The sequence below is a fragment of the Pseudomonas segetis genome, from assembly GCF_900188155.1.
GTDB classification, from domain to species: Bacteria; Pseudomonadota; Gammaproteobacteria; order Pseudomonadales; family Pseudomonadaceae; genus Aquipseudomonas; species Aquipseudomonas segetis.
Genome location: NZ_FZOG01000010.1, coordinates 1 through 56,776, shown reverse-complemented (window position 1 = coordinate 56,776; position 56,776 = coordinate 1). Strand labels below are relative to the sequence as shown.

Below are 56,776 nucleotides of genomic sequence, written 5' to 3'. Positions count from 1 at the left end.
ATTATCGGCCACGGGCTGAAACTCGCCATAGCCCACCGAAGCCATGCGCGATGGGTTGACCCCATCGAGTGCCAGCATCCGCACAATACTTGCGGCCCGCGCAGCGGAAAGCTCCCAGTTACTCGGGAACTGCGCCGTATGAATCGGCTGATTATCGGTAAAGCCCTCGACATGAACCGGGTTGCCGTAGGGTGCCAAAATCTTGGCAACCTTCTCGACAATATCGAAGGCCGCATCGCTGGGCAGCGCGTCGCCACTGGAGAACAGCAAACTTGAACTCAGCTCGATTTCAATCCATAACTCATTGCCGCGCACCTTCAACTGATCACTGGCGATCAGGTCCCCAAAAGCTGCAGTAATGCTCTCGGAAATACTTTGCAGGGAGTCTTGCGGTGCTTGAGTAACATCTTCATCGACCAGCGAAAGATCAGGCTCGGTGGTCCTTGGCCGTTCTTCACCCACCGGAATTGGCTTGATCGATCGATCAGGCTGGTTGAACACACCGGTAAGGGTCTGCGAAAGAATCTTGTACTTGCCTTCGTTGACCGATGAGATCGAATACATCACCACAAAAAACGCAAACAACAAGGTGATGAAGTCAGCATAGGAGACTAGCCAGCGCTCATGGTTTTCGTGTTCTTCCTGATGGCGACGGCGAGCCATGTCTCACTCCATTAATCCATGAAACCTTGCAGTTTCAATTCAATGGAACGCGGATTCTCACCCTCGGCAATCGACAATATGCCTTCGAGGATCATTTCGCGATAACGCGTCTGGCGCTGGGCGATTGCTTTGAGCTTGTTGCCGATGGGCAACAGCAGCAGGTTGGCAAAGCTCACGCCATAGATGGTCGCGACGAAGGCGACGGCGATCCCGCTGCCCAGCATGCTCGGATCGGCCAGGTTGCCCATCACATGGATCAAGCCCATTACCGCACCAATGATGCCAATGGTCGGGGCATAGCCACCCATGCTCTCGAATACCTTGGCCGCCTGGATGTCGTGGCTTTCCTTGGTGTACAGGTCCACCTCGAGCACACTGCGGATCGATTCGGGCTCGGCGCCATCGACCAACAACTGCAAGCCTTTGCGGGCATAGGGGTCGGTCTCCAGGTCAGCCACCGACTCAAGCCCGAGCAAACCTTCCTTGCGCGCCACCAGGCTCCAGTTGACGATGCGATCAATACCGCCTGCCAAGTCGATACGCGGCGGGAAGATAATCCAGCGGACAATGACCAGCGAGCGTTTGAAGACACTCATCGGTGCCTGCAAGAAAGCAGCGCCCAGCGTTCCGCCAATCACGATAAGCGCCGCAGGACCATTGAGCAGCGCGGCGGCATGGCCGCCCTCAAGGTAGTTGCCGCCCAAAATAGCGACAAACGCCAGGATGATGCCAATCAGGCTCAGGACATCCATTAGATGCAGGCCTGGGTAATGTGCCGGCCGATATCATCCAGCGGGTAGACGGCATCGGTCAGGTTGGCCTTGACCACTGCCATTGGCATGCCGTAAATCACGCAGCTGGCTTCATCCTGGGCCCACACCTGGCTGCCATTCTGCTTGAGCAGGCGTGCACCTTCACGGCCATCGGCGCCCATGCCGGTGAGTACCACCGCCAGCACCTTGTCATGATAGGTACGCGCCGCCGAGCCGAAGGTAATGTCGACACAGGGTTTGTAGTTAAGCCGCTCATCGCCCGGCAGGATCCGTACCGAACCCCGTGCGTCAATCATCATTTGCTTGCCGCCGGGGGCCAGCAACGCCAGGCCGGGGCGCAGCAAATCGCCGTCCTCGGCCTCCTTGACACTGATGCGGCAGAGCTTGTCCAGTCGCTCGGAAAAAGCCTTGGTGAACGCCGCTGGCATGTGCTGGACCAGGACGATCGGTGCCGGAAAATTGGCAGGCAACTGGCTGAGCACGCGCTGCAGCGCCACCGGGCCACCGGTTGAAGTGCCGATCGCAACCAGTTTATAGGCCCGCTGCTTGGGTGCGGCACCAGTACCTGCATGGCTATGCGACCCGGAAGGCCGTGCGGGTTCAACAACTGGACGTGCCGGGCTGCTAAGCGGTGCACTGCTACGCCTGGGCAACGCGCTTGTAGTAGCCGTGGTTGGCGCCTGCCCAGATGAAACCGGCGGTGCCGAGCTGAGGCTGCGCCTGTTGCTGCGTGCAATGCTGTGGACTTTCTCGCAAAGCAGCTGGCGAACCTTGTCCGGGTTGCGCGAGATATCCTCAAAATTCTTTGGCAAAAAATCAACCGCACCCGCATCCAGCGCATCGAGCGTGACGCGAGCGCCTTCATGAGTCAGCGAGGAAAACATCAGTACCGGTGTTGGGCAGCGCTGCATGATATTACGCACTGCCGTGATGCCATCCATCATCGGCATTTCGTAATCCATGGTGATCACATCAGGCTTGAGGTTTTGCGCCTGATCGATCGCTTCACGGCCATTGGTTGCCGTGCCGATGACTTGAATATTCGGATCCGAGGAAAGGATTTCAGAGACTCGACGGCGAAAAAAACCGGAGTCATCCACTACCAATACTTTTACAGCCATTAGAGCTCCTTTTCCGCGCAGGCAGAGCTGCGCGGGCGACAGTCACATGCGGCGTGCGTAATGTTTGAGCATGCTCGGCACATCGAGAATCAGCGCAATACGCCCGTCCCCCGTGATGGTCGCACCCGACATGCCGGGCGTGCCTTGAAGCATCTTGCCAAGCGGCTTGATCACCACTTCTTCCTGGCCCACCAACTGATCGACCACAAAGCCTATGCGCTGGCTGCCGACAGTCAAAATCACAACGTGACCTTCGTGTTGTTCTTCATGCGCGGCGCCTTTTACCAGCCAACGCTTGAGGTAGAACAATGGCAAAGCCTTCTCCCGCACCACGACCACTTCCTGGCCATCAACAATGTTGGTACGCGACAAGTCGAGGTGGAATATCTCGTTGACGTTGACCAGCGGAAAAGCAAAGGCCTGGTCGGCCAGCATCACCATCAAGGTTGGCATGATCGCCAGGGTCAAAGGCACCTTGATCACGATCTTCGAGCCCTGGCCCTTGACCGAGAACACGTTGACCGTGCCATTGAGCTGGGAAATCTTGGTCTTGACCACATCCATGCCGACACCCCGGCCGGACACGTCGGATATCTCGGTTTTAGTCGAGAAGCCGGGCGCAAAGATCAGGTTGTAGCATTCAAATTCATTGAGCCGGTCTGCCGCGTCTTTTTCCAACAATCCCTTTTCGACGGCCTTGGCACGCAATACGTCGGCATCCATGCCCTTGCCGTCGTCGGTGATCATCAACAGGATATGATCGCCTTCCTGTTCGGCCGACAACACCACCTTGCCACCACGCGACTTGCCTGCTGCCTCGCGCTCAGCGGGCGACTCGATACCGTGGTCAACCGCATTGCGCACCAAGTGCACCAGCGGGTCGGCCAGGGCCTCGACCAGGTTTTTATCCAGGTCGGTTTCTTCGCCGATCAACTCCAGGCTGATTTCTTTTTTCAGGTTGCGGGCCAGGTCGCGAACCAGTCGCGGAAAGCGACCAAATACCTTCTTGATGGGCTGCATGCGGGTTTTCATCACCGCGGTCTGCAAGTCAGCAGTGACCACATCCAGGTTCGATACCGCCTTGCCCATGGCCTCATCGTTGCTGCTTGCACCCAGGCGAACCAGGCGATTACGCACCAGCACCAGCTCACCGACCATGTTCATGATTTCATCAAGGCGCGCGGTATCAACCCGAACCGTGGTTTCCACTTCGTTGGCTGGAGCCGCCTTTTCAGGAGCCGGCGCAGCTGCCGCAGCTCGGGCTGGTGCAACCTTTGCGACTGCCGCAGTTGCCTGGGCAGGCTGTACGTCGGAGCCGACAACCTTGGCAACTGGCTCGCTAAACTTGCCTTTGCCGTGCAGCTCATCAAGCAAGGCTTCAAATTCGTCGTCGCTGATTTCATCGCTGGCAACCGCCGGCGTGGAGGCGCTTTCCACTGGCTCAGAAGCAGCGGCAGGCTCAGCCACCTTGGGCGCTACGAACTGGCCTTTGCCATGCAACTGATCGAGCAAGGCCTCGAACTCATCGTCAGTGATCTCATCACTGGCTGATTCGGCAGCCGGAGCTTCAGGAAACGCCGCCTCGGCCTTGGCTGGCGCGGTTGAAGCCTCGCCTGTGGCGAACTGGCCCTTGCCGTGCAATTGATCAAGTAGCGACTCGAATTCATCGTCAGTGATTTCATCACTGGCAGCCGGGGCATCGACCTGCTGTGGCGTTTCGTCAAGGGCGTCGAGCAACTGTTCAAATTCGCTGTCGGTAATATCGTTGGAGGTTGCCGCAGTCGGCGCAGTAACAGGCGCAGCAACAACTGGCGCAGGGCTGGCGACGCCCGCAGCAGGCGTTGGCTCAGCCAGTTGGGCCAATGCAGCCAATAGCTCCGGGGTCGCGGCAGTGGGCGTGACACCTTCGCGTACTTCACTGAACATGCCATTGACGGCGTCCAGTGCCTCAAGCACAACGTCCATCAACTCCGAATCGACCCGGCGTTCACCTTTACGCAAGATATCGAAGACGTTTTCCGCAATATGACAGCACTCCACCAACTCATTGAGCTGGAGAAAACCGGCACCGCCTTTAACTGTGTGAAATCCCCGAAAAATCGCATTGAGCAGATTCATATCATCCGGGCGGCTCTCAAGCTCAACCAACTGCTCGGACAATTGTTCGAGTATCTCGCCGGCCTCTACCAGGAAATCCTGGAGAATTTCTTCATCGGCGCCGAAGCTCATATGGACGTGCTCCTAAAATCCCAGACTGGACAACAGATCATCGACGTCATCTTGACTCGCTGCGACGTCATCAAGCTTATCGGCATGAATCTGCGGACCTTCACCCTGAGATGGATTTTTTTCTTGTTGTTTTTCTGCACGCAATGCTTCCTGGTCATGTTCGATGCCGGCATAGCGATCAACCTGGGTGGCCATGAGCATCAACTTGAGCAGATTGCTTTCAACTTCAGTGACCAACTGGGTGACGCGCTTGATCACCTGGCCGGTCAGGTCCTGGTAATCCTGGGCCAGGAGAATATCGTTCAAGTGCCCTGACAACTTGCCACTGTCTCGCTCGCTATTGACCAGGAACAACTCGACTCGCTTGGCCAGCTCACGAAAATCCTCGGCGCCCATTTCGCGGCGCATGAAACGTCCCCAGTCGGCACTCAGGCTCTGCGCCTCGGTGCGGATATCATTGACCAGCGGCGCACTCTGCTCGACCAGATCCATGGTGCGATTGGCCGCATCCTCGGTCATTGTCACCACGTAATTGAGGCGTTCGGTTGCGTCGGTAATCTGCGAGACTTCGGTCGCATGGGGCAGGCGCGGGTCAAGCTGGAAGTTGACGATTGCGCTGTGTAGCTCGCGCGTCAGCTTGCCGACTTCGTGATAAAGACCACGGTCGCGCACTTTATTCAGTTCATTGATAACCTGGACAGCATCACCAAAATTGCCGCGCTCAAGGCTTTCAAGCAATTGGTGGGCATTACTTTTCAGGGTCGATTCAAAGTCACCCACTTGGGAATCATCGTGTTCCATAACAACCTCAGCGCAGACATCAGCCGTTTACACGCTCAAATATCTTTTCTATTTTTTCTTTAAGCACTTGAGCAGTGAAAGGCTTCACCACGTAACCGTTTACACCGGCCTGGGCAGCCTCAATGATCTGGTCACGCTTGGCTTCAGCGGTCACCATAAGTACCGGCAGTTGTTTCAGCCGTTCATCCGCACGCACTGCGCGCAACAGCTCAATACCGGTCATTCCCGGCATGTTCCAGTCAGTCACCAGAAAGTCGAAACTGCCGCTTTGCAGCATTGGCAGTGCAGTGGTGCCATCATCGGCTTCAGCAGTGTTAGTAAACCCCAGATCACGCAGGAGGTTTTTGATAATGCGGCGCATCGTTGAAAAGTCATCAACGATGAGGATTTTCATGTTCTTGTCCAAGTCGACCTCCGTACCTTCCCCAGTGCACTCAGCAGCCTGAATGCACCCTCTAATCGTGAAACCGGCCTGGCTAGGCACCTGCGTGCCTCGCTATACAAGGTTTTCAGTATCCAACTATTTATCCAGCTCGCCACTCGCCCAGGCGCGCGCGCAAACGTGCGGCGCACTGGCTGTGCAACTGGCTTACCCGAGACTCGCTCACGCCCAGCACTTCACCAATTTCCTTGAGGTTGAGCTCTTCGTCGTAATACAACGAAATGACCAATTGCTCGCGCTCCGGCAAGTTGCCAATCGCATCGGCAAGCGCTTTTTGAAAGCGCTCTTCCTCGAATTCGCGTGATGGGCCTGATTGACTGCTACTCACATCTTCATGCAGGCCGCTATTTTCTCCGTCCTCAAGCAGGTCGTCAAAACTGAACAGGCGGCTGCCCAAAGTGTCGCCAAGAATGCCGTAGTAATCTTCGAGACTCAATTGGAGTTCGGCCGCAACTTCGTGATCTTTAGCGTCACGACCTGTTTTTGCTTCAATTAATCGAATTGCATCACTGACCATGCGGCTATTGCGATGCACCGAACGCGGTGCCCAATCGCCTTTACGCACCTCATCAAGCATTGAGCCACGGATACGAATACCGGCGAAGGTCTCGAAACTGGCGCCTTTGGAGCCATCGTATTTTTTCGAAGCCTCAAGCAAGCCGATCATTCCGGCCTGGATCAAATCATCGACCTGAACGTTCGCAGGCAAGCGCGCCAAAAGGTGATAGGCAATCCGCTTGACCAATGGCGCATACCGTTCGATTAGCTGATGTTGCAAGTCTTTACCTTGCGCTTTGCTATACATTCGGAGTCCAGACGCCGCTGTCATGCCGGCGTATCAGTAGCAGGTTGTTGCACCAGACGCTCGACAAAAAACTCCAGATGCCCACGCGGATTGGCGGGTAAAGGCCAGGTGCAGACCTTCTGGGCTATTGCTCGAAACGCCATGGAGCATTTTGAACGTGGAAATGCTTCAAAAACTGCACGTTGCTTCTGCACGGCTTTGCGCACCGACTCGTCATAAGGCACGGTGCCAACGTATTGCAATGCGACATCGAGGAAACGGTCGGTGACCTTGCTCAGTTTGGCGAACAGATTTCGCCCTTCTTGCGGGGTGTGCGCCATATTGGCCAACACTCTGAAACGGTTCATGCCGTAATCGCGGTTAAGCAGTTTGATCAGGGCATAGGCATCGGTAATAGACGTTGGCTCATCGCAAACCACCACCAGCACTTCCTGCGCTGCGCGTACGAAACTGACAACCGAGTCGCCGATTCCGGCTGCGGTATCGACAATCAACACGTCAATATTTTCACTGATGTCGCTAAATGCCTGGATCAGGCCGGCATGCTGCATGGGCGACAGCTGAACCATGCTTTGCGTGCCCGAAGCTGCCGGCACAATGCGAATACCGCATGGCCCCTGGATGACCACATCGCGCATGTCGCATTCGCCACTGATGACATCTGCCAGCGTGCGCTTTGGTGTAAGCCCCAGCAGCACATCAATGTTCGCCAGCCCCAAGTCAGCATCCATCAGCATGACGCGCCGGCCTTCGTCGGCCAGCGCCATTGCCAGGTTGACGGACACGTTGGTCTTGCCGACGCCGCCCTTACCGCCAGTAACTGCAATTACTTGCACTGGGTGCATAGCCATTTAATTACGCTCCTTGTTCACGTTGGTCAGAAGCATCCTGTCCATTGAGCTTCGACTAAGATGAACACAACAAGCTTGCATGCAAGCTGTATCAAAGATCATGTGGTGACGCATCAACTCGCCTGTCTAGCCGGTTGCTGGTAAAGACCCGCAAAGACTTCAGCCATGGTGTCTTCGCAAGGTTCTTCCTGTGCTTGAAGGCCAACTGCGCGGCTGACCAACTGATGACTGCGCGGCAGCTGTAGATCATCAGGAATTCGAGGACCATCAGTCACATATGCAACTGGCAGGCGCTGGCTCATCGCCAACCCCAGAACCTCACCCATGCTTGCCGCTTCATCCAGTTTAGTCAGAATACAACCCATAAGCCCACAGCGCTTATAACTATGATAAGCCGATTTCAGTACCTGATTCTGACTGGTCGCGGCCATCACCAGGTAGTTTTTCGCATTAATCGAGCGGCTCGACAAGGCTTCAAGCTGCATTCGCAGCGCCGGATCGTTGGCTGGCAGGCCTGCAGTATCGATCAAAACCACACGTTTGCGCATCAAGGGGGTGATGACCTGGGTCAGCGATTGACTGGGGTCAACCAGCGTCACCGGCACATTGAGAATGCGGCCCAGGGTTTTCAGTTGTTCCTGAGCGCCAATGCGATAGCTATCCAGGCTGACCAGCGCAATATTCTGCGCGCCGAACTTCAGTACATAACGTGCCGCCAGCTTGGCAATGGTCGTGGTCTTGCCCATGCCTGCCGGGCCGACCAGGGCAATAACACCACCCTCTTCCAGCGGCTCCTGCTTGGGAACCTGAATCGCGTGAGCCATATGTGCCAACAACATGCGCCAGGCCTGGCGAGGCTCGGCAATTTCGCCAACGCGCTCCAGCAAGGGCCGGGCGACATCCGCGGGCAAGCCCATGCGCTGCAGGCGGCGCCACAGGTTGGCTTGCTGGGGCCGACGGGTTTGCATCTGCCCCCAGGCGATCGAGCCGAGCTGGACTTCGATCAGCTCACGCAGCCCAGACAACTCAGAACGCATGGCATCGATAGTGTTTTGATCAACCGCCGCAGCCGCCGCTTTGGAAGATGCACGTACGGCAGCATCCAGCGGGCTTTCAACCTGCTCCGACAGCTCAGCGAATAGCTGCAGATCCTTGGCCACCTCAGGCTCGACGCGCAGGCTCAACTCAGCATGGGCCGCAGCAATTTTCGACTGGGTTTTGCGCAGTTCGGTTTCCAAGGCAGGGTTCGGCTGGCGCGCAGGCGCCGCAGGAACCTGGTAATCCAGCGCGGCGGTCAACTCGACGCCGCCCGCAACACGGCGATTACCGATGATCGACGCGTCAGCGCCCAGCTCTTCACGAACCAGCTTCATGGCTTGACGCATATCGGCAGCAAAAAAGCGTTTAACCTGCATACCTGTGACCTCGGTTTTGCGGCGGCTGGACAACATCTGTGCGATTCAGCACCGCTTAATTCTGACCCACCGTCGCAACGATGGTGACCTGCTTGTTATCGGGTATTTCCTGGTAAGCCAACACATGGGCATTGGCTACCGCCATTCGTGCAAAGCGCGAGAGCATCGCCCGAACCGGCCCGGCGACCAGAAGAATCACTGGCTTGCCGAGCATTTCCTGGCGCTGAGCTGCATCGATCAAGGAACGTTGCAGCTTTTCAGCCATGCCCGGCTCCAGCAAGATGCCTTCCTCGGAGCCTTGACCGGCCTTCTGTACGCTATTTAGCAATATCTGTTCCAACCTTGGCTCCAAGGTGATCACAGGCAGCTCGGGCTCTAGTCCCACAATGCTTTGCACTATTGCACGGGATAGCGAAACACGAACCGCCGCCACCATAGCGGCGGGATCTTGACTCTTTGGCGCGACATTGGCGATGGCCTCGGCAATGGTCCGGATATCACGCACCGGCACCTGCTCCTGCAGCAAGGCTTGCAGCACTTTAAGCAAGGTCGACAGCGATACCAGCCCCGGCACCAGTTCCTCAGCCAGCTTGGGCGAGCTCTTGGCCAACAGCTGCATGAGTTGCTGGACTTCTTCATGACCCAGCAACTCATGGGCGTGCTTGTGCAGCACCTGGTTGAGATGGGTCGCAACCACGGTACTGGCATCGACCACGGTATAGCCCAGCGACTGCGCCTGGTCGCGCTGGTTAACATCAATCCAGACCGCTTCAAGACCGAACGCCGGATCCTTGGCGGCAACCCCGTTGAGGGTGCCAAATACCTGCCCCGGGTTAATGGCAAGCTCGCGATCCGGATAGACTTCTGCCTCCGCCACGCTGACGCCCATCAAGGTCAGGCGATAGGCATTGGGCTGTAGATCAAGGTTGTCGCGGATATGCACCGAAGGCATCAGGAAACCCATCTCCTGCGACAGTTTTTTACGCACGCCCTTGATCCGCGCAAGCAACTGGCCGCCCTGGTTGCGATCAACCAGCGGAATCAGCCGATACCCCACTTCCAGCCCGACCATGTCGACCGGCATCACATCATCCCAACCCAGTTCCTTGACGTCCTGGGCACGCTGGGCAGGTAGCTGCTCTTGCTGGCGCTGAACCTCCTTGACTTCCTCCTCCTTGACCTTGCGCTGCTTGTTGGCAATCCAGTAGGCCGCACCGGCAGCCACCAGGCCAAGGCTGATAAAGGAGAAATGTGGCATCCCCGGCACCAGCCCCATCGCAATCATGATGGCAGCAGCCACGGCCAGCGCACGCGGCGAGGCAAACATCTGGCGGTTGACCTGCGCCCCCATGTCTTCGGAGCTGGAAACCCGGGTCACCATGATTGCCGCCGCAGTCGACAGCAGCAGCGACGGAATCTGGGCAACCAGGCCGTCACCAATGGTCAACAGGGTGTAGACCTTGCCTGAATCGGCAAAGCTTAAACCGTGCTGGAAGATACCAATGGCGACACCGCCAATAAGGTTGATGAAGAGGATCAGCAGGCCGGCAATGGCATCACCACGGACGAATTTGCTGGCACCGTCCATCGAGCCGTAGAAATCCGCTTCCTGGGACACTTCGGAACGGCGCTTTTTGGCTTCGGCCTGCTCAATCAGACCGGCATTGAGATCGGCGTCAATCGCCATTTGCTTACCGGGCATGGCGTCAAGGGTAAAACGCGCACTCACCTCCGAGATACGCCCGGCACCCTTGGTGACCACCACGAAGTTGATTATCATCAAGATGGCGAAGACCACGATACCTACAACGTAGTTGCCACCAATCACCACCTCACCAAAGGCCTGGATCACCTGCCCCGCTGCTGCGTGGCCATCATGGCCATGGAGCAACACCACCCGTGTAGAGGCTACGTTTAGCGCCAGGCGCAGCAAGGTGGCCGCCAGCAGGATGGTTGGGAACACCGCAAAATCCAGCGGGCGCAAGGCATAGATACTGACCAGCAGCACCACGATCGCCAAGGCAATGCTGAAGGTAAACAGCACGTCGAGCAGAAATGGAGGGATCGGCAGCATGACCATGCCAAGCATGACCAGCAGCAACAGCGGGATACCCAGGTTGCCCTGGCGCAACCCCGAAAGATTACTGCGCACGTTACCGATAATCTGTGAATGATCTACCGCCACATCTTTACCCCAGCAGGTTCAATCTTTTGACGCGAAAGCGCCTTTCACTGGGGTTTTGCAAAATCCCGTCCAACTTTGCCCTGCGCCTCAAAATTCCCTGAAATAGGCAGGAAATCAGTCGTCACGACGCAAGTCAGGCGGGATGGGTAGATCCTTGAGGCTATCGGGACGCTTGCCTTTGCCAGCCTGATACTGGCGTAACTGATAGACATAGGCCAACACCTGGGCCACCGCCAGATACAGGCCAGCCGGGATTTCCTGATCGATTTCCGTCGAATAGAACACCGCCCGCGCCAGCGCCGGGGACTCCAGGAGCATGACATCGTGTTCCTGGGCGATCTCGCGAATTTTCAGCGCCGTAAAATCGCCGCCCTTGGCCAACATCACCGGGGCACTGCCCTTGGTCGGGTCGTACTTTAGCGCCACGGCAAAATGCGTGGGGTTGGTGATGACCACGTCGGCCTGCGGCACGGCCTGCATCATTCGGCGCTCGGTCATCTCACGCTGCAATTGACGGATGCGCTGCTTGACCTCGGGTTTGCCCTCGCTGTCCTTGTACTCGTCACGTACCTCTTGCTTGGTCATCATCAGCTTTTGCTTGTTGTCCCAGATCTGGAACGGCACATCCACCGCAGCAATCAGAATCAAGCCACAGGCAATCCACAACGCACTCCAGCCCACCACTTGCGAGGCATGCATGATGGCGTTTTCCAGCGGCTCATGGGAAATTGCCAACAAGGCATCGCGATCCGCCGACAGCACCAGCAAGGCGATGATCAGGATCACGGAAAACTTGGCCAGCGCCTTGACCAGCTCAACCAGAGCCTTGGTCGAGAACATTCGCTTGAGCCCTGCCGCCGGGTTCATCCGGCTGAACTTGGGCGCCATCGCCTGCGCCGAAAACAACCAGCCACCCAGGGCGATTGGACCAAGGATTGAAGCGATCAGCAGCGCCATGAACAATGGCACCAGCGCCTCGAACGCCACTTGACCGGCGGCCATCAACCAGATGCCCATATTGCGTTCATCAAGTATCACTTCGCGAGGCAGTGAAAAACTGCCGCGCATGACATTGAGCATTGCATTACCAAGCGCGCCGCCGCTGGCCAGCAGGCCACCTGTACCCGCCAGCATAATGGCCAGGGTGTTGAGTTCACGCGAGCGTGCTATCTGCCCTTTTTCACGGGACTCACGCAGGCGTTTCTCCGTGGGTTCCTCGCTTTTGTCGGCGCCGCTTTCAGATTCAGCCATGGACTGACCTCACCTCGCCTGTGCCATTTCACGCAGGAACAGTAACGCCTCACGAGCGAAAACCTCGTATTGCGCCAGAATATCGGCCAGGCCGATCCAGATAATCACCAGGCCCAGCACCACCGTCAGCGGAAAACCGATGGTGAAGATGTTGAACTGGGGCGAGGCCCGGGTCATTACCCCGAACGCCAGGTTAATCACCAGCAAGGCGGTAATCGCCGGCAACACCAGGATCAGCGCCGCGCCAAATACCCAACCGAGCTTGGTCGCGATATCCCAATACTGGTTAGTCAAAAAGCCGCCACCGACGGGCAAGGTGACAAAGCTTTCCGCCAGTACCTCGAACACCACCAGATGCCCGTTCATGGCCAGGAACAGCAAGGTCACCAACATGGTAAAGAACTGGCCGATCACCGGCACTGAAATGCCGTTGGTGGGGTCGACCATCGAAGCGAAGCCCAGGCCCATTTGCATCGAAACAATTTGCCCTGCGATCACGAATGCGTGGAAAAACAGCTGCAACACAAAGCCCAGCATCACCCCGATCAGGACTTCCTGGGCAATCAGGACCAGGGTTTGCACGTTCAATGCATCCACCTGCGGCATGGCGGGCAACGTTGGCAGCAGCACCAGGCAGATTGCCAGCGACAGGTACAGGCGCACCCGCACCGGAACCAGCTTGGTACCGAAAATAGGCATGGTCATCAGCAACGCGGCGATACGAAACAGTGGTAGCAAAAAACTACCCACCCAACCACCGATCTGCGCATCGCTAAGCTCAAGCATGGTCAGCCAATGAGCGAGGGAATGTTCATGATCAAGGTGCGCGTGTAGTCCATCAACTCACGCACCAGCCAGGGGCCGGTAATAATCAGCGTGAGGAAGATCACCATCAGGCGCGGCAGGAAACTCAGGGTTTGTTCGTTGATCTGCGTGGCAGCCTGGAACATCGCAACCAGCAACCCCACCAACAGACTCGGCACAACAATAGTTGCGACAATCATCGAGGTCAGCCACAGCGCCTCTCGAAACAGATCGACTGCAACCTCTGGAGTCATGGCTATATACCTCCGAAACTGGCAGCAAGTGTGCCCATGATCAGCGCCCAGCCATCAATGAGTACAAACAACATGATCTTGAACGGCAACGAGATGATCAGCGGCGAGAGCATCATCATCCCCATCGCCATCAAGATACTCGACACCACCAGATCGATAATCAGGAAGGGGATAAAAATCATAAAGCCGATCTGAAATGCGGTCTTCAGTTCAGAAGTCACGAAGGCCGGCACAAGGATGGTCAACGGCGCGTCATCCGGGCTGGCGATGTCGGTGCGCTTGGACAGGCGCATAAACAACTCGAGATCACTTTCCCGGGTTTGCGCCAGCATGAAATTCTTGATCGGGCCTTCGGCCTTGAGTATCGCCTCCTGCGCCTGAAGCTGTTCATTGAGATAGGGCTGCAAGGCATCCTTGTTAATCTGGTCGAACACTGGCGCCATGATGAACAGGGTCAAGAACAGCGCCAGGCCGACCAGTATCTGGTTCGATGGCGTCTGCTGCAGGCCAAGCGCCTGGCGCAGAATCGAAAATACAATGATGATCCGGGTGAAGCTGGTCATCAACATCAGGAACGCCGGGATAAAACTCAGCGCCGTCATGATCAGCAAGATCTGCAGGCTGACCGAATACTCCTGCTGCCCCTGGGCATTGGTGCTCAGGGTGATCGCCGAAATCGACAGCGGGTCATCCGCGCCCAGTGCCATCGGCGCCGCCAGCATGAACAACGAAAGCAACAACAGGCGCATCGCGCTCATCAACTCTTGTCCTTATTATCTTTACCCAGCAGCTCCATCAGGCGCTGGGAAAACTCTGCTGGCGCAGGCTTGCTCTCACTGCTGTCCACCGGCTCCTTGAGCACATGCAAAGGAGTGATCCGCCCCGGCGTCAGGCCCAGCAACACCTGTTCGTTACCGACCTGGACCAGCAATAGACGATCACGCGTGCTCAGGGCCTGGCTGGAGATAATCTTGATAGCCTGGCCACCACGCGGAGTAATCTGCTGGACCCGACGCATCAGCCAGGCAAGCAAGAAGATCAAGCCGATAACCAGCAGCAAACCAACCAGCAGTTGGCTCAGTTGCCCGGCGATACCACTGCTGGCCATCGGCGTCACCGCCTTGGCAGCAGGTTCGGCAGCCAGGGCGGTCAAGGGCATGGCCAGCAGCACGGCAAGGCTTTTCATATCAACGTAGCTTCTTGATGCGTTCGCTCGGGCTGATCACGTCCGTCAGACGAATGCCGAACTTTTCGTTGACCACAACCACTTCACCATGGGCGATGAGCGTGCCATTGACCAGCACATCCAGCGGCTCGCCTGCCAGGCGATCCAGTTCGATAACCGAGCCCTGATTAAGCTGCAGCAGGTTACGGATGGTGATGTCGGTATTGCCCACTTCCATGGATATCGACACCGGGATGTCGAGGATCACATCAAGGTTCGGGCCTTCTAGGTTGACCGGCAAATTGCTTTTTGGCACACCGCCAAACTCTTCCATTTCAGCTCGTGAAGCCGCCGGAGCCGAGTCACCGCCAGCATCGCCAACACCGGCGAGCATCGCGTCTATGTCATCTTGATTGGCATCGCCCGACTCGGACAGTGCAGCGGCCCACTCATCGGCCAATGCCTGCTCCTCGGGTGAAGTCGCTTCGTTTTCATCTGCCATGATCTTTCCTCGGATGGCGTAAAATACTTGCTGAACTTCTATAAACCCATGCGCTGCCTGGCGCGACGAGATTCAGAAGCTCCTTGATTGTTCAGCCCTGCAAGCGCGCGTGGTGCTAGCGGCTACGATTAATCGGGTCGAGCACCTGCAACGCCAAATTACCTTTGTGCGCACCCAGCTTGACCTTGAATGAAGGCACGCCACTGGCGCGCATGATCACATCGTCTGGCAGCTCAACCGGAATCACATCGCCAGGTTGCATGTGCAGGATGTCGCGTAGCTTCAACTGACGACGCGCAACCGTGGCCGACAAGGGCACGCGCACATCCAGCACGTCTTCACGCAGCGCGTTGATCCAGCGCTCGTCATGATCGCCGACATCGGACTGGAATCCGGCATCCAGCATTTCGCGAATCGGCTCGATCATCGAGTAAGGCATGGTCACATGCAGGTCACCACCGCCACCGTCAAGCTCAATGTGGAAGGTCGACACAACCACCACTTCACTTGGGCTGACGATGTTGGCCAGCGCCGGGTTAACCTCGGAATTAACGTAATCGAAGTTAATGTCCATGACCGCGTGCCAGGCTTCCTTGAGATCGACAAATGCCTGGTCCAGCACCATGCGCACCACGCGCAATTCAGTGGGAGTGAATTCACGGCCCTCGATCTTGGCGTGACGACCATCACCGCCAAAAAAGTTATCAACCAGCTTGAACACCAGCTTGGCGTCGAGAATAAACAGGCTGGTGCCGCGCAAGGGCTTCATCTTCACCAGGTTGAGGCTGGTCGGCACGTACAACGAATGCACGTACTCGCCAAATTTCATCACCTGCACGCCGCCAACTGAAACATCCGCGGAACGGCGCAACAGATTGAACATGCTGATGCGGGTATACCGGGCAAAGCGCTCGTTGATCATCTCCAACGTCGGCATGCGCCCACGGACGATACGGTCCTGGCTTGTCAGGTCATATTGTTTGACGCTACCAGGAACCCCAGCGTCTTCAGTTTCGACCATTCCGTCATCGACACCATGCAGCAAGGCATCAATTTCATCCTGGGAAAGCAGGTCTTGCACGGCCATCGATGGCTCCCGACTACTGCAACACGAGGTTGGTAAATAACACTTGTTCGACCACTGTCTTGCCAACTTCCTTTTGCGCCAGTTCCTGCACGCTGGCAGTCGCTTGCTGGCGCAGCATTTCCTTGCCGACCGGTGTCACTAACGTATTGAAATCCTGGCCAGAGAACAACATGACCAGACGGTTACGCAGTACCGGCATATGCACTTTAAGCGCGTCCAGTGCGGCCTGGTCACGGGACATCAAGGCAACGCTGACCTGCATGTAGCGAGCGCGACCGTTCTGGCTGAAGTTGACCACAAACGCAGGCGTCAACTCCTCATAGATAGCGGCTTGCTTGACTGGAGCACCCTCTTGCTGCTTGGTTTCGGCGCTGGGTTCCGGCGTATCGTCCTGCTTGCTGAGAAAGAACCAGGTACCGGCAATTGTCAGGCTCACCACCAGCAACAAGGCCACCACAGCCAGGATAATGATCTTCATTTTACCGCCAGACTTGCCATCCGCTGCCGGGTCTTGCGGCTTATCTTTCTTCGCCATGCCAATAATCCGTCACAAATTCAGGTTAGCAACCATTAAAGCCTGTTAGAGCAAGTGTTATGCCAGATTAGCCCTTATGCTTTTGAACGCTGCACAAACAAAATCGCCCGACGCTTTGCAACGTAAGGCGAAAGGTCGGCAGGATAATGCTTTTTTATCCGCCATAGTTCATAACGCGTGCAACCTGACTACTTGCTGACAAGCTTGATGGACAAGCCTGGCATTGTCACGCCCTGTGCCAGCAATATGCTCAGGCGTAATAGTCGACCATGCTGCGAGGTGCTCCATAGGCCGTGGCACGCTGCTCGATGCTGCTAATCGACAATTCCTCCTCATGGTTGCCGGTAAAGCCTGAGCCAGAAGCACCACGCTGACTGTCGCTGCCAGCTTGTTGCTGGTTTTGCCCCTGCCCTTGCCAACCGCGCCCCTGGTTTGGGTCGGTGACGCTGACATCCTGCAAATTGATTCCCTGCTGGGTAAACATCTCGCGCAAGCGGTGCATTTGCCCTTCAAGACTATCGCGCACCGCCGCATTGGCGCTGGCAAAGGAAACCTGGGTCTGTTCATGGTTCATGTGAATACGCACTTCCAAACGCCCCAGCTCTGCCGGATCAAGCTGGATCTCTGCCGACTTGAGGTTCTGGCTCGACAAGTACATGACCCGATCCACGACTGCCTCGGTCCAGCCGCCCTGTTGCATCGCGATTGGCGTACCGACCACCGGAATTTTCGGAGTAAGCGAGGTTTGCTGGGTAACAGCCTGGCTCAGCGCATTGAGCTTGCTCACGAAGTTTTCCGGCTTGGTATCGGCGGAACTCTCCTTGAGGCTATCCAGCGCTTCGGCGGTGAGATCACTCAAGTTGAATTCGCCGGCCAGGGTTTTCTCGCCTGACTGCAACTTGTTGCCCATCGCCGCCATTGCGCTGGCAAAGCTCTGCTCGGGGTTGAGCGAAGTTTGCGCCGCTACTGTACCGGGTGATTTCTGTTCGGCATTGGCCGCCGCTTGTGCCTTGCCGATATCCAAAGCCATGCGTACCGCGGGCAGTTGGTTCATGGCATCAAGGTCGGCATCAAAACTGGCATCGGTCATACTGGCCGGCCCCGAGCTTTTGAAGTTGGCCGAGACCGCTGTCATCTGCGCAAGCTGGTCGGCATTCAATTGCAGGCCGAACAACTCATCGGTCTCTTCAGTCGATGGCGGTGCATCGGCTTGCCCCTCCTCGCCCTCACCCTGGGTCATCGCCGGGTCGGTCGGCAAGGAATTGCCGCTTTCGGCAACCGTTTGCGGCTGAGCCTCGCCATTGGCATCCGCACCGGCATCATCGGCCGCCTTGGGTTTGTGCTCATTCGCCGCTTTTGTCGAGCTGTTTGTGCGCTCGGCCGGTTTGGCCTGACGCTCATTGGCGTAGACCTCAGCGAAGCTGGAAGCCTCACGGCCACGGGGCTCGGCAGGTTTTGCCTGAGGCTTGGCCGCCGCAACCTTGGGCTTTAAATCGACTGCTGGTTTGAGCAGTAAGTCAGCTGCACCGGACATCGGCACTCTCCATACGGATTGGTTCGTACTGGGAGATAGCAAGAGCCAGGCCAAGTTCGCCTGTATGGGTTGGCGAGGAGAATCTAATCGGCTTGGGAAGCCTGAATTTCGAGCTGGAAAAAAATCCTGACCGCGGCCAGTTCGATTTTGATCTGGGCAAACAATTGGTCACGCAAGGGCCTGTTGTGTTGCTCGACTGCCAGCTCTAGCGCCTGGCATAGGCGCGCCAGCTCATATGCACCGACATTGCCGCAACTGCCCTTGAAGCTGTGTATGGCCAGGCAGAGGGCCGACATATTGTTCTCGGCAAGCGCATACTCGGCCAATCGCAGGCGCTCACGGGAGTCTTGCAGGTAGGCCTCGAGCAAGACCGGGTACTCATTACCCATGACGTCCTTCAGTCCGGCAATTATGACTTCATCAACATGTGCTACCACGGCGCGACACTCCTTGATTCGCCCATCACCGAAAACACTGCGCAGACACACTAACGGCGCCCAGGCATAAGGCCAAATGCTTTTTTTGCGATTTCATCCAGAAGGCCGCTTAAAACCGCTCGCGACCGGCCAGCCGTTGCGACAACTCATCGAGCATTTTCTGCTCGCGCTTGTCCTCAAGTTGACGCGCTTCATCCTGGTAGCGCTGGATCAATTTACGCAGGCCTTCGAGGCGCGCATACCGCTGCTGCCAGGCCTGGCGAACCTTATCAACATTATTGCGATGCCAATCAAGGCTTTGCTGCTGCTGGGCAATCGCGGTTTCCAACTGGGAAAGAAAGCGCTGATAGTTAATCAGCCACTGCCCGGATACACCACGCTGACCTTCAGTCATCCATTGTTGCTGATAATCGGCGCGGTAGCGTTCAAGCTCACCCAGCTTGACCTCGGCCTGGCCCTGCAGCGCTTGAGCCCGCCCCAACTGCACAGCAGCTTCACGTTCGGCGCGCTCGGCCATTTCGACCACCGGCGCCAACTGTTGAGCGCGACGTTTACTCATGCTTGAGTATTATTTGGCGGAGTGAATGTGCTCGCAAGCTGGGCTGAACTGCTCGACAAACCCTCGCTCTCGTCCAGGCTCTGACGCAGAAAAGCCACCATTTGCGGGCGTTTGGCAATGGCCAGGTCGGTGTCCGCATCGCCACCCGGCACATAAGCGCCAACGCTGATCAGGTCGCGACTTTGCTGGTAGCGCGACCACAGCTGCTTGAACCGCTGGGCGTTCTGCAGATGCTCACGCGTCACCACTTGCGGCATCACCCGGCTCACCGAGGCTTCGATATCAATCGCCGGATAATGGCCCTCTTCGGCCAAGCGTCGACTCAAGACAATGTGCCCGTCGAGTACCCCCCGCGCGGCATCGGCAATGGGGTCCTGCTGATCGTCACCTTCGCTCAACACTGTGTAAAAAGCCGTGATTGAACCGCCACCTTCTTCGGCATTACCCGCACGCTCCACCAGCTTTGGCAATTTGGCGAAAACTGATGGTGGATATCCCTTGGTAGCTGGCGGCTCACCAATGGCCAGGGCAATTTCGCGCTGGGCCTGGGCAAAACGGGTCAGCGAATCCATCAGCAACAGGACATTCTTGCCCTTGTCACGAAAGTATTCGGCAATTCGTGTGCAATAGGTGGCAGCGCGCAAGCGCATCAAGGGGGCATCGTCAGCAGGCGAAGCCACCACGACCGAGCGCTTGATGCCCTCTTCACCGAGTATTTCCTCGATGAATTCCTTGACCTCGCGGCCCCGCTCGCCAATAAGCCCCACGACAATAATCTCGGCTTCGGTAAAACGCGTCATCATGCCCAACAGCACGCTTTTACCGACGCCTGTACCGGCAAATAGACCCAGACGCTGGCCTCGCCCCACAGTCAACAGGCCATTGATCGAACGAATGCCCACATCCAGCGGCAGGTCAATCGGATGACGCTTCATCGGGTTGATTTGCGGGCCGTCCATCGGCACCCAGTCTTCGGCCTTCATCCGCCCCTTGCCATCCAACGCGGCACCTGTGCCATCAAGCACCCGGCCGAGCATCGACATGCCCATCGGCAGGCGCCCGGTATCCGGCAAGGGCACCACACGCGCCCCCGGGGCTATGCCAGCCAGGCTGCCGACCGGCATCAGGAAGATCTTGCCGTTGGCAAACCCCATCACTTCGGCCTCGACCTGCAATGGATGATAGCTGCCCTCGTTGATGACCATGCAGCGACTGCCCAAGGAGGCACGCAAACCTTCGGCCTCAAGGGTTAAACCGACCACCCGCAGCAAACGTCCTTCGACCACGGGTGAGCTTGGCAACCTGATCGCCTCGCTGTAGCCACTCAAGCGCTTGGCAAAACTAACGCGCTCAAGTTTCACGTGTGGGGTTTTCCGCTGAACTCAGGGGAATATGCATATCGGCCTCAAGCGGATGTACCGCCTGTTCGCGCTGTTGTTCGAAGAGTTGCTTGAGCGACTGGGTGATACGCGTTTCAACGGTCGCATCGATGCGGCTGTTGGCACACTCCACCCGGCAACCGCCCGGAAGCAGTGACTCGTCCTCGAGAATCCGCCAGCTTTCCTCGTGGCGATCACGCAAGGTTTTGATGATGTCGTAATCCTGCGGATTAAGGTGAATCCGCACATTGTCATCGCCAATGGGTAATAACTTCAAAGCCTCTCGCAACACCTGGCGTATGTGGCTGGAGTCATGCGCCAACTCACGCTGGATCACCTCTCGGGTGATACGGCTGACCAGGTCGACCATGGCCGCCTCGATTTGCTGATCCTGCTCGGCAATGGGCTCGAACAACTGGCTCATCACCCGCTCAAGCCCTTCAAGCTTGCTGGCCAATGCGGCCTCGGCTTCCTGCTTGGCCTTGAGCTGCCCGGCATGGTAACCGTCACGTTCGCCGGTCAACAAACCCTCGTTGTAGGCTTCCTGGCGAATGGCCTCAAGCTCATCCAGCGTCAGAGGCTTGACGTCTTCCGGCGCCACCTCTTCGCTGTCGAGCTGCGCATCGGCAGGCGGCTCATCAGGCGCCTCGACTGCAAGCTCATTGGCGGTGTCTGGATGCTGGTCGAAACTCGGCAACGACCAGACATCGAGCGCATTGATATCGCCGGCGCGAATAAGCTCGCTCTGGACTTCTTTAGCCATAGTGGCTTACACCATTTCTTCGCCGCCCTTGCCACCAAGGACGATCTCCCCGGCTTCGGCCATGCGGCGGGCGATGGTGAGAATTTCTTTCTGTGCGGTCTCGACATCGCTGACGCGCACAGGCCCCTTGGCTTCAAGGTCGTCACGCAGCAACTCGGCCGCTCGCTTGGACATGTTCTTGAACACCTTTTCCTTGATCGCTTCGTCAGCGCCCTTGAGCGCCAGCACCAGCACATCGGAAGACACCTCGCGCAGCAGCGCCTGGATGCCACGATCATCAACATCAGCCAGGTTGTCAAAGACAAACATCAGGTCTTCGATCTGGGTCGACAGATCCTCGTCAACTTCACGAATCGAATCCATCAACTGCCCTTCAACAGAGCTGTCGAGGAAGTTCATGATATCCGCAGCGCGCTTGATGCCACCAAGGCTGGCGCGACTGGTATTGGAGTTCCCGGAGAACTGCTTCTCCAGGATCAGGTTCAATTCTTTCAAGGCCGCAGGCTGGACGGTGTTCAGCGAAGACACGCGCAGAACGATATCCAGACGGACTTTATGATCAAAGTGGCTCAGCACTTCACCGGCCTGGTCGGGGTCCAGGTAGGCCACGACAATGGCCTGGATCTGCGGATGCTCGTAACGAATCACGTCAGCCACCGCCCGCGGCTCCATCCACTTCAGGCTGTCGAGGCCGCTGGTGCTGCCGCCAAGCAAAATCCGGTCAATCAGGTTGCCTGCTTTATCTTCGCCAAGGGCCTGGGTCAGCATCTTGCGGATGTAGCCATCGGCACCCACGCCCAGGCTGGTCTGGTCGCCAACGATCTCGACGAACTCCCCCATCACCAATTCGACCTGGTCACGGTTGATATTGCGCATGCCAGCCATGGCCACGCCGACCTTCTGCACTTCCTTAGGGCCAAGGTGACGCAAGACCTGGGCCGCGTCGGTTTCACCCAATGACAGCAGCAGGATTGCAGCCTTCTCGACCTTATCTAACTTGGCGTTCGCGCGACCTTCACTCATCGTCGTTGATCCACTCTTTAACTACCTGAGCAACCCGGCCCGGATCTTCGGCAACCAGACTTTTAATTGCATTGAGCTGCGCGTCATAGCCTTCGCTCGGGCTAGGCAACAGGATGCTTTGCGGGCCGCCAAGGCTGACCCGATCTGCCGCCAGGCCACCGGCCATGTCGCCTAACTCTACATCGCCATCCGCGCCGCCGGCCACTGCCAATTCACGGCTCTTGCCACCGCCGGTGATGTTATTCAACACCGGACGCAACACACCGAACACCAACACCAGGATAAACAGCACGCCCAGCACTTGCTTGACCGTATCCCAGAACCACGGCTGGGTGTAGAACGGAATGTCGACAACCTCCTCGCCAGTAACCGCGGTAAACGGCGTATTGATGACGCTGACACTGTCACCACGGCTGGCATCGAAGCCAACAGAGTCCTGAACCAGTCGGGTAAAGCGTGCCAGCTCATCGCTGGTCCAGGGCACATGGGTGGTTTCGCCCGTTGCAGGATCAACCTTGATCTGATCATCAACCACTACAGCGACAGATAACCGGCGCAGGCGACCTTGTTGTTGCTTGGTGTGGCTGATCGAACGATCCAACTCATAGTTGCGCGTCGACTGCTCACGTTTATCAGTCGGGAACGGCGCCAGCATTGGCTGGCCTGTAGCCGGATCAATCACTTGCTGGCCATTGGCATCGAGCAGCGGTTGCCCCGCCGCGACCGGACCTGCAGGTGCTGCGGCAGCCGGCGCATTGGCTTGTTGCGGCGCATTGGTTGGCGTCGGCGGCTGATTGCTCAGCGCGCCCGGCACTCCTTGCGGCGGCAAGCTACTGCTGCGTTGCTCGTCGGTTTTCTGCTCGCTGCGCAGCGCGGGCTGGTCTGGATTGAACATCTCCGAAGTCGATTCAACAGCGCTGAAATCAACGTCGGCTGAGACTTCGGCCTTATAACGGCCTGAACCTAAAACCGGCTGCAGGATATTGTGCACACGCTGGGTCATCAGGCTTTCAAGGCGACGGCTGTAATCAAACTGCTTGCCTGCCATGGTCAGCGCCGAGTTTTCCTGCTGGTCGCTGAGCAGATTGCCCTTTTGATCGACCACCGTGACTTGCGATTTATCCAGTTCAGGTACGCTGGTGGCCACCAGATTGACGATCGCCATCACCTGGCTCGGCTCCAGCCCACGCCCCGGATAAAGCTCGACCAATACCGAGGCGCTCGGCTTGCGGTCATCGCGCACGAACACCGAGCTCTTCGGAATCGCCAGGTGCACGCGTGCGGCCTTGACATTATTGAGGCTCGAAACAGTGCGCGCCAACTCACCTTCGAGGCCGCGACGGTAGCGGGTGGCCTCCATGAACTGGCTGGTGCCAAGGCCTTGTTCCTGATCAAGGATTTCAAAGCCCATGGTCTTGTCGCTCGGCGCAACGCCTGCCGCCGCCAGACGCATGCGGGCACGGGCCATGTCCTCGGACTTGACCAGCAAGGCGCCAGAGTTTGGCTCGACGGTGTAAGCAATATCAGCCATCGACAGGGTTTCCATCACCTGTGATGCATCCATGCCGTCGAGGCTGCCATAAAGCGGACGATAGTCGGGCTGCTGTGACCACAAAACCACCGCAAAGCCAATCGCCACGCTTGCCGCCAAACCGACCATCAGGCCAACCTGGCGCAGCATGGTCATTTCCGAGAGATTTTCCAGAAATGCCAGGCCAAACAAGGGTTTCTTCGAGTCGCCAGAGGCGCCGGTGGTAGCCGGCATATTTGCCGAGAGAGCGTCAGCCATGAGTCAAATTCCGCCTTTAAACCGGCATCTGCATGATGTCTTGATACGCCTGAACCAGCTTGTTACGCACCTGGGTCATGGCCTGGAATGAAACGCTGGCTTTTTGCGAGGCGATCATCACGTCGGTCAGGTCAACACCGCTTTTACCCATCTCGAAGGCGGTAGCCAACTGAGTGGAAGCCTGCTGGGTTTCATTGACCTTGCCAACCGCCTGGCCAAGCATTTCGGAAAAGCTCGGCGCACCTGGTTCAGGTGTGGCTGATACAGGTTTTGGACGCGCCATGGCATCTGCCTGCATGGAACGCATTTCCAACATCAGTCGATTAAATTCAATGCCTTGGCTCATAACTTCCTCCACTGGCCGCTTTCTTTTTGACACTTCGCGGCGCTATACAGGGTTATTAGCAACAAGGATGCCAGTTAAGCGCTGATGGATAATTATTCTGATGCGATCGGATGATTGACGCTTTGCGCTGGCAAACACTCAAAGCACGGGTTATGTCCGGCGGACAAACTGCGCATTGTCGCACCCTACACTTCGCCGTAGGGTGGAAGACGCTACATCCTTCCACCAACAATCAGCGCCGATAATTTAGCCTGAGGTTCGATAGGCAAGCTGACGCTGCCGAGCCCTGTAGAGAAGGGCCTAGCTGGCGTAGAGATACGCCTCTACATCCATCCCGGCATCGCGCATTTGCGCCAGCTTGTAACGCAGGGTACGTGGGCTGATACCCAGGCGTTCAGCCGCTTCCTTGCGCCGTCCGCGCTCGGTTCGCAAGGTGTCGATAATCACCTGGAACTCACGACGACGAAGGTCTTCGCCCAAGGCTCCCGACTCTGGCGCCTCTACTTCTTCGATCACCACCTCGGTTGGCGCCACCGTCGGTTGAGCAGGCCTGGCGACAGGCGCCAAGGAGCTGGCGCCCACGGGTGCCGCCAGGCACAAGTCCTGGGGCTGGACCATACCGCCTTGCTGCAAAATCAGCGCGCGCTGCACAGCATTGTCCAGCTCGCGCACGTTGCCTGGCCAGGCATGGGCCAACAAGCTGGCCTGCGCCTGCGCAGAGAATCGTACAGGGGCGTGATTCATTTTCTTGACGTGCTTGGCCAGCAGTCGCTCGGCCAAAGGCACTATATCGGCCGGCCGGTCACGCAATGGCATCCAGGCCAGAGGGAAGACCGAAAGCCGGTAATACAAATCCTCGCGGAAGCGCCCGGCAGCAACATCGCCGGCCATGTCGCGGTTACTGGTGGCGAGCACGCGAATATCCAGTTCAATCGGCTTGCGCCCACCGACACGCTCGACCTCACGCTCCTGCAACACGCGCAACAACTTAGCCTGCAATGGCAAGGGCATTTCAGAAATTTCGTCGAGCAAGATAGTGCCGCCATTGGCCAGCTCAAACTTGCCCGGGGCACTGTTCACGGCGCCGGTGAAGGAGCCCTTCTCATGGCCAAACAGCGTGGCCTCAAGCATATTGTCTGGAATCGCTGCACAGTTGATCGCGATAAACGGTTTGTTCGCACGTGGCGATTGATCATGAATGTAGCGCGCCAGAACTTCCTTGCCTGTCCCCGACTCTCCCGTGATCAATACCGTGGAATCACTGCGCGCCACCCGCGCAGCCAGGTCGAGCAGTTGCACGCTTGCAGGTTCCACAGCAATGGGGCCTTGTTGCTCACCGCAGGCCACAAGACCACGCGCATGACGATCAACCAGCGCCAGCAGTGCCTTGGGTTCAAAGGGCTTGACCAGATAATCGGCGGCGCCTTGACGCATAGCATCGACGGCTCGCTCAACAGCACCAAAGGCGGTCATCAACAGCACCGGCATTTGCGGCAGACGCTGACGGATGGTGGCAAGCAATTGGTGGCCATCCATTCCCGGCATATTGACGTCACTGACCACCAGGCCAAATGGCTCTTGCTCCAGGGCCAGCAACGCGGCCTCGGCACAATCCACCGCGTGGTAATCGTGCCCGCCAATACTCAAGGTATCGGCAAGTGCCTCACGCAGCGCGCGGTCATCTTCGACCAATAGAATTTTAGCGGCCATGGCGGTTACTCCTGAACAATCATTTGCGCCGCGCTGATCAGCGGCAAAATCAATAACGCGCTGGTACCGCGCCCCGGTCTGGACAACAACTTCAGCTCGCCCTGATGGGCTTTAGCTACAGCCTTGACCACCGCAAGTCCCAATCCGGTACCCGTGGTTTTAGTGGTGAAGAAGGGTTCGCCGAGGCGCGCCAGAGTCGGCGCATCAATACCGGGACCGTCATCACTGATGCACAGCCGCAAACTGTTGTCGCGGCTGTATAGATGTATTTTCAAGCGTGCTTGACGACCTGAAGCCTGAATGGCGTTTTCCACCAGGTTCAGCGCCGTGCCCACCAAGGTGTCGCGATTACAAAGCAACTCACCGCTGTAGCTGTCGCACTGCCAACGCACCTGCATGCCTTGCACATGGGCTTCACCCGCTGCACGCAAGGCATTGAATAAAGCCTTTGGCGTGATTCGATCCGGCAAGGGCAAGTCGCCACGAGCGAATATCAGCATGTCGCGCACCTGATGCTCAAGCTCATGCAGGCGCTCCTTCAAGCGTCCGGCAAAACGCTGTTGCTGTTCGGCCGGCAATACCTGTTCAGTCAAGTGGCTGGCATAGAGCAGCGCGGCCGACAGCGGCGTACGAATCTGATGAGCCAGCGAAGCCACCATTCGGCCCAGGGCCGATAAACGTTCGTGGCGTGATAACTGATCCTGCAGGCGGCGGGTTTCGGTCAGGTCGGTGAGCAGCACCAACTGGCCAGGTTCGCCCTGCAGTGAACGCGTGGCAATCGCCAGGCGTCGACCATCCCTGAGCGAGACTTCATGACCATCGTCTTCCCGCGGGGCAAAACTGCGGGCGATCACTTCACGCCAGAGCATGCCGGCAAGGGGCTTGCCCAGCAGGTTACGCGCAACCGGATTGGCCTCGCGCACCACCCCCTGGCCATCGATAACGATCACGCCGCCCGGCAGCAGATCAAGCAAGCTTTGCAGGCGCAGTGCCAGACGTTCTTTCTCGGCCAGCTCCTGCATGCGTTGCGCACTGACCAACGCCAACTGTCCCTTGAGCTCAGTGACCCGTGACTCCAGCAAGCTGTAGGACTCGCTGAGCTGGTTGGACATCTGATTAAACATCTCAAATGCTTGCTGCAAACTCTCACGCCCCGCCTGCTCGGCCGGTTCAGTGGGCATTTGGTTGGTGTTTTCAGCAGTTTGGGCAGTGCTAGTCATTCTTCTATCTCGCGCAGCGTGCCGTCATAAGACAGTCGGTTGCATGAGTGTTAGCAATACCCGTGCCGAAAAAAATATCCTTTATTATCAAGCAGATAAAAAATAAGGCCGAAGCTAACGTCAAAGCTTCGGCCTTATTTAATGGGTTCGCGCCAAGGGAATGACTAATCTTTGTTAGTCGTCCATGCCCTCTTCATCGCGCCTGCTCATGTTGTACTTGCGCATTTTCTCAACCAGCGTTGTACGCCGGATACGCAAACGCTCGGCTGCGCGCGCAACAATGCCATTGGACTCATCAAGCGCCTGCTGGATCAGGCCCTGCTCAAGGCTGCCCAGGTAATCCTTGAGATCGATGCCTTCAGCCGGTAGCTGCGGTGCAGTTTCGGGGCCTGGCAAGCCGGCAAGAATGGCCGCCCGCTCCTCAAACTCGTCAAACATGGGCTCGTGCACGTGTTCGTCTTCATCATCCACATGGCGAAACTTCTTGGGCAGTTCACCCACGCCAATCACACCATAGGGATGCATGATTGCCATGCGCTCGACCAGGTTCGCCAGCTCGCGCACGTTGCCCGCCCAGTCGTGACGACACAGCGACATGATCGCTGCCGAATTGAAACGGATCGAACCGCGCTTTTCGTGCTCCATGCGCGAGATCAATTCGTTCATCAGCAGCGGAATGTCTTCAATGCGCTCACGCAGGGGCGCCATCTCGATGGGGAACACATTCAACCGGTAATACAGGTCTTCACGAAAGGTGCCTGCCTCGATCATGCTTTCCAGGTCTTTGTGGGTCGCGGCGATGATGCGCACATCGGCAATCTGGGTCTTGTTGCTCCCCACCCGCTCGAATGTGCGCTCTTGCAGCACGCGCAGCAGCTTGACCTGCATTGGCAGTGGCATGTCGCCAATTTCGTCAAGGAACAAGGTACCGCCGTTGGCCAGCTCAAAACGCCCTGCCCGGCTGGTTATCGCTCCGGTAAAGGCACCCTTGTCATGACCAAACAGCTCGCTCTCCAGCAACTCGGCAGGAATGGCACCGCAGTTGACCGGAACAAAGGGCCCTTCACGGCGCTTGGAATGGTAGTGCAGGTTACGCGCAACAACCTCCTTGCCGGTACCAGACTCGCCAAGTATCAACACACTGGCTTCGGTATCCGCCACTTGCTGCATCATCTGCCGCACTTGCTGGATGGCACGGCTGGTACCAACCAGGCTGCGAAACAGATTGGCTTCACGCTGGCGACCACGGGCACGCGCCTGATCGTACATTTCGCGATACACCTGAGCGCGGTGCAACGAATCAAGCAATTTGTTGTAGCTGGGCGGCATCTCAAGGCTGGCCAGCACGCTGCGACGAATATCCTCGGGCCAATCAGCATGAACCGTTGCGTCAATCAGCAACACCGGCAGGAACTCATCCCAGCTTACCAGTTGCTTGATTTGCTCCAGCAGCTCCCCACTGCTTTGCACATCGCCAAGCATGACGCACAACATCGCGCGACTCGACTCCAACTCGGCAACCGTGGTTTTCCACGAGGCGCTGTCACACGCCAGATGTTCCTCGCCTAAAAAATTTAAAATCACCGCAAGATCGCGGCGACGCTCAGTGTTGTCATCAATCAACAAAATTTTAGTTTCACGCCACATAGTTTTATTTCATGTCCGGGAGTGAAAAATCGGGCTGGATCACTATCTAAACAGCCAGCACTTAGCCATTAAGTTAAATCAATTAACCTGGCACATGTCAATTTTATGGCGTGTTTTATTTGCTCTGTCCGGCCAATGCCAATATCTGAGCTTGATCGCAAAAGAAGGGCCCAGGGCGCGTGAATACAGGCTCAAAGCGGCCTTGGATGCAAGGCCAAGGCGCTGGAAAACAGCCGCGCAGCTTGCATGGAGAAACCACAGCTTAGGAATCATCCGCGGTTGGGATGAGCAACAGCCAAGGGGGACTGACGCGATATCAGCCCCTCGGTAATACCTGGCGCAGTAGTTTTTCAGCTATTTCTTAGCCAAACAGCTGATAAACCTTGGCACCACTGTGCGCCTGGTTAAGCTGCACCAACTCACCTGCCAGGCGCTTTTGCTCGGACTGGCAGACGCTGACCAGCTCGCGGTACAAATCAAGCAGTTCGGTCATCCGCGAGCGCAAGGCCTCTTCGTCACCGGCGACATCAAGCATGGCTTCATCCACAGCCTCGCGACACTGCAGGTCGAGGTTGCCGATTGCAGCCCAGTCCTGGGTAGCCAAGGCGCTACGCAGTGCACTTCCGGTGTCTTGCAGGCGTTGTACTGATGAACTCATAACTTACTCCGAATGCCGGGTGACTCGCTGAAAAAGGTAGCGAACGACGATAGAACAAAGCGCAACGACCAACGGGAGTAACAGCCAAAGGCTGGCCCGAGGGCGCGCGCAGCGAGTCAAAAAATGCGAAAAAGCGACCGGGGGTCGCGCTCGACTTTAGTTGCCTAAACGAGCATTTGATTCGCGTTGCCCACCCCTTCGGGGCCGAACTGAAGTTCGTTCAGCCTAAAGGCTGTGAGCCGTTTTTTAACGTCGTGATATCGAGCGCAGTAGTTTTTCAGAAGTTCATTAACCGATCGCGTCCCAACCGGACTTAATATTACGCAACAGGCTCGCTACTTCTTCAAGCGGCTCAGCCTGGTTTTTCACATTGGCTTCAAACAAACGCGCCGACATGTACTCATAAAGACTGTCCAGGTTTGCTGCCAGTTCACCGCCTTGTTGCAGATCCAGACCGTCGCGCAAGCCACCCACGATACCGATGGCTTTACCAATGAGTTCACCCTTGAGGGCAAGCTGGCCACGCTCCATGGCGCCACGCGCCTGGGCGATACGGGTCAAGCCACCTTCCATGAGCATCTGGATCAAGCGGTGCGGGCTTGCATCAACAGCCTGGACCTGAGTGTTAACGGCTTGGTACTGCTTCATCGCTGCCATCGCGTACATTGTCGCTCTCGCTTATATCTGTGCCTGATGCTTAAGCTATCGGCGCAGCGGCAAGAAGCTTTAACGATTTCTGAGTGAAAAAATGCTTAAAAACCTTGGAAATAGCCGGGATCAAAAACGCTAATTTATCCACCATTGAGGGTGAACAACTCAATTGAAAACGCCGCAATAGAGCCGCTTGGCTTGAGCTTGCGCTCAACAGCCAAGGGCTAGACTCACGGTAGACAAGCTCAGGCGGTTTCGACTTCCGGGGCGATCGCATCCCAGGCCGATTTAATCTGGCCCAGCAAGGTTTCAACCTCGTCAATCGATCGCGGGGTTTTATCCAGCGCAACACCCGCCAGGCGGCGCGTCATGTAGTCGTAGAGTGAATCCAGGTTTTGCGCCAACTCTCCGCCCAGCTCCATATCCAGGCTACCCTGCAAGGCGCCTATGATGCTAAGCGTGCTGCTGACCGCTTCACCACGCACAGCCGGCTGGTTGTCAGCCTGGGCTTTGCGCGCCTTGCGCAGGCGCTCAATGGCGCCATCGAGCAACATCTGCACGGCGCGGTATTGGCTGACTTCCTGGCTGACGGCGACCTGCTTGTACATATCAATCGGCTGCTGACCCATGCCTTACTTATCCTTCTTGACGAAGCCCGGTAATGCTTCAAGCGATTGAGTCAAGCGATCGCTGGTCTGGTTGAGTTGGGTGACCAATGATTCCATTGCGTTAAATTGCTTGTACAGGCGTGTCTGCAGTGACTCGATTCGACGATTAAGGTCTTCTTTCTGGTTATCGATATCGGTCAAGGTTGATTGCAGGCCATCCATACGCTGCTCAAGCACACCGCCATTTTTGACAAAACCATCAACCTTGCTGTCCAGACGACCGGTTATGCCGGTATCTCCGGTGAAGAAGGTGCCTACAGAGTCAAAGTTGTCAGTCAACGCTGTCTTTAACTTGTCATCATCAATAGCCAGGGTGCCGTCTTTTTGTGTGGTGATGCCCATGTCGGAAAGCGTGCGAATACCGGTTTGATCTGCCGGATTCACCAGCTCGTTGCGAACAGAGCTGAGCAGGTTACGCACCGTGGCGTCACCGACCAAGCCTCCGACCACAGGCTCCTTGCCCTCGCCCACGCTGACCACACGGGTCAGCTCATTACTGGTGGTGATAAGCGTGTTATAGGCGTCGACGAATTTCTTGATATTCGCAGTAACACCAGAGGTGTCCTGACCAACCTTCACTGTCGCGGTCTTGCCGGCCTCGGTCACAGCCGCCAAGGAAAGCGTCACCTCGGGGATAGCATCAGTAACGGTATTGGTTTTGCTGTGCAGCACCAGGCCGTCAATACTGAACTCGGCATCGGCAGACTGGGTGATGAAACCTGCACTTGCTGGATCAGTACTGTTGAGGGCTTGGGTGCCGTCTGCATCAAGCGCAGATAAGTTACCCGTGCCACTGACAATAATGTCGTTGCCGGCGCCGGTGGTGGTTGAGCTAAAGACCAGGCGCGATTCTCCGGTGCTCGGATTATTGACGATGTTGGCACTGATGCCCTGCTCTTTAAGCGCAGCATTGAGCTGGTCGCGGGTGCTGGCAAGATCAGAACCTGCGGCAATCTTCACTTCGGTGACCGCACCGGAGCTGCCCAGTTGAACCGAGAATGTTTCCTCGCCAGCACCACTCTCAAAAGTACTGGCAACAGTGGCGCTGGCGACTTTACTTGAGGTCGCCAGGCTATTGACCACAACCGAATAGCTACCCGGCAGGGCATTCTTGGTGGCAGTAGCCGTGACTGAACTGGTATTCGACGAACTGGCAGTGCGGTTCTCGAACAACTTGATGTCGTTGAGCCCGGCCAAGGCCGTCTGGAACTCACTCAATGCGCCTTTGAGGGTTCCCAAGGCAGAAAACTTGGAAGTCGTGGCAGTTTCAAGGCGAGACAGCTGCGCAGTCTTCGGGGCTGAATCAGCATTCACCAGGGCGGTGACAATGCTGTCGATATCCAAACCGGAACCACCAAGACCTGATATACCTACCATGTTCTCCACCTCGTCATGGGTTTGACGCTAAATTATCTAGTGGCAAACCCTTACAAAAATCATGCCGCCTGCTCAGTTTGAAGCCATTGAGTACAGGTGCGGCCTTTCAGGCTTCAGCTTTGAACAGCAAGCTGCGTACGGCCTCAAGGCTTTCGGCAAGTCTGAGCGCATCTTCCGACGGAATCTGTCGGATAACATCACCGGAAGCCGAGTCGGTGACCTTGACCACGACACGGCCAGATGAGTCATCGACAGCAAAATTCAGGTCACGGCGAATAGACTGCACATAACCCTGAATGGATGAAGCCGCCTGTTCAACTGCTTGAGTTGCAGACTCAGGCTCCTGCTCGGTTAAGCGTTGCTCACTGACCGCAATGGGATCAGGCTGGACAGTTGCAGAGCGATTACCTGTGCCGACCACCGGAGCTTTCGCCCCGCTATTCACCAACGACAACGTATTGCTGATTGCTACGTCCATCGTTAAATCCTCTGAATGGCAAGACGGGGAGAAGCGCAAATGCACTTCCCCCCGCGATGTTTGCCTAACCTAAAACTTACTGCAGGAGGCTGAGAACAGCCTGTGGCAGCTGGTTAGCCTGGGCCAGAATCGCAGTACCGGCCTGTTGCAGCACCTGGTTCTTGCTCAGGTTTGCAGTTTCAGCAGCATAGTCGGTGTCCTGGATACGGCCTTTTGCAGCCGATACGTTCTCCGAGATGCTCTGCAGGTTGCTGATGGTGTTGTCGAAACGGTTCTGCACCGCACCGAGATCAGAACGCTGTGAGTCGATGAAAGCAATCGCAGCGTCAATCACGTCGATAGCGTTCTGAGCGCCGTAAGCAGTGCTCACATCGACGTCACCAACCTTTTCCAAGTTACCAGCAGACTCGCCAGTGATTTTTGCAGCAGCAGCTCCAGATAACGAGTAAGCAGCAGAAGAGCTTAGCTTAAGCGCACCGTTTGCAACTCCGGTACCAGCACCGATATCGGTAGCAGTTGACAGATCACCCGCGTTGTCGTTGTCGCTGTCTTCTGCTGAGCGCGACTGAACAGTGATATCGCCTGCTGCGGCAGCGGTGGTGCCATCTGCTTCTAAACCAGCGGCAGTGAACTTGATTGCAGCGCCACTATCAGAGCTGATTTCAAGGGTACCGTCACCATTCACTTTAGCTTGCAGGCCAGAACCACTGGAGTTAACTGCGCTCACCACCTGGTCAAAAGTTGTTAGACCGCTCAGATCAATGGTGGAGTCAACTTTGCTGGTATCAGTTCCAGAAACTTCGATTTTCAGGTCAAAGGTAGCAACGCTGGCAGCTTTGGTGAGTACTGCATCGGTACGGGCAGAGGCTTTGATCGGCGTACCCGCGCTGTTGATTTTGCTGGCAACTGATGCTGCAGTGTCGGTTGCAGTCAACGCTTCAACATCAGTTTGCTTACCGTTGGCCGAGATAGTCAGGGCACCGTTTACATCGGCAGCCGCTGCAGAAGAAATACCCAGTGCAGAACCTGCTTTATCAGAGGTGTAAGCACCGATGCTGCTTGCGCTGGCGTTGCCGATTGAAACGTTGATGGTTTCGTTGGCATTGGCACCGACCTGGAAAGCGGTTGCACCGAACGAGCCGTCGAGCAACTTACGACCACCGAAGGTGGTGGTGTCAGCGATACGGTTCAGTTCGTTTTGCAGTGCACCCACTTCTTTTTGCAGTGCAGAACGGTCGGTGGAGTCGTTGCTGCCGTTAGCGGCTTGCAGGGACAGGTCACGCATACGCTGCAGGATGTTGGTCGACTGCTGCAGTGCGCCTTCAGCGGTTTGCGCCAAGGAGATGCCGTCGTTAGCGTTACGTACTGCAACGCCCAGACCGCTGATCTGGCTGCCCAGACGGTTGGAGATCTGCAGGCCGGCGGCGTCGTCCTTGGCGGAGTTGATACGCGAACCGGTAGACAGACGCTGCAAGGAAGTGCTGAGCGCATTGGAAGACGAGTTCAGGTTGCGCTGAGTGTTCAGAGAAGCAACGTTGGTATTGACTGTAAGGGCCATGGTGTTTGCCTCCAATGGGCTAGTGTCTTAGGTATCTGGGTGTTGCGAGCTGTGGGCTTGAGCCTTGCTCCGGCACCCAGTTACTTCGCATTCGTAAGTTGTATCGGCGCTACTGGCACAAGCTTTAGATTTTTTTTCAAGGCGTTTCTAATTATTTTTTAAAACCTTATAAAACAAATAATTAGCTTAAAAAAACACCAGACAACCTACCGGCTTTGTAGGGAGGGCAACGCGAAGCTTGCCCGCCACGACACGAAGATCAACCGAATATTCGAGACTGCAAATGGCAGGTAAAAAAACGCCACCCACCCTGGTTGCAAGACACAGCAACTAACTGGATATCAATGGCCAACTTGATTCGTTGTATCAAAGCTTATTGAACAGATTCAGACTGCTGATCTTCACATAACTCTGCTGCGCCGCTTCAAGCACGATGGTCTGGAATGAAAGCCGTGACAACGCCTCTGCGTAATCCAGCTCACGCAAATCCGCCTGCACGCTTTTATTGACCAGAGTGACGTTCTCGTTATCGGTCTGGGTCGAGTCAATCACGTTAAGCCGCGCACCGATATTGCCACGCGCCTTGTCCACCGTGCCGATGCTGTTATCCAGGTTGGTCACCGCCAGTGCCACTGCATCACGAACTTCACGTCCATCGGGGGCGGTTTCAAGTGACTGGCGCAGGCTGGCGATGGTATCGAGAATACCGACGCTGTTTTGTGGCGGTGTTGCAGGGTTGGCGTCCGGCCCTTCAATGGTGAAACTGGACGATGCTGGCGGCGTGCCGTTGACGAAAAAAGTCGCCCCGGAAAAATGAATCTGGGTGTCATTTTCATCATCCAGGCGCCCGGTCGTTGTGGTGCCCGGTGCCGGCAATGTGGTGATGGTGTAATTAAGTGGGTCGGTTGCATCGAAGTCGAGCTGGATGCCACCTGCCGGGAAATTGGCAAAGGCAACGTCATCTTCAACCAGCAAGCCACTGATGCTGTTGGCTGGCGCCGCAGGCACCGAGTTGTCGGTCAGGCTCAGGCGACCGCCATTGACCACATCCTGGAAGACCGCCTTGCCGCTGTCGCTGATCGCCAGTTCCAGGGAGCTGGCGATCTGTACCTTACGCTGGCCGTCATCACCGGTGTAGGAATAGGTGCCGTCGGGGTTCTGCACAAAGGGCTGCGACTTGCCCTGAAAACCGGAAAACAGGTATTCGCCACGCGCATTGCGCGAGTTCATCAAGCCCAGCAGCTCATCCTCACGCTCACCCAGTTCAGCAGAGATTGACTGCCGGTCTTCCTTGCTCAAGGCACCATTACCGGCTGATAACGCCAGCTCGCGCACTCGCTGCAAAATGGTGTTGACCGAATTAAGCGTGCTCTCTTCCTGTGTCAGGCTGTTTTTAGCGGCCGTCAGGTTCGAGTTGTACTGGTTGAGCACGTTCTGCTGCTGCTCAAGTTGCAACAAGCGCACCGAGGCGACCGGGTCATCGGCTGGGGTGAGGATGCGGTTGCCGGTGCTGATCTGTTCCTGGGTGCGGGTCACGTTTGAATAGTTGCGTTGCAGCCCGGACACGCCATTGTTGAACGCTTGGATAGTGGAAATACGCATGTCAGGGCCTCATCAAACAATTGGCTCGGGCTGTTAGTAGCGCCAAGCCCACACCGAATTATCTAAACGCGCCGATCAGGGTATCGAACAAAGAGCGCGCAACTTGAATCACTTGTGCCGAGGCGTTGTAGTACTGCTCAAACTTGATCAGGTTGGCCGCCTCTTCATCCAGGCTTACGCCCGACAACGAGTCACGGTTGTCAGTCGCCTGCTTGAGGATGGAGCTGGTGGCGTCGCTGTCTTGTCGTGCCTGCGCCGTCAGCGTACCCACCCGCTCGACCAGGTCACCATAGCCATCGGTAAAACTCAGCCCGGTGGAGCCCGTGACGCTGGGGTCGATGCCAATGGTTTGCTTGTTCTGCAAATCCGCCAGTTTCAACGCGTTGCGGTTATCCGACACACCGCCACTATTAAAGTCGATGCTGAAGGTGTCGCCATTTTCCGGGCGACCGCTGACGCTGAACGTGACGACGTTGCCACCGCCCATATCCAGCTCGTAGGTATTCTTTTGTCCCGGCTGGAATGTGCCGCCGCCAACCAGGGTCAAGCCGGGCACTGGGGTGCCTGGTGGGTTTTCGAAGCCGCCAGCGCCGTTATAGATCAACCCGACGGGCAAGGCACCTTTGATCGCGGTCAAGTCAATGGGGCTGGAACCTGCACTGGTCAGATCAGGTTGTGAAATCGCACCGGTACCGCGATTGCTGCCAGTGATATTGCCATTGGCATCCAAGGCACCGTTGACCGCACGAACGGGTGCGGCAAAGCCAAGTTGATCCGCCTGGTCGAGCACAGTTGAAATAGACTCTGCGCCGCGACGGGTTGGCTGCAGCTCAAAGGTGTCCCCGGCAGCGGGAGCAGGAGTCCCGACCACGATCTGGAAGCCTTGATCCCGGCCGCCGCTGTCGGTGAAGCTCAAGGTGCCCGGTGGATTTTCGGTCACGGCCATGGCCTGGTTATCACTCAAGCGCCTGGCGGTGTAGTTGGTGCCGTCAAACTCCAGGCGATAATCGCTGGTGGTCAAAATCGAGGTGTCGGTGATATTCAGCAAAGGCTGGGCGTTGCTGGTATTGCTCCCATAGCTTTTCACCCGCAGCGCTGCCAGTTCCGGACTGTTGAAGTCACCAAACAGCGCCGATCCAACCTGCCCCTTGAGATCAACGCCCTCGCCCAGCTGCGTATTGATCTGGTCACTGACCGACAGTGCCAGCCGTCCGAGGGAGTTAAGCGTGGGGTCCAGGGTTTCGGATCGATAACGAATCAAGCCGCCCAGCTCGCCGCCACTCAGTTGAGTGGTAATGCCCTGACGAGAAGCACCACTGACAAACTCGATCTCAAGCCGGTTGGGATCGCCCTTGCCAGCAACGGCTTCCAGGCGACTGGCCGTATTGCCGACCACCAAAGGCTGGCCACTGCCGACGAAGACGTTCATCGAGTTGTCGTCTTGCGGCACAACGGTCACACCAACAAAGGTCGAAAGCTGGCGCACCGCTTCATCACGGGCGTCTAGCAGATCATTTGGCGCCTGGCCTGTAGCCGAGGCCTTGGCGATGGCATCGTTATAGCTGGCGATGGAACCGGCGAGGCGATTGACCTGATCGGTAACCGCAGACATCTGCTTATTGATGAAGCTGTTTTGCTCATTGATCCGGTCATAAACCGTATTGAAACGTCGACTCAGGCCTTCGGCCTGGGACAATACCAACTGACGGGCTGGCCCGTTGGATGGGTCTTCGGCAGCGGTTTGCAACGAGGAAAAGAAATCTTGCAGCGACGGCGTAATACCGGTGGTGGAACCCGCCAACAGCGAATCAAGCTGCTCAATCTGGCTTCTATAGGCTTCTACATCGCTGCTCAAGGCGGTACTGGTGCGCACCTGGGTCGTCAGAAACTCACTATAGGTGCGGCGAATATCAACCAGCGTGGTGCCTGAGCCAATAAACCCGGCGCCGCTGAACTGCGGCACACGGGTACCCTGCACCGCATCCTGGCGGGAGTAGCCCGGGGTATTGACGTTGGTGATGTTGTGTCCGGTCACTGACAACTGGGTCTTGTTCGACGACAGCCCAGACAAGCCGATATTAAGTAAGTCAGCCATTTTTCAGCTCATCCACGAGTTGGCGTCGTATCGACGGCGGCGACAGTTTGATAGACCGCCATCTTCCGGGCGATCTGCGAAATCTTGCGTGCGTATTGCGGGTCGGTGGCGTAACCGGCTCTCTGCAATTCCTTGACGAACTGTTCCGGGTTATCGGTGCTGTCCAAAGCCTTGTCGTATCGACCATTGGTTTGCAGGAAGCTGACGTAGTCCTCGAAGCTTTGCGCAAAGGAATCGTAGGAGCGGAACGAGGCTGCCTCTTTCACAGCCTTGCCGCCTTTGTATTCGGTGGTCATGACATGGGCAGACTCGCCACTCCAGCTGTTGTGGCTTTTAATGCCAAACAGGTTGTGACTGACGCTGCCGTCTTGCTGGCGGATAATTGACTTGCCCCAGCCGGTTTCCAGTGCGGCTTGAGCCACGAGGTAACGCGCTTCGACGCCGATCTTGGCTGCAGCTTTTTCAGCCATGGGCAGCATGGTTGCAATAAAGTCGGCGGGCGAAGTAAAGGCCGAGGCGCCTTTGCTTCCTTTCTGCGTCAAGCGCGCGCCAGTGATTGCATCGCTGCCGTTGATGCTCAGGCCTTTATCCCTGGGCGCGGCATGGGCGATGGCTGGAATCCAGTCGTTATTGGCCAGGGCCTGCACTGCGGCGGTGTCTGTTGTTGGCGTTATGCCGGCGAGCAAGCGATCCGCTAACTTTCCGGGCAATGAAAGACGTCGCCTGTTAATCAAGCTGGAGTCATCACGACTGCTATCGACCTGAGCCACGGGCTTGGCGATGGCATGGGTGCTGGCGACGGCACTCGCTGCTTCGCCACTGCTCGCGCGGGCCAAGGTGTTATCGGGCTGGGCGAACGGATTAGGCCGGTCACTGTGGCTTTTCATCTTGCTCATCTGGCGCGCCAAAACATCCGCCAGACCAATACCATTCTTGTTGTTGGACATGGTCACAGCCAATTGCTGGTCATACATGCCCTGATAGGTCTTACCCTCTTCGCTGTTCATGAAATTGCCTTCGCTAAAACCTTCGTTGGCCGAACGCATGGCTTTAAGCATTTCATTGAGAAACAGCGACTCGAACTCTTTGGCGACCTTGCCGATATTGGCTTCGCTGTCGCCACCGACTTTAAATTTATTGAGCCGGTTAAGGTCAGTGGCAGCGCCAGTATCCAATGTACTGGTGCCAGCGCCGGCAAATCCTGCGGAGAGTCGAGAGTCCATCGATCCGTCCCTTAAATAACGATCAAGTCAGCCTGCAAAGCGCCAGCTTGTTTCAGCGCTTCGAGGATGGCCATAAGGTCGGAAGGCGCAGCGCCAACCTGGTTAACCGCACGGACAATTTCATCCAGCGTGGTGCCTGGGCCAAAGCGGAACATCGGCTTGGCCTCCTGTGTTGCATCAACCCGTGAGCGAGGAACAACAGCCGTCTGCCCACCCGACAAGGCGCCCGGCTGGCTGACGATCGGGTCTTCAGTAATGGTCACGGTCAGGCTGCCATGAGTGACCGCCGCTGGCTGTACACGCACGTTCTGACCGATGACGATGGTGCCGGTGCGGGAGTTGATAATCACCTTGGCAACCGCCTGGCCTGCAACCACTTCAAGGTTCTCCAGGATCGACAGGTAATCAACGCGCTGGTTAGGGTCCAGCGGCGCACTGACTCGCACCGAGCCGGCATCGATTGCCTGGGCAACGCCAGGGCCAAGCAGCTCATTGATCTGGTCGACAATATGCTTGGCGGTGGTGAAGTCAGGACGATTGAGGTTGAGGGTCAGGCTATTGCCTTGATCAAAGCCACTTGGCACCGAACGTTCAACCGTGGCGCCAGAAGGAATTCGCCCCGCCGATGGAATATTGACGGTAATGCGCGAGCCATCGCCGCCTTCGGCATCGAAACCACCTACCACCAGGTTGCCCTGGGCGATGGCGTAGACATTGCCGTCGATCCCCTTGAGCGGCGCCATCAACAGGCTGCCGCCGCGCAGGCTCTTGGCGTTACCAATAGAGGACACGGTAACGTCAATGGTCTGGCCCGGCTTGGCAAATGCAGGCAGGTCGGCGTGAATCGAAACCGCAGCTACGTTCTTAAGCTGGACATTGCCACCCGCAGGGACCTTGATCCCGAATTGGGCAAGCATGTTGTTGAAGGTCTGCACGGTAAAGGGGGTTTGCGTGGTCTGGTCACCGCTGCCATTCAAGCCCACGACCAGGCCATAGCCGATCAACTGGTTGGTCCGCACACCCTGGATGCTGGCCAGGTCTTTCAGGCGTTCAGCCTGTGCCGCGGCACTTAACAGCAGCATCGAGAACAACACCAGGTATTTGCCTAAACGCATGTTTGCAGCCCTCAAAACGGGAACAGTGGGCTAAGGAAGAAGCGATCGAGCCAGCCAGGCTGACTGGCATCGGCAAAGGCGCCCGTTCCTGAATAGGTGATACGTGCGTCGGCGATACGGGTCGAGGAGACCGTGTTGTCGGTCGCCACATCATCGGCGCGGACCAGGCCGGCAATTCGTACCAGTTCATCACCGGTGTTGAGTGTCATCCACTTCTCGCCGCGTACCGAGAGGATGCCGTTGGGCAGCACTTCAGCGACAGTTACTGTCACCGAACCGGTCAGGCTGTTGCCCTGCGCGGCCTTGCTGTCGCCCTGGGTGTCCCGGTTCCCGCTGTATGAGGCACTCAGCGACAAGTCGTTATCAGAGAACGGGCTGGCAGCCGACACCGCCCCGCCGAACAAAGAGGTCAAGCCGAGGCTGGTTTTGCTGTCCTTGGAAATCTGCGAACCGGCGTTTTTGCTCGCCTGGGTTTTCTCGTTCAAGGTGATGGTGATGATGTCCCCCACCCGATACGCCTTGCGGTCGGTAAACAGGTTGTTGTCAAAGCCGGTTTGATAGATAGAACCATTGTTCTGCGCAGCAGGCAGCGGCGTGCGTGGCAGCACCGGCGAGTAATATGGATCGTTCGGTTTGGCGGCAGGCGCAACGCAACCACTTAGCAAGGTGGCGCACAACACTAAGGAAACAACAACTAGCCGATTCATGGATCCACCCTCGCGGTGTAACAATTAACGCAGAGGCCCGCTATAAGCCAGGCCAAAACCATCAAAGATTCTGAGTAATAAAGGACAACATCTGGTCAGCGGTCGAGATGACTTTCGAGTTCATCTCGTAGGCGCGTTGAGTGGTGATCATGTTCACCAGTTCTTCAACCACGCTGACGTTGGAGTTTTCCAAAGTGTTTTGCAGCGTCGTACCCAAGCCATTCAAACCAGGCGTTCCCACTTGTGGCGCACCGCTGGAAGCGGTCTCCAGAAACAGGTTGTTGCCGATAGCCTCAAGGCCAGCCGGATTGATAAAGTCGGCGGTCTGCAGGTTGCCAATGACTTGAGGCTGAGGATTGCCAGCGGTGGTTATCGAAACGGTGCCATCCTCGCCGACAGTAAAGGTTTTGACTTCGTTCGGCAGCACAATGGCCGGCTCCAGCGGAAAGCCATTGGAAGTCACCACCTGGCCATCGGAATCGAGGTGGAAGCTGCCGTCACGGGTATAGGAAACCGTGCCATCGGGCATCAATACCTGGAAGAAGCCACGGCCGTTCACCGCCAGATCCAGCGGCTGTTCGGTCGTCTGCAAGCTGCCCGCGGTGAAGATTTTCTGGGTGCCGACAATCCGCACACCGGTACCCAACTGCAAACCGGAAGGCAACTCGCTGTCCTGGCTTGACTGGCCGCCAGGCTGACGACGGATCTGATAAAGCAGGTCCTCGAATTCAGCGCGATCGCGCTTGAAGCCGGTGGTCGAAACGTTGGCCAGGTTGTTGGAAATAGTGGTCAGGTTCATGTCCTGGGCGGACAAACCGGTTTTGCTGACCCACAGTGCCGGAAGCATATTTGTTCTCCTCGGACGACGTATTCACGTCGCCACCTGCTGATAATTAGCTAAGTTGCAAAACCCGCGCCATCGCCGAGGCATTGTCTTCGGCAGTACGCATCATTTTTACTTGCAGCTCGAATTGGCGGGACAACGACATGATCGCGGTCATCTCTTCAACCGCATTGACGTTGCTCGATTCCAGAAAGCCAGACGTCAGGCGCACGCTTGCATCTGCGGGCTCAGCCTGGCCGCTCTTGAGACGCATCATGCCGTCTGCCCCCTTTACCAACTGCTTGGGGTCCGGGTTTACCAGCTTCAACCGATCCACCTCTGCCAGCACGTTGGGAGCTTCGCCCAGGGCGCGAATACTGATGGTGCCGTCCTGGCCGATATCGATCCCCTGCTCTGGCGGTACGGCGACCGGCCCGGCATTGCCCATAACCGGCAAACCATTGCCAGTGCGCAACACGCCCAGGGCATCGACATTCAGGCTTGCGGTACGTACATAGGCTTCACTGCCATCGGGAGCCTGCACGGCAAGCCAGCCATGACCACCAATGGCAACGTCCAGATCACGACCGGTTTCCTGCATGGAGCCCGGAGTAAAGTCGGTACCAGGACGCTCGCTCATGGCATACACGCGCGACGGATAGCTTTCGCCAAATGATGAAATCGCCCGCGCCTGTTCAAAGTCGCGACGAAAGCCGCTGGTTGAAATATTCGCCAGGTTGTTGGCGTGCGCGCGCTGGGCCAGGGTGTTGTTCTGGGCCCCGGTCATCGCGACGTAAAGCATTTTATCCATGGTAACTCTCCGAGATAGGCCTGCCGCCTTGTGCTCTGTACAGGCAATACTGCAAAGCCTGTGCCACTCTCGGGAAACAGATTTAAACCATTGATAAATATAGATTTTATAAAATAGAAAAGCTCCCAAAGGAGCTTTTCATTGCGGCGTTTGACGAGATGCCGTCGGCTAGACTTTGCCGCTCGCGGCAAAGTCAGGTCATACCTTGAATCAACGCAGGTTGATAATGGTCTGGGTCACCGCGCTCTCAGTCTCGATGGTTTTTGCGTTCGCCTGATAATTGCGTTGCGCAACAATCAAGTTCACCAGCTGGTCGGACAGCTCGACGTTAGAGTCTTCCAGCGCGCCCGATTGCAACGCCCCCAGGGTTCCGCTGTTTGGCGTGCCGATTACAGGCTCGCCCGATTCAAACGACTGCACCCATGCCGTCTTGCCCACCGGCGTCAGCCCTTGCATATTGGCAAAGTTGGCCAGCACCACTTGCCCCTGCACCTTGGATTGCCCATTGGTGTAGCGCGCGAAGATCACCCCGGTGTCGTCAATTTCAAGGCCTGCCAGCTCACCTGTGGTGTAGCCGTTCTGGTCAACGCTATTGACAGCAAACAAGCTCGAATACTGAGTGGTACCACGGAAGTCAAAGTTGACCCCGGTTGCACTCGCCGTTGCGCCGTTGCCACTCCAGACTGGCGGCGTACCGCCGTCGGATGCAGCCGGTACCCAGTTGGTCATGTTCAGGGTGCCATTGGCGGCAACGGTGAAATCCGTCGATGTCAGTGCCGAGGTGTCCAGCTGACCCGCGGCATTAAAGGTCAGGTTGGCCGAATACGGCGTGGTTGATGCCGGGTTCGCCGGGTTGCGCCCATCGACCAGCACATTCATCTGCCAGGTGTTGGCACCTGTCTTGATGAAGTACTGCGTGAAGGCATGGGAATTACCCTGCGAATCGAAGATGTTCACCGAAGTCGACGAGTTGAATGAGGTCGGATCATTAGGGTTAAACGGCGTTGTAGTCGGAACCTCGTTGGTCGAGTTCAGGTTGAACGGCTGAGTAATGGTGCTGGTCGCTTTTGGCGCCTGGCTGGCACTCTCGACTTTCAAGTCCGAAAGAACGCCATTTTGCAGATTACCGTTCGCATCTACCGCATAACCTTGCAGCTTGTAGCCAAAGTTATTGACGATATTACCAGCACGGTCAGTCCCGAAATAACCAGCACGGGTATAACTGATGTCACCGTTATTGCTGGTGCGGAAGAAACCATTGCCGTTGATCGCCAGGTCCAGCGAGTTCTGCGTGTAGTTGACGTTGCCCTGGTTGAACAGTTGCGACACATCACTGAGCAGTACCCCGCTGCCCTGCGCGTTCTTGCCGGAGCCAAGCACGGAGGCGGCATATACATCGGCAAACTCCGCACGCGACTGCTTGAAGCCCGCGGTGCCGGCGTTGGCGATGTTATTACCTGTAACGTTGAGGTCGCTGGTCGCTGCGCGCAGACCGCTAAGCCCGATATTGAACGCCATTGAAAACTCCTTTGCCGGAACAGCCGGCCATTAAATCGTGATGATTACTGACCAATTACCTGAACCTGCGAAAGCGGCACACTGCCCAGCCCCGCCAGGTTCAACATGAGTTCGCTACCGCCCAGGGTGACGCTGTCAACGTTGGCTGGAAGCAGGGTGTACAGCCCCTTGGTTTCACCGGCATAGGTGGCTTCAGCCTCAAAGGTGTAGGTGCCAGGCGGCAAGAGATTGCCGCTCGAATCCTTGCCATCCCAGATAAAACTGATGTTGCCTGCTTCCTGCTCACCCAGATTTACCCGGCCAACCACCGAGCCCGCACTGTCTTTGACATTGACGTAGACGTTGCTGCTGCTGGTCGGCAGAATCAGGCTGGCCTTGAAGCTTTCGCTGGTATCAACCACCGCACTGTCGGTCGGCACAATCACCTTGCGCCCAACCAGCGACGATGCCTGCAAGGCCTGCGAAGACTGATAACCCGACAGCAAGGTGTCGACACTACCGTTCAACTGCTGAATACCTTCTACCTGGCTGAACTGCGCCAACTGGGCGATGAACTCGCCGTTACCTTGCGGCTCCAGCGGGTTCTGGTTGTTCAATTGGGCGACCAACAGGTTCAAGAACTCGTCTTTACCCAGTTCTTTGTCGGTGCCGGTGCTGGGCGATTTAATCTGCAGTTGATCAAAGACCGAACTGCCAACGCCACTGGTGCTATCGACGCTCATTTAGCGTTCCTCATTGATGGCTTACTGACCCAGGGTCAGCACCTTCTGCAACATTTGTTTAGCGGTATTCATCATTTCAACGTTGGTCTGGAAAGCCCGGCTGGCGGAAATCATGTCAGCCATCTCTTCGACCACATTGACGTTGGGGTAATAGACGTAGCCGTTTTCATCGGCAGCCGGGTGGTTAGGCTCATAGCGCGGCATCAGCGAGCTCTGGTCCTCAACAATCCCCAGCACCTGGACACCGCTGCCTGCCGCATCCTGCTCGGCAAACAGCGAACCGCCGTCAGAACCCTGGGCCTGATTAAACATGGTGGCAAACACCGGGTGGCGAGCGCGGTAGGTCTGGTCAATGTTCGAAGACACCGACTCGGCGTTGGCGATGTTGCTGGAGATGGTATTAAGACGCGTGCTTTGCGCGCTCATGCCGGTCCCGGCAATATTGAATACACTGGCTAGTGACATGGCATCAGTCTCCGTTAATCGCCGCGCAGGGCGCTGATCAGCCCTTTGAACTTGCTATTGAGTAGGGTAAAGCTCGCCTGGAAGTCGACGGCGTTTTGCGCGTAATTGGACTGCTCAAGCTGGGTATCGACCGTGTTCTGATCCAGCGAAGGGCTCATCGGGATGCGATACTTGAGCTCGGCTTCTGCAGTGGCCATGCCTTCAGCGCTGATATGGTGTGCATTGGTGCGGTTCAGGGCAAAGGTACCGCCCTGGGCCTTGGCATTCTGCTCGGCAAGCACTGAGGCAAAATCCAGATCACGGGCCTTGTAGTTAGGCGTGTCTGCGTTAGCCATGTTGTTGGCCAACACTTCAGCACGCTGAGCGCGAAAGCCCAGTGCCTGTTGGTGAATGCCGAGTGCGCTTGCGAAGCTGATACTCATGGTTTGTGCCCTTGCCGTTTGCCGAAGCAGTTTTCTGTGCAAGCAACAAAGCAAACCCTGTGCCAATTAATTTAGTCGTTTAAATACAATGACTTACGAATTAATCTTTTGAATATCCAAGCACAAGCGGCAATGGTTTTCCGCTTGCGGCAATGACCCGGCCTGATCTTGGAAGCATGCTTGCCGCCCTGCACTGCCGGCGGCGAGGGTGCCGGAAAGACGGGCAATGAGCCAACATTGGCAATGAGGGAGCAGCGCCGAAACCGGTTCAGCGCTGTGGGAATATCAGCTAAAGAACTTGCGCATGGAGCGCGACAACCAGCCACTGGGCTGCCGGTCCTGGGTGATTCGATTCATGTTGTCGATAACGACCTTGGCGTAGGCCGCATCATCATTGCGGATGTGGTTGAACAGCCAACGCGACAACAGGTTGATCAATTCGTGGGTGATATCTTCACCGGCCTTGAAGCGCATGTTGTACTCGTTGACCTTGCCGATAAAGACTTCATGGACGCGCTTGTGCGGGCGGGTAAAACTGTAGCCGGACTCTTCAAGCAGCGACTCTTCGAACGCAAAATGCGAAAGCGTGTAGTCAACTAGGTCATTGAGCACATGCCCCACCTCATCGCGATTACGCCCCTCCTGCTGCGCCACAATCAGCAGGTTGATCATGGTGACAATACGCCGGTGCTGGTTATCGATGACCTCTATACCGGTATTGAGGTCGTTTTGCCAAACAAGTAATTCCATAGCCCTGTCCTGATAGCACTCACTCGAGTGCCGGGCACTTTATCGACAGCAGGTGCCGCAAGGACTGACTTGAATCAAGGCATTGAACATTGCGACCAACGCCGACCCTATTTGACCTTGTAGATAATGCCCGGGCTGCACTGCACCATCTGATACAGATCAGGCAGAGCATTGAGCGCCTCGGAGGCGCCCAGAAACAAGTAGCCGCCCGGCTTCAAGGTCGCATGAATGCGGGTGAGGATGTCCTTCTTCACTTCTGCTGAAAAATAGATCAATACGTTGCGGCAGAACACCACATCAAACTTACCCAGGCCGGCAAAGCTCTCCAGCAGGTTCAGCGGGCGAAACTCAACACGACTCCTGATCGGCGCCTTGACCGCCCAGCGCCCCGGCGCCTTGGGTTCAAAGTAGCGCTGCAAACGCTCCTGCGACAGGCCGCGGCCGATGGCCAGGCTGTCGTACTCACCTGACTTGCAGTTAGCCAACATGGTCGGCGACAGATCTGTTGCAACGATTTGTGCACCACCGCGCAACTGGCCGATATTGCTTTTCTCGAACTCATCAATGGTCATCGACAGCGAATAGGGTTCCTGCCCGGATGAGCAGGCGGCTGACCAGATTCGCAGGCGCTGGCCCCCATTGGCCTTGAGCAACTCCGGCAAGACGCGCTTTTTCATCACCTCAAAGGGATAGGTATCGCGGAACCACAGGGTTTCATTGGTGGTCATGGCATCGACCACCTGTTCACGCAAACCACTACGCGGCATGGCCTGCATACGCTGCACCAGTTCGCCGAGACTCTTGATGTTGTTCTGTTCCATCAGCTTGTTGAGTCGACTTGAAACCAGGTACTGCTTATTGGTGCCCAGCAAAATTCCACAGGCTTTTTCGAGGAAGCTCCGGAACTGTTCAAAATCCAAATTTCCTGACGACACTCGTTTTGCCCCGCAAAATATTAGTGTTGATTAGTGAGACGCCCGGTCAATATAAACCAATCTACGCGGGCCTCTGATGCACCATCACCAGCTGAAGGCACAGACATCACCCAACCGCTGGTCGCTTTGGCTGGCAGCTTACTGGCCCTGATCCACCTTATTGATGCGTTCGACCACTCTTGAGGCTAAATCATCGGGCCGGAACTTGGCGAGAAAATCATCGGCCCCTACTTTCTTGACCATCGCCTGGTTGAAGACCCCCGACAACGAAGTGTGCAACAACAAATGCACGCCCTCCATCCGCGCATCACTGCGAATCGCCGTGGTCAGTGTGTAGCCGTCCATTTCTGGCATTTCGATATCGGAAATTATCATCAGCAGCTCATCCGCCGGACGCTTGCCTTCATCGGCCATTTTGCGCAAATAGTCCAAGGCCTCACGACCATCGTTAAGCGCAGTGACTTCCACACCAACAGTTTGCAGGCAACGCGATACCTGCTTACGCGCCACAGACGAGTCATCAACAATCAACACATGCTGCTTGACCGCCTTGACATGGGTTGCGGCGTCGACAACGCCCTCAGAAATCGCTTCGGAGGTTGGTGACACCTCAGCCAGTACTTTTTCCACATCGATGATTTCGACCATCTGTTGATCGAGATGGGTCACCGCCGTCAGGTAATGGTCGCGGCCTGTGCCTTTAGGCGGTGGCAGGATCTCCTCCCAGTTCATGTTGACGATGCGCTCAACCGCACTGACCAAGAAACCCTGGGTCTTGGTGTTGTACTCGGTGATGATTACAAAGCTGTTTTTCAGATCAGCCAGCGGTTTGCACCCTGTCGCTAGCGACAGGTCAATAATCGGGATGGTTCCACCGCGAATATTGGCAACCCCACGCACCACGGAATTGGATTTGGGCATTACGGTCAGGCGCGGACACTGCAGTACCTCTTTGACCTTGAACACATTGATTCCGTACAGCTGCCTGCCCTCAAGGCGAAACAACAGCAGCTCCAAACGATTTTGTCCGACTAACTGGGTGCGTTGATTCACCGAGTCCATGACACTAGCCATGCCCACACTCCTTAAAAAATGCGCCCGTAGAACTGAGGTTAGCAGGCGGCACGGGCCTTGCACGCTAATCAATATGACCGTAAAAACGACGTTATCCCGACAGACCTTGGCAAAAAGCTACCAACTGGTAATGGCTTTACTGATGCCCGTGACCATCGGTTTCAGCCCAATGGCTGCGGCAACTTCAACCCTGCCTGACCAGCTTATCGGCGCCGCCCAGACTTTTCTTGAGGTCGCGGTGGTCGACTATTTGCAGCGCAGCGATATCAGTGGCCGCCATGAGATTGAAATCAACCGCCTTGACCCAAGGTTGCGACTGCCGGTGTGCGACAAGGATTTGACAACCACCCTGGAAAGCCCTGCCGAACCTATTGGCCGCGTTACACTGCGGGTGCGCTGCGACGGCTCATCGCCCTGGACTATTTTTGTCCCGGCACAGGTTCGCCTGTACCGCGAGGTGGTCACGGCAACACGGCCGTTGAAACGCGCCAGCGTGATCGGCGAATATGACGTTACGCTGGCGGAACGAGATGTCGGCCTGCTCAACCACGGCTACCTGACCTCGGTCCAGCAGGCAATTGGCAAGAAACTGACGCGTCCGGTTCGGCCCGACCAGGAACTGACCCCGGTCTATGTGGAGCAAGCTGAAGTTATCCGGCGTGGCGACCAGGTCGTGATCAGCGCGAAAACCGGTACGATTAACGTGAGAATGCCGGGCGAAGCCTTGTCAGACGGGGCCTTGGGCAGACAGATCAACGTTCGCAACCAACGCTCGCAACGTATTATCAAGGCCAGGGTAACGGGTCCGGGACAAGTCGAAGTGGCAATGTAGGCATGATTCTTGATTGTTCTTGCCAAGACGTTTTCTTACACTGTGCTGCGTGCGATTACGGTGGAGTATTTCAGAACTTATAGCCACCTTTGTGCCTCAAAAGATTCCCGCAACGGAATCCACAGCGAAAGTTCTGTTGAATATCAGCCATACTGGACCAGACCCATATTTTTAATTAAGAGTCGCTAAAGTTTTTGCATGCACAGCCGATAGGCAGGTAAGCGTCCAGACAAATCAGAGGTTTACGATCATGGTCATCGACTTCAATCGACCAAGCAACGCACCTACCCCGGCGAACTCCGGGCGGACCAGCGGCGCCCAGTCAGGTGTTCGCCCGGATGAGAAGACATCCAGCTCGACAACCGCGAGCAACACCAAGGCCGAGTCGAGCAAGAGCGGTGAGACAGTGCATTTGAGCCAAGAAGCTCAGCAACTGCAGAGCATTGGTGACAAACTTAGCGAACTGCCAACCGTGGATAAAGAACGCGTTGCCCAGATCAAGCAGGCAATTGCTGACGGCACCTATAAAGTCGATGCCCAGCGCACAGCCAGCAAACTGATTAACTTCGAGTCCCAGCGCTAAGCCTAATGCCTGTTTTGCCAGGCACTGGCTGCGGCGCTGGAATGTTGGACGCCTAACTTCCAAGAGCCTACGATGCAAGACGCCTCAATGCTTCAGCTGTTCAACGACGATATCGGCATCAGCGAGCAATTGCTTGAACTGATCGACAGCGAGCATCAAGCGTTGGGCGAGCGCGACCTCGACAGCCTGCAACAGATCCTCAACGCCAAGCAACCTTTGCTCAGCCAACTCGGCCAGCACGCCCAAAACCGCGCGCAACTGTTGCAAAGCCTGCAACTAAGCGCCGATCTTGAAGGCTTGCAGGCACTTGCAGCCAGCAGCCCCCTGGGCGCCGAACTGCTCAAGCAAAGCAGCAGGTTGACCCAACTGCTGGAGCGCTGCCAAACCGGTAACCTGCGCAACGGACGCTTGATCCGCTCAAGCCAGACGTCAACGCGCAGCATGCTCAGCATCCTCAATGGCAATGAAACACCAAGCCTTTACGACAGTAGCGGCAGCGCCTCGCGCGGTGTTAATCAGCGCCCTCTGAGCCAAGCTTAAAATCTCAGCACATAGCGTGCATACGATGTCATTTTGACAGTATGCTAGCGCCATAAAAATCAGTTTGGATTTGGAGTAGACAGGACTGTGTCCAGCCCTTTTGCCGAGGAAGACGGCCCACAACCGCCAAGAGTGCTAAAAGCACCAATGGAGATCGCAGCCACATTGCGTCAACTTCAACAGAACCATGACCCGCTGGTGATTAGCTTCCACGAAAGAAACCAGCGTTTTCAAAGCTTCCTGATTGAAGTTGACCCCGATAAAGGACGGTTGATTTTCGACGAACTAGTCCCGAATGACGGTGAGCGTTTTCTAAAGAATGCCGAGCCCTTCAGTGTTGAGTCATCGCGCGAAGGCGTGCGCGTTGCCTGGCAATGTGACGACTCCGCCCAGATTAGCGAACACGACGGGCTACGCTGTTATTTCTGCGCCATGCCATCCGAGGTTCTCTACCATCAACGCCGCAGTGCATTTCGCGCGACATTGAAGCTTGGCGAACTGGTCGCCATCAGCCTCAAGGGCGAGAAGCTGGCAAAACCCTTGAGCGGGCAAATGCTGGATATTTCGGCCACAGGCTGCAAGATCCGCATCGCAGGCGATGTCAGCCAGAGCCTCAAGCCCGGCATGATCTATGAAGAGCTGGTTGCCCAATTACCCTTTGGCGCAATGACGGCCCCCATCGAGCTACGCCATGTGCACTATAACGAGAAGCTCGACACCAGCATGCTTGGTGTACGCTTTTACCGCATGAGCGGGCTGGTTCAGCGCCAGGTTGAACGCTTTGTCTATCAGCTGCAGCGCGAAGCCAAGCGCCTTGAAAGCGACACTTTTCTCTAGGGCTTCTTTGCCACCGGCAAAGACCTCCTAGCGCAGGTGCATGCCCAGAGAAGCCAAGCGACGCAGATCCTCAGGGCGATCGACATCCCAAAGCACCGGCAATAGCTCATAGCGCCAGTCCAGCTCAGCCAGGCGCGCTTGCGTCAGGCTGAGTACCTGCTCTGTTCCCCAAGGCATATCGCTGAACAGGTGCGAATCATTCTGACGCAGCCCGATAAGCACGTAACCACCATCCTCGGCCGGACCCAGCACAGCGCGAGAATCAACCAAGGCGGCACGTGCTTGCGCCAGGTAATCGAGATCAATTGCCGGGCAATCGTTACCGATCAACATCACAGCATCGCTTTCAACCAGGCCCAGGGCGGCAATACAGCGCATGCGCTCACCGAGATCACCTGCGGGCTGCTCGACAACCGTCCACCCCTGTTGCTCGGCCAATGCTTGCAACTCGGCATCCGGACCATCGTCCAGCCAGAGAAAACGCTGAGAGAAGCCGTCAGCTGAAACACTCAATGTATGTTCGACCAGGCGCCGCTGTAGATCACAAGCCCCCTCGGGGCCGAGCGCCGGGATCAGCCGGGTCTTGACCCGACCAGGGCGCGGTGCCCGCGCCAGCATATGCAAGGAAATCGCTAAACTCATATCCGTGGCCCTCGCTGATAGTCGCGTGCCAGTGACTCCGGACTCACGCCAAGATAATACGCCAGCCTTAGACGCCACATTAATACTACGGTGCGCAGGATGCCATTGTGCTCCCAACGCCGACTGGACGTCAGCAAAGCCGGGCGCAAGCACCTTGGCCGGGCAAGCACCTTGAGCCGGGTACTAAGCTCAACATCCTCCATCAGCGCAATATCGGCGTAGCCGTTGAGCGACTCAAAGGTCTTGCGCGCGACAAAGATTGCCTGGTCGCCCGTGGCAATAGCGCTTACCCGCGAACGCAGGTTGATCATTGCGCCAATCAAGCGCAGCAGCAGGCCCGGCCCGGACAGGCGCACATCGAAACGACCCCAGATTGGCTGCTCAAGCAAGGTGTCGAGCAAGCTTTGGATAGATCCCGGATCGACCCGTGTATCGGCGTGGACAAACCACAGATAATCACCATGCGCAGCCGCCGCTCCGGCATTCATCTGCTGCGCCCGTCCAGGCTTGCTCGACAGCAATTGGTCGACAAATGGCCTCGCGACCTCACAAGTGGCATCTTCGCTGGCGCCATCGACCAGGATGATCTCGGCCCCTGCCGCGTGCAAGGCACTCAGGTCGCGCAATAACAACGGCAAGGCTTGGGCCTCGTTACGCGCCGGGATGATGACGCTGAGTAACGGCCTCACGCATCGCCATCCTTGTGTTTTGCAGGCCCTGACTGCTCTGGCTCTGGCTCTGGCGCATCGCCCATCTCCTGTGCGCCATCGGTGTAGGCCACAGTATCCAGGTCGGCATCAGCTGCAACGGCTGCAGCAGCCACCGCCGAAGCCGTGACCACCGCAGCAGCAATAGTCGCCAGCTCAGCATCCGCAACACTTGCATCCACTGCGGCTTGCGCATTGGCCTGTTCATCTTCGCAGTCCGCATCATGCTCGTCGCACATTTGCTCTTGCACGTACTGCTCTTCGTTACGCGGGTCAAGCGCGGCCACCAGCGGCGAGCTGGCCATGCCTTCAGGCATGGCAATGTGATGCAGCGGCGCTTCATCAACCTGATGCACATGCGTAACCTTGGCAGTCCGTACAAAGCCGACCAACACCAGGCCGCTTAACACGGTGAATGCATAAAGCATGTTGGCCCCGAGAAAGCGCATCAGGAAACCAACCAGCATCGGTCCTACTGCCGCCCCTACCCCGAAAACCACCAACAGCATTACGGTCAGCGACACCCGGCGCTCACTCTCGACGTGGTCATTGGCAAAAGCCACAGCCAAAGGGTAAAGGCTGAACAACATAATGCTCACCGCAAAGCCGCACGCAAACAGCAACTCGACTGGCGCGTCCTGGAGCACGGCAAGGGGCAGCGCTATTATGCTGAGCAGCCCTGCGCAACCACGAATCAACTTGACCCGGTCAGCCCGGTCAGACAGCCACCCCAGCGGGACCTGAGCCAGCAAGCCAGCCAGAATGCAGCAACCCATGAACAAACCAACCTGCTCGGTACTCAAGCCCATACGCGACCCATACAGCGGCCCCAAGCCATAAAAGGAACCGATCAACAAGCCCGCGACACCAATTGTCAGCAATGACAAGGGCACTCGCTTGAGAAAGAAGCGCATTTCCAAAGGCGCGGGATGCAGCGGCGCCGGGTGGAGCTTGCGAGTCAGCGCCACCGGCACCAGGCACAAGGCAAAGCACAGGGCGACCATCATCAGCAGTTCGACACTGAGTTCAGGATGCACAACCAGCACCAGCTGACCCAGAATCAAGCCCAGATAGGAGGCCCCCATATAGCCCGCGAATACCTTGCCGCGCTGGCTTGGACCCGCCTGCTCGTTCAGCCAGCTCTCGATCACCATGTATTGGCACATCATGCACAAACCAACGACCAGTCGCAGCACCAGCCAGACAGGCAACAAGGCGGTCATGCCATGAACCAGCACTGCCGCAGTGACAATACCGGCACAGGCAACATAGGCGCGGATGTGGCCAACCCGGGCAATCAGCCGGTGACCTAGCTTGCCACCAAGGACCAGGCCCAGGTAGTTCGCGGTCATCAATGCACCGACCCAAAGCCCATCGGCAGTCTCGGCAAGGCGCAAGCCTAGATAGGTACTGAGCAAGCCCGAACCGAGCAACATCAGCAAAGTAGCAAAATACAGCGAACTAAATGACTTGAAGATCATCGTCATGGGCAGTGCAACTCTCCTGGAACACCTCGCCGACCCTGGTGATCGACGTAAGACTCCAAAATAAAATGTCGCCGCTCTTTTACCAGGCGACGATCAGGCTGAACCAATGCATGCCACCGCCTGCAAACGCGACTGCACGGCGGGGCTTCACACGAACTGTTGAGATGCATCAATTAGATGCCAAGTAACGTCAAGGTCATCGCTTGGCGACAGCCCTACGTTTAGAGAACTCAATGCAGCAAATGTTGCACGAGAGGATGAGTCTTTATTGTTAAAACTCCAGCATAGGCTGGAGTTTTAAGCACTGCCAATAAAACCAGTAGCGCCTGGAGCCCTAGTGTATTACGCCTCAGGCGTGGGCCGCCAGAACGCGTCGCTCCCAAGGCGTAATCTCATCGAAGAAACTCGTCAGCTCCATCGATTTGGTCGCGATATAGCCTTCCACAAACTCGGCACCAAACAACTCGACCGCCACCGAGCTCGCACGCAGCTTTTCAATGGCTGCATGCATGGTGCATGGCAGAATCAATTCTTGCGGCACTTCAAAGTCACCCTGAATCGGCTCGCTCGGCTGCAACTCATGCTCAATACCGTATAAGCCAGCGGCCAAGCTGGCCGCCAACGCCAGGTATGGGTTGGCGTCGGCGCCTGGCAAGCGGTTTTCGACCCGACGCGCAACTGGGGAGCTCGCCGGAATACGCAAGCCTGCCGCACGGTTGTCTTCCGACCAACAGGCGTTGTTTGGCGAAGCGTAGGGATGGCAGAGGCGTTGGTAGGAGTTGACATGTGGCGCGAACAACAGCGTGAAGTCAGCCAGCAATGCCTGCTGCCCACCAATGAAGTTGTAGAAGGCAGCGGTTGCCTGGCCATCTGCGCCAGTGAAGATATTCTTGCCACTGCCCTGCTCCACCACGCTTTGATGGATATGCATCGAACTACCAGGCGTGTGTGCCAGGGGTTTTGCCATGCACACCACGGTCAAGCCATGCTTGAGTGCAACTTCCTTGAGCATGTGCTTGAACATGAACGTCTGGTCCGCCAACAACAGTGGATCACCATGCAACAGGTTGATCTCAAACTGGCTGACACCCATCTCGTGCATAAAGGTATCGCGCGGCAGGCCCAAAGCCTCCATGCATTTATACACTTCGCTGAAAAACGGCCGCAGGCCATTGTTGGAACTCACACTGAACGCAGAGCATCCGTCCTCGCGGCGCCCATCCAAGCCAACTGGTGGCTTGAATGCCTGCATCGGATCGGTATTGGGTGCAAAGACAAAGAACTCAAGCTCGGTTGCAACAACTGGCTGCCAACCATGTGCGGCATAGCGGGCAATGACTTGCTTGAGCAGGCCGCGCGTCGAGAGGCCAGAACTCTGCCCGTCAAACTCATCAGCATCACAAATGGCCAGCGCACGCGGCGACTCACTCCAGGGTAAGCGGTGTATCTGCGTTGGCTCTGCAACCAGCGCCAGGTCACTGTCATCACTGCCGTAGAACTTCGCCTCGGGGTAGCCGCCCATCATGCATTGCAGCAGTACTCCCCGCGCCAACTGCAAGCGGCGCCCCTCAAGAAAGCCTGCTGCCGTCATCACCTTGCCGCGCGGCACACCATTGAGATCAGGGGTCACACATTCAATTTCATCAACCCCGCGAAGTAACTCTTGCAGCTCTGGACGACCTGTACTGCTCATATTGCTTTCCTTGTTATAGGCATTGGCCGTCTACGACGGCTAGGCGCACAAAATAAGCATCACCTGTTCAAAATATCAAGCATCGGAAGAGGGCAAAACCTCTGAAAATTTAGATAGCTTGCTATTACATCAAATTAGTCGATTTTATAGATCTAGACTAACAGCCCCATAGAAAGCCTTTAAACCACCCTTAAAAACCGCAAAAAACACATAAATATCGATATAAATCATGCACTTAATTCAACTATTAAGCATGTCGATATATACCATTCGCAGCGTCAACTTTTTAATCGATTTTTTGCGAGTAACATTGAATCCATACCCACTTACCGCCCTATGCAAGGAGCAACACATGAAAAAGCAAATTCTCGCCAGCCTGATCCTGGTCACCCTGTCCGCTAGCGCTTTCGCACTCCCTGAAGCGGCTCAACAGTCAATCAATGTCACACCAATCGCTGCAGACGGTGCTGATCGCACTGGTGCTAACCGCGTTGCCGAAGATGGCTTCGACCG

General features: G+C 56.5%; 57 protein-coding genes (1 of these 57 cut by a window edge). 4 read left to right on the top strand and 53 right to left on the bottom strand.

Annotated features, from left to right (window positions below; all coding sequences use genetic code 11):
- The 49 genes from motD to CHB79_RS21150 form a co-directional block, all read right to left on the bottom strand.
- On the bottom strand, nucleotides 1-663 hold the 5' portion of the coding sequence (gene motD, locus CHB79_RS21390; RefSeq protein ID WP_010482928.1) for a flagellar motor protein MotD. Its footprint begins 204 nt before the window's first position; only the first 663 of its 867 coding nucleotides appear in the window; the start codon lies at nucleotides 661-663; its stop codon lies off the left edge, out of view.
- A gap of 11 nt (nucleotides 664-674) precedes the next feature.
- Entirely contained in the window at nucleotides 675-1,415 is a 741-nt protein-coding gene (locus tag CHB79_RS21385) for a flagellar motor protein (RefSeq protein WP_089361386.1), read from the bottom strand.
- Entirely contained in the window at nucleotides 1,415-2,557 is a 1,143-nt protein-coding gene (locus CHB79_RS21380; protein ID WP_089361385.1) for a protein-glutamate methylesterase/protein-glutamine glutaminase, read from the bottom strand. Before CHB79_RS21380 ends, CHB79_RS21385 begins: the two co-directional genes overlap by 1 nt.
- 42 nt (nucleotides 2,558-2,599) lie before the next feature.
- Nucleotides 2,600-4,786 carry a chemotaxis protein CheA gene (locus CHB79_RS21375; protein ID WP_089361384.1) on the bottom strand — a complete coding sequence of 729 codons (2,187 nt, stop codon included), beginning with the start codon at nucleotides 4,784-4,786 and terminating at the stop codon, nucleotides 2,600-2,602.
- A gap of 12 nt (nucleotides 4,787-4,798) precedes the next feature.
- Nucleotides 4,799-5,587: a protein phosphatase CheZ gene (locus CHB79_RS21370; protein ID WP_010482919.1), complete on the bottom strand. Its 789-nt coding sequence runs from the start codon at nucleotides 5,585-5,587 to the stop codon at nucleotides 4,799-4,801.
- Between the two features lie 19 nt (nucleotides 5,588-5,606).
- Nucleotides 5,607-5,981 (bottom strand): chemotaxis response regulator CheY, encoded by a 375-nt coding sequence (locus tag CHB79_RS21365; RefSeq protein ID WP_176443248.1) that lies wholly within the window; start codon nucleotides 5,979-5,981, stop codon nucleotides 5,607-5,609.
- 130 nt (nucleotides 5,982-6,111) lie between these two features.
- Nucleotides 6,112-6,858 carry an RNA polymerase sigma factor FliA gene (fliA, locus tag CHB79_RS21360; RefSeq protein ID WP_176443247.1) on the bottom strand — a complete coding sequence of 249 codons (747 nt, stop codon included), beginning with the start codon at nucleotides 6,856-6,858 and terminating at the stop codon, nucleotides 6,112-6,114.
- Nucleotides 6,855-7,685, bottom strand: coding sequence for a flagellar synthesis regulator FleN (gene fleN / locus CHB79_RS21355; protein ID WP_176443246.1), 831 nt, complete (start codon nucleotides 7,683-7,685; stop codon nucleotides 6,855-6,857). Before fleN ends, fliA begins: the two co-directional genes overlap by 4 nt.
- A 113-nt stretch (nucleotides 7,686-7,798) precedes the next feature.
- A complete protein-coding gene (gene flhF / locus CHB79_RS21350) occupies nucleotides 7,799-9,100 on the bottom strand; it encodes a flagellar biosynthesis GTPase FlhF (protein ID WP_010482914.1) in 1,302 nt (433 codons plus the stop codon).
- Between the two features lie 55 nt (nucleotides 9,101-9,155).
- On the bottom strand, nucleotides 9,156-11,285 hold the full coding sequence (gene flhA, locus CHB79_RS21345) for a flagellar biosynthesis protein FlhA (RefSeq protein WP_010482913.1): 2,130 nt from the start codon (nucleotides 11,283-11,285) through the stop codon (nucleotides 9,156-9,158).
- 114 nt (nucleotides 11,286-11,399) lie between these two features.
- On the bottom strand, nucleotides 11,400-12,536 hold the full coding sequence (gene flhB, locus CHB79_RS21340) for a flagellar biosynthesis protein FlhB (RefSeq protein WP_089361383.1): 1,137 nt from the start codon (nucleotides 12,534-12,536) through the stop codon (nucleotides 11,400-11,402).
- A gap of 9 nt (nucleotides 12,537-12,545) precedes the next feature.
- Nucleotides 12,546-13,322, bottom strand: a complete 777-nt coding sequence (gene fliR / locus CHB79_RS21335) for a flagellar biosynthetic protein FliR (protein WP_010482911.1) — start codon at nucleotides 13,320-13,322, stop codon at nucleotides 12,546-12,548.
- 2 nt (nucleotides 13,323-13,324) lie between these two features.
- Entirely contained in the window at nucleotides 13,325-13,594 is a 270-nt protein-coding gene (gene fliQ / locus CHB79_RS21330) for a flagellar biosynthesis protein FliQ (RefSeq protein WP_010482910.1), read from the bottom strand.
- A 2-nt stretch (nucleotides 13,595-13,596) separates the two neighbouring features.
- Complete coding sequence (gene fliP, locus CHB79_RS21325) at nucleotides 13,597-14,352, bottom strand: flagellar type III secretion system pore protein FliP (protein ID WP_089361382.1); 756 nt, start codon at nucleotides 14,350-14,352, stop codon at nucleotides 13,597-13,599.
- Entirely contained in the window at nucleotides 14,352-14,780 is a 429-nt protein-coding gene (gene fliO, locus CHB79_RS21320; RefSeq protein ID WP_010482908.1) for a flagellar biosynthetic protein FliO, read from the bottom strand. The genes fliP and fliO overlap by 1 nt, the downstream gene beginning before the upstream one ends.
- Nucleotide 14,781: 1 nt before the next feature.
- Entirely contained in the window at nucleotides 14,782-15,261 is a 480-nt protein-coding gene (gene fliN, locus CHB79_RS21315) for a flagellar motor switch protein FliN (protein WP_089361381.1), read from the bottom strand.
- 115 nt (nucleotides 15,262-15,376) lie between these two features.
- Nucleotides 15,377-16,348: a flagellar motor switch protein FliM gene (gene fliM, locus CHB79_RS21310; RefSeq protein WP_010482906.1), complete on the bottom strand. Its 972-nt coding sequence runs from the start codon at nucleotides 16,346-16,348 to the stop codon at nucleotides 15,377-15,379.
- 13 nt (nucleotides 16,349-16,361) lie between these two features.
- Nucleotides 16,362-16,883, bottom strand: a complete 522-nt coding sequence (gene fliL, locus CHB79_RS21305) for a flagellar basal body-associated protein FliL (protein WP_010482905.1) — start codon at nucleotides 16,881-16,883, stop codon at nucleotides 16,362-16,364.
- A 250-nt stretch (nucleotides 16,884-17,133) separates the two neighbouring features.
- Entirely contained in the window at nucleotides 17,134-18,417 is a 1,284-nt protein-coding gene (locus tag CHB79_RS21300) for a flagellar hook-length control protein FliK (RefSeq protein WP_089361380.1), read from the bottom strand.
- Between the two features lie 83 nt (nucleotides 18,418-18,500).
- A complete protein-coding gene (locus CHB79_RS21295) occupies nucleotides 18,501-18,854 on the bottom strand; it encodes an Hpt domain-containing protein (protein ID WP_089361379.1) in 354 nt (117 codons plus the stop codon).
- Between the two features lie 109 nt (nucleotides 18,855-18,963).
- Nucleotides 18,964-19,413, bottom strand: coding sequence for a flagellar export protein FliJ (gene fliJ, locus CHB79_RS21290; protein WP_010482902.1), 450 nt, complete (start codon nucleotides 19,411-19,413; stop codon nucleotides 18,964-18,966).
- Nucleotides 19,410-20,774 (bottom strand): flagellar protein export ATPase FliI, encoded by a 1,365-nt coding sequence (fliI, locus tag CHB79_RS21285; protein WP_010482900.1) that lies wholly within the window; start codon nucleotides 20,772-20,774, stop codon nucleotides 19,410-19,412. The genes fliJ and fliI overlap by 4 nt, the downstream gene beginning before the upstream one ends.
- Nucleotides 20,764-21,555 carry a flagellar assembly protein FliH gene (gene fliH / locus CHB79_RS21280; protein ID WP_010482898.1) on the bottom strand — a complete coding sequence of 264 codons (792 nt, stop codon included), beginning with the start codon at nucleotides 21,553-21,555 and terminating at the stop codon, nucleotides 20,764-20,766. Before fliH ends, fliI begins: the two co-directional genes overlap by 11 nt.
- 6 nt (nucleotides 21,556-21,561) lie before the next feature.
- Nucleotides 21,562-22,578: a flagellar motor switch protein FliG gene (gene fliG, locus CHB79_RS21275; RefSeq protein WP_010482897.1), complete on the bottom strand. Its 1,017-nt coding sequence runs from the start codon at nucleotides 22,576-22,578 to the stop codon at nucleotides 21,562-21,564.
- Nucleotides 22,571-24,367: a flagellar basal-body MS-ring/collar protein FliF gene (gene fliF / locus CHB79_RS21270; protein ID WP_089361378.1), complete on the bottom strand. Its 1,797-nt coding sequence runs from the start codon at nucleotides 24,365-24,367 to the stop codon at nucleotides 22,571-22,573. Before fliF ends, fliG begins: the two co-directional genes overlap by 8 nt.
- A gap of 16 nt (nucleotides 24,368-24,383) precedes the next feature.
- Nucleotides 24,384-24,713: a flagellar hook-basal body complex protein FliE gene (gene fliE, locus CHB79_RS21265; RefSeq protein WP_089361377.1), complete on the bottom strand. Its 330-nt coding sequence runs from the start codon at nucleotides 24,711-24,713 to the stop codon at nucleotides 24,384-24,386.
- Between the two features lie 300 nt (nucleotides 24,714-25,013).
- Nucleotides 25,014-26,423 (bottom strand): sigma-54-dependent transcriptional regulator, encoded by a 1,410-nt coding sequence (locus CHB79_RS21260; protein ID WP_089361376.1) that lies wholly within the window; start codon nucleotides 26,421-26,423, stop codon nucleotides 25,014-25,016.
- Between the two features lie 5 nt (nucleotides 26,424-26,428).
- A complete protein-coding gene (locus CHB79_RS21255) occupies nucleotides 26,429-27,643 on the bottom strand; it encodes a sensor histidine kinase (RefSeq protein ID WP_010482889.1) in 1,215 nt (404 codons plus the stop codon).
- Nucleotides 27,644-27,817: 174 nt separating this feature from the next.
- Nucleotides 27,818-29,290 carry a sigma-54 dependent transcriptional regulator gene (locus tag CHB79_RS21250; protein WP_010482887.1) on the bottom strand — a complete coding sequence of 491 codons (1,473 nt, stop codon included), beginning with the start codon at nucleotides 29,288-29,290 and terminating at the stop codon, nucleotides 27,818-27,820.
- Between the two features lie 361 nt (nucleotides 29,291-29,651).
- On the bottom strand, nucleotides 29,652-29,948 hold the full coding sequence (fliT, locus tag CHB79_RS21245) for a flagellar protein FliT (RefSeq protein ID WP_010482885.1): 297 nt from the start codon (nucleotides 29,946-29,948) through the stop codon (nucleotides 29,652-29,654).
- 288 nt (nucleotides 29,949-30,236) lie between these two features.
- Nucleotides 30,237-30,614 (bottom strand): flagellar export chaperone FliS, encoded by a 378-nt coding sequence (gene fliS, locus CHB79_RS21240; RefSeq protein WP_010482883.1) that lies wholly within the window; start codon nucleotides 30,612-30,614, stop codon nucleotides 30,237-30,239.
- A gap of 230 nt (nucleotides 30,615-30,844) precedes the next feature.
- Entirely contained in the window at nucleotides 30,845-31,228 is a 384-nt protein-coding gene (gene fliS / locus CHB79_RS21235; protein ID WP_089361375.1) for a flagellar export chaperone FliS, read from the bottom strand.
- A gap of 3 nt (nucleotides 31,229-31,231) precedes the next feature.
- Nucleotides 31,232-32,644, bottom strand: coding sequence for a flagellar filament capping protein FliD (fliD, locus tag CHB79_RS21230; RefSeq protein WP_089361374.1), 1,413 nt, complete (start codon nucleotides 32,642-32,644; stop codon nucleotides 31,232-31,234).
- A gap of 106 nt (nucleotides 32,645-32,750) precedes the next feature.
- Nucleotides 32,751-33,122, bottom strand: a complete 372-nt coding sequence (locus tag CHB79_RS21225; protein WP_010482877.1) for a flagellar protein FlaG — start codon at nucleotides 33,120-33,122, stop codon at nucleotides 32,751-32,753.
- A gap of 76 nt (nucleotides 33,123-33,198) precedes the next feature.
- Nucleotides 33,199-34,680: a flagellin gene (locus tag CHB79_RS21220; protein ID WP_089361373.1), complete on the bottom strand. Its 1,482-nt coding sequence runs from the start codon at nucleotides 34,678-34,680 to the stop codon at nucleotides 33,199-33,201.
- Between the two features lie 366 nt (nucleotides 34,681-35,046).
- Nucleotides 35,047-36,282: a flagellar hook-associated protein FlgL gene (gene flgL / locus CHB79_RS21215; protein ID WP_010482873.1), complete on the bottom strand. Its 1,236-nt coding sequence runs from the start codon at nucleotides 36,280-36,282 to the stop codon at nucleotides 35,047-35,049.
- 58 nt (nucleotides 36,283-36,340) lie between these two features.
- Entirely contained in the window at nucleotides 36,341-38,377 is a 2,037-nt protein-coding gene (gene flgK, locus CHB79_RS21210) for a flagellar hook-associated protein FlgK (RefSeq protein ID WP_089361372.1), read from the bottom strand.
- An 8-nt stretch (nucleotides 38,378-38,385) separates the two neighbouring features.
- Nucleotides 38,386-39,600, bottom strand: coding sequence for a flagellar assembly peptidoglycan hydrolase FlgJ (flgJ, locus tag CHB79_RS21205; protein ID WP_089361371.1), 1,215 nt, complete (start codon nucleotides 39,598-39,600; stop codon nucleotides 38,386-38,388).
- 11 nt (nucleotides 39,601-39,611) lie between these two features.
- A complete protein-coding gene (locus tag CHB79_RS21200; RefSeq protein WP_010482868.1) occupies nucleotides 39,612-40,715 on the bottom strand; it encodes a flagellar basal body P-ring protein FlgI in 1,104 nt (367 codons plus the stop codon).
- Nucleotides 40,716-40,726: 11 nt separating this feature from the next.
- Complete coding sequence (flgH, locus tag CHB79_RS21195; protein WP_029529287.1) at nucleotides 40,727-41,422, bottom strand: flagellar basal body L-ring protein FlgH; 696 nt, start codon at nucleotides 41,420-41,422, stop codon at nucleotides 40,727-40,729.
- Nucleotides 41,423-41,483: 61 nt separating this feature from the next.
- The gene (flgG, locus tag CHB79_RS21190) at nucleotides 41,484-42,269 is read right to left on the bottom strand and encodes a flagellar basal-body rod protein FlgG (RefSeq protein ID WP_010482864.1); all 786 of its coding nucleotides are present in this window, start codon (nucleotides 42,267-42,269) and stop codon (nucleotides 41,484-41,486) included.
- Nucleotides 42,270-42,315: 46 nt separating this feature from the next.
- Nucleotides 42,316-43,056, bottom strand: coding sequence for a flagellar basal body rod protein FlgF (locus tag CHB79_RS21185; protein ID WP_010482862.1), 741 nt, complete (start codon nucleotides 43,054-43,056; stop codon nucleotides 42,316-42,318).
- 210 nt (nucleotides 43,057-43,266) lie between these two features.
- Nucleotides 43,267-44,574: a flagellar hook protein FlgE gene (gene flgE, locus CHB79_RS21180; protein WP_089361370.1), complete on the bottom strand. Its 1,308-nt coding sequence runs from the start codon at nucleotides 44,572-44,574 to the stop codon at nucleotides 43,267-43,269.
- Between the two features lie 44 nt (nucleotides 44,575-44,618).
- On the bottom strand, nucleotides 44,619-45,296 hold the full coding sequence (flgD, locus tag CHB79_RS21175) for a flagellar hook assembly protein FlgD (protein ID WP_089361369.1): 678 nt from the start codon (nucleotides 45,294-45,296) through the stop codon (nucleotides 44,619-44,621).
- A gap of 21 nt (nucleotides 45,297-45,317) precedes the next feature.
- Nucleotides 45,318-45,761, bottom strand: a complete 444-nt coding sequence (gene flgC, locus CHB79_RS21170; protein WP_089361368.1) for a flagellar basal body rod protein FlgC — start codon at nucleotides 45,759-45,761, stop codon at nucleotides 45,318-45,320.
- A gap of 14 nt (nucleotides 45,762-45,775) precedes the next feature.
- On the bottom strand, nucleotides 45,776-46,183 hold the full coding sequence (gene flgB / locus CHB79_RS21165; protein ID WP_010482854.1) for a flagellar basal body rod protein FlgB: 408 nt from the start codon (nucleotides 46,181-46,183) through the stop codon (nucleotides 45,776-45,778).
- A 285-nt stretch (nucleotides 46,184-46,468) separates the two neighbouring features.
- Complete coding sequence (locus tag CHB79_RS21160) at nucleotides 46,469-46,933, bottom strand: bacteriohemerythrin (protein ID WP_089361367.1); 465 nt, start codon at nucleotides 46,931-46,933, stop codon at nucleotides 46,469-46,471.
- Nucleotides 46,934-47,040: 107 nt separating this feature from the next.
- Nucleotides 47,041-47,868: a protein-glutamate O-methyltransferase CheR gene (gene cheR / locus CHB79_RS21155; protein WP_010482851.1), complete on the bottom strand. Its 828-nt coding sequence runs from the start codon at nucleotides 47,866-47,868 to the stop codon at nucleotides 47,041-47,043.
- A 138-nt stretch (nucleotides 47,869-48,006) separates the two neighbouring features.
- Nucleotides 48,007-48,942: a chemotaxis protein CheV gene (locus CHB79_RS21150; RefSeq protein WP_010482848.1), complete on the bottom strand. Its 936-nt coding sequence runs from the start codon at nucleotides 48,940-48,942 to the stop codon at nucleotides 48,007-48,009.
- 73 nt (nucleotides 48,943-49,015) lie between these two features.
- On the opposite strand from CHB79_RS21150, the gene flgA reads away from it, so the two are divergent.
- The 4 genes from flgA (at nucleotide 49,016) to CHB79_RS21130 (ending at nucleotide 51,734) form a co-directional block, all read left to right on the top strand.
- Complete coding sequence (flgA, locus tag CHB79_RS21145) at nucleotides 49,016-49,774, top strand: flagellar basal body P-ring formation chaperone FlgA (protein WP_089361366.1); 759 nt, start codon at nucleotides 49,016-49,018, stop codon at nucleotides 49,772-49,774.
- Nucleotides 49,775-50,024: 250 nt separating this feature from the next.
- The gene (flgM, locus tag CHB79_RS21140) at nucleotides 50,025-50,357 is read left to right on the top strand and encodes a flagellar biosynthesis anti-sigma factor FlgM (protein WP_010482845.1); all 333 of its coding nucleotides are present in this window, start codon (nucleotides 50,025-50,027) and stop codon (nucleotides 50,355-50,357) included.
- Between the two features lie 72 nt (nucleotides 50,358-50,429).
- The gene (locus tag CHB79_RS21135) at nucleotides 50,430-50,897 is read left to right on the top strand and encodes a flagella synthesis protein FlgN (RefSeq protein WP_089361365.1); all 468 of its coding nucleotides are present in this window, start codon (nucleotides 50,430-50,432) and stop codon (nucleotides 50,895-50,897) included.
- Between the two features lie 87 nt (nucleotides 50,898-50,984).
- The gene (locus tag CHB79_RS21130) at nucleotides 50,985-51,734 is read left to right on the top strand and encodes a flagellar brake protein (RefSeq protein WP_010482841.1); all 750 of its coding nucleotides are present in this window, start codon (nucleotides 50,985-50,987) and stop codon (nucleotides 51,732-51,734) included.
- Nucleotides 51,735-51,761: 27 nt separating this feature from the next.
- Here the strand turns inward: CHB79_RS21130 and CHB79_RS21125 are convergent, their stop codons facing one another.
- The 4 genes from CHB79_RS21125 to CHB79_RS21110 form a co-directional block, all read right to left on the bottom strand.
- Nucleotides 51,762-52,376, bottom strand: a complete 615-nt coding sequence (locus CHB79_RS21125) for a TIGR04282 family arsenosugar biosynthesis glycosyltransferase (protein WP_029529285.1) — start codon at nucleotides 52,374-52,376, stop codon at nucleotides 51,762-51,764.
- Nucleotides 52,373-53,065 (bottom strand): TIGR04283 family arsenosugar biosynthesis glycosyltransferase, encoded by a 693-nt coding sequence (locus tag CHB79_RS21120; protein ID WP_089361364.1) that lies wholly within the window; start codon nucleotides 53,063-53,065, stop codon nucleotides 52,373-52,375. The genes CHB79_RS21125 and CHB79_RS21120 overlap by 4 nt, the downstream gene beginning before the upstream one ends.
- Entirely contained in the window at nucleotides 53,062-54,570 is a 1,509-nt protein-coding gene (locus CHB79_RS21115; protein ID WP_089361363.1) for an MFS transporter, read from the bottom strand. Before CHB79_RS21115 ends, CHB79_RS21120 begins: the two co-directional genes overlap by 4 nt.
- 349 nt (nucleotides 54,571-54,919) lie before the next feature.
- On the bottom strand, nucleotides 54,920-56,161 hold the full coding sequence (locus CHB79_RS21110; RefSeq protein WP_176443249.1) for a glutamine synthetase family protein: 1,242 nt from the start codon (nucleotides 56,159-56,161) through the stop codon (nucleotides 54,920-54,922).
- Nucleotides 56,162-56,776: the final 615 nt, after the last annotated feature.

Excerpts from the sequence above, each read along its gene's own strand:
- CHB79_RS21385 (WP_089361386.1), bottom strand. The coding sequence starts at position 1,415 with ATGGATGTCCTGAGCCTGATTGGCATCATCCTGGCGTTTGTCGCTATT.
- CHB79_RS21380 (WP_089361385.1), bottom strand. The coding sequence starts at position 2,557 with ATGGCTGTAAAAGTATTGGTAGTGGATGACTCCGGTTTTTTTCGCCGT.
- CHB79_RS21375 (WP_089361384.1), bottom strand. The coding sequence starts at position 4,786 with ATGAGCTTCGGCGCCGATGAAGAAATTCTCCAGGATTTCCTGGTAGAG.
- CHB79_RS21370 (WP_010482919.1), bottom strand. The coding sequence starts at position 5,587 with ATGGAACACGATGATTCCCAAGTGGGTGACTTTGAATCGACCCTGAAA.
- CHB79_RS21365 (WP_176443248.1), bottom strand. The coding sequence starts at position 5,981 with ATGAAAATCCTCATCGTTGATGACTTTTCAACGATGCGCCGCATTATC.
- fliA (WP_176443247.1), bottom strand. The coding sequence starts at position 6,858 with ATGACAGCGGCGTCTGGACTCCGAATGTATAGCAAAGCGCAAGGTAAA.
- fleN (WP_176443246.1), bottom strand. The coding sequence starts at position 7,685 with ATGGCTATGCACCCAGTGCAAGTAATTGCAGTTACTGGCGGTAAGGGC.
- flhF (WP_010482914.1), bottom strand. The coding sequence starts at position 9,100 with ATGCAGGTTAAACGCTTTTTTGCTGCCGATATGCGTCAAGCCATGAAG.
- flhB (WP_089361383.1), bottom strand. The coding sequence starts at position 12,536 with ATGGCTGAATCTGAAAGCGGCGCCGACAAAAGCGAGGAACCCACGGAG.
- fliR (WP_010482911.1), bottom strand. The coding sequence starts at position 13,322 with ATGCTTGAGCTTAGCGATGCGCAGATCGGTGGTTGGGTGGGTAGTTTT.
- fliQ (WP_010482910.1), bottom strand. The coding sequence starts at position 13,594 with ATGACTCCAGAGGTTGCAGTCGATCTGTTTCGAGAGGCGCTGTGGCTG.
- fliP (WP_089361382.1), bottom strand. The coding sequence starts at position 14,352 with ATGAGCGCGATGCGCCTGTTGTTGCTTTCGTTGTTCATGCTGGCGGCG.
- fliO (WP_010482908.1), bottom strand. The coding sequence starts at position 14,780 with ATGAAAAGCCTTGCCGTGCTGCTGGCCATGCCCTTGACCGCCCTGGCT.
- fliN (WP_089361381.1), bottom strand. The coding sequence starts at position 15,261 with ATGGCAGATGAAAACGAAGCGACTTCACCCGAGGAGCAGGCATTGGCC.
- fliM (WP_010482906.1), bottom strand. The coding sequence starts at position 16,348 with ATGGCCGTGCAAGACCTGCTTTCCCAGGATGAAATTGATGCCTTGCTG.
- fliL (WP_010482905.1), bottom strand. The coding sequence starts at position 16,883 with ATGGCGAAGAAAGATAAGCCGCAAGACCCGGCAGCGGATGGCAAGTCT.
- CHB79_RS21300 (WP_089361380.1), bottom strand. The coding sequence starts at position 18,417 with ATGTCCGGTGCAGCTGACTTACTGCTCAAACCAGCAGTCGATTTAAAG.
- fliJ (WP_010482902.1), bottom strand. The coding sequence starts at position 19,413 with ATGAGTAAACGTCGCGCTCAACAGTTGGCGCCGGTGGTCGAAATGGCC.
- fliH (WP_010482898.1), bottom strand. The coding sequence starts at position 21,555 with ATGGCTAAAGAAGTCCAGAGCGAGCTTATTCGCGCCGGCGATATCAAT.
- fliG (WP_010482897.1), bottom strand. The coding sequence starts at position 22,578 with ATGAGTGAAGGTCGCGCGAACGCCAAGTTAGATAAGGTCGAGAAGGCT.
- fliF (WP_089361378.1), bottom strand. The coding sequence starts at position 24,367 with ATGGCTGACGCTCTCTCGGCAAATATGCCGGCTACCACCGGCGCCTCT.
- fliE (WP_089361377.1), bottom strand. The coding sequence starts at position 24,713 with ATGAGCCAAGGCATTGAATTTAATCGACTGATGTTGGAAATGCGTTCC.
- CHB79_RS21260 (WP_089361376.1), bottom strand. The coding sequence starts at position 26,423 with ATGGCCGCTAAAATTCTATTGGTCGAAGATGACCGCGCGCTGCGTGAG.
- CHB79_RS21255 (WP_010482889.1), bottom strand. The coding sequence starts at position 27,643 with ATGACTAGCACTGCCCAAACTGCTGAAAACACCAACCAAATGCCCACT.
- CHB79_RS21250 (WP_010482887.1), bottom strand. The coding sequence starts at position 29,290 with ATGTGGCGTGAAACTAAAATTTTGTTGATTGATGACAACACTGAGCGT.
- fliT (WP_010482885.1), bottom strand. The coding sequence starts at position 29,948 with ATGAGTTCATCAGTACAACGCCTGCAAGACACCGGAAGTGCACTGCGT.
- fliS (WP_010482883.1), bottom strand. The coding sequence starts at position 30,614 with ATGTACGCGATGGCAGCGATGAAGCAGTACCAAGCCGTTAACACTCAG.
- fliS (WP_089361375.1), bottom strand. The coding sequence starts at position 31,228 with ATGGGTCAGCAGCCGATTGATATGTACAAGCAGGTCGCCGTCAGCCAG.
- fliD (WP_089361374.1), bottom strand. The coding sequence starts at position 32,644 with ATGGTAGGTATATCAGGTCTTGGTGGTTCCGGTTTGGATATCGACAGC.
- CHB79_RS21225 (WP_010482877.1), bottom strand. The coding sequence starts at position 33,122 with ATGGACGTAGCAATCAGCAATACGTTGTCGTTGGTGAATAGCGGGGCG.
- CHB79_RS21220 (WP_089361373.1), bottom strand. The coding sequence starts at position 34,680 with ATGGCCCTTACAGTCAATACCAACGTTGCTTCTCTGAACACTCAGCGC.
- flgL (WP_010482873.1), bottom strand. The coding sequence starts at position 36,282 with ATGCGTATTTCCACTATCCAAGCGTTCAACAATGGCGTGTCCGGGCTG.
- flgK (WP_089361372.1), bottom strand. The coding sequence starts at position 38,377 with ATGGCTGACTTACTTAATATCGGCTTGTCTGGGCTGTCGTCGAACAAG.
- flgJ (WP_089361371.1), bottom strand. The coding sequence starts at position 39,600 with ATGGACTCTCGACTCTCCGCAGGATTTGCCGGCGCTGGCACCAGTACA.
- CHB79_RS21200 (WP_010482868.1), bottom strand. The coding sequence starts at position 40,715 with ATGCGTTTAGGCAAATACCTGGTGTTGTTCTCGATGCTGCTGTTAAGT.
- flgH (WP_029529287.1), bottom strand. The coding sequence starts at position 41,422 with ATGAATCGGCTAGTTGTTGTTTCCTTAGTGTTGTGCGCCACCTTGCTA.
- flgG (WP_010482864.1), bottom strand. The coding sequence starts at position 42,269 with ATGCTTCCGGCACTGTGGGTCAGCAAAACCGGTTTGTCCGCCCAGGAC.
- CHB79_RS21185 (WP_010482862.1), bottom strand. The coding sequence starts at position 43,056 with ATGGATAAAATGCTTTACGTCGCGATGACCGGGGCCCAGAACAACACC.
- flgE (WP_089361370.1), bottom strand. The coding sequence starts at position 44,574 with ATGGCGTTCAATATCGGGCTTAGCGGTCTGCGCGCAGCGACCAGCGAC.
- flgD (WP_089361369.1), bottom strand. The coding sequence starts at position 45,296 with ATGAGCGTCGATAGCACCAGTGGCGTTGGCAGTTCGGTCTTTGATCAA.
- flgC (WP_089361368.1), bottom strand. The coding sequence starts at position 45,761 with ATGTCACTAGCCAGTGTATTCAATATTGCCGGGACCGGCATGAGCGCG.
- flgB (WP_010482854.1), bottom strand. The coding sequence starts at position 46,183 with ATGAGTATCAGCTTCGCAAGCGCACTCGGCATTCACCAACAGGCACTG.
- CHB79_RS21160 (WP_089361367.1), bottom strand. The coding sequence starts at position 46,933 with ATGGAATTACTTGTTTGGCAAAACGACCTCAATACCGGTATAGAGGTC.
- CHB79_RS21150 (WP_010482848.1), bottom strand. The coding sequence starts at position 48,942 with ATGGCTAGTGTCATGGACTCGGTGAATCAACGCACCCAGTTAGTCGGA.
- flgA (WP_089361366.1), top strand. The coding sequence starts at position 49,016 with ATGACCGTAAAAACGACGTTATCCCGACAGACCTTGGCAAAAAGCTAC.
- flgM (WP_010482845.1), top strand. The coding sequence starts at position 50,025 with ATGGTCATCGACTTCAATCGACCAAGCAACGCACCTACCCCGGCGAAC.
- CHB79_RS21135 (WP_089361365.1), top strand. The coding sequence starts at position 50,430 with ATGCAAGACGCCTCAATGCTTCAGCTGTTCAACGACGATATCGGCATC.
- CHB79_RS21125 (WP_029529285.1), bottom strand. The coding sequence starts at position 52,376 with ATGAGTTTAGCGATTTCCTTGCATATGCTGGCGCGGGCACCGCGCCCT.
- CHB79_RS21115 (WP_089361363.1), bottom strand. The coding sequence starts at position 54,570 with ATGACGATGATCTTCAAGTCATTTAGTTCGCTGTATTTTGCTACTTTG.
- CHB79_RS21110 (WP_176443249.1), bottom strand. The coding sequence starts at position 56,161 with ATGACGGCAGCAGGCTTTCTTGAGGGGCGCCGCTTGCAGTTGGCGCGG.